The 43,294-nt window shown below is 43.3% G+C and carries 44 protein-coding genes; 28 read left to right on the forward strand and 16 right to left on the reverse strand.

What is annotated here, in order from left to right:
- The 3 genes from QXV08_RS08015 to QXV08_RS08025 all read left to right on the forward strand — a co-directional run.
- Positions 1 to 853, forward strand: an 853-nt coding sequence (locus QXV08_RS08015; RefSeq protein ID WP_342821469.1) for a hypothetical protein, incomplete at its 5' end; no start/stop codon positions are given.
- A 112-nt stretch (positions 854 to 965) separates the two neighbouring features.
- The gene (locus QXV08_RS08020; protein WP_342781257.1) at positions 966 to 2,075 is read left to right on the forward strand and encodes a glycosyltransferase family 2 protein; all 1,110 of its coding nucleotides are present in this window, start codon (positions 966 to 968) and stop codon (positions 2,073 to 2,075) included.
- A gap of 37 nt (positions 2,076 to 2,112) precedes the next feature.
- Complete coding sequence (locus QXV08_RS08025) at positions 2,113 to 3,282, forward strand: iron-containing alcohol dehydrogenase (RefSeq protein ID WP_342781256.1); 1,170 nt, start codon at positions 2,113 to 2,115, stop codon at positions 3,280 to 3,282.
- Here QXV08_RS08025 and QXV08_RS08030 read toward each other — a convergent pair.
- Positions 3,279 to 4,481: a DUF763 domain-containing protein gene (locus tag QXV08_RS08030; protein WP_342781255.1), complete on the reverse strand. Its 1,203-nt coding sequence runs from the start codon at positions 4,479 to 4,481 to the stop codon at positions 3,279 to 3,281. The two genes, QXV08_RS08025 and QXV08_RS08030, sit on opposite strands and share 4 nt — an antisense overlap.
- Before the next feature lie 125 nt (positions 4,482 to 4,606).
- Between QXV08_RS08030 and QXV08_RS08035 the strand changes: the two genes are divergently transcribed.
- Positions 4,607 to 6,037 carry an elongator complex protein 3 gene (locus QXV08_RS08035; RefSeq protein ID WP_404991031.1) on the forward strand — a complete coding sequence of 477 codons (1,431 nt, stop codon included), beginning with the start codon at positions 4,607 to 4,609 and terminating at the stop codon, positions 6,035 to 6,037.
- Positions 6,038 to 6,047: 10 nt separating this feature from the next.
- Here QXV08_RS08035 and QXV08_RS08040 read toward each other — a convergent pair whose 3' ends face one another.
- Positions 6,048 to 7,394 carry an acetyl ornithine aminotransferase family protein gene (locus tag QXV08_RS08040; protein ID WP_342786769.1) on the reverse strand — a complete coding sequence of 449 codons (1,347 nt, stop codon included), beginning with the start codon at positions 7,392 to 7,394 and terminating at the stop codon, positions 6,048 to 6,050.
- Between the two features lie 310 nt (positions 7,395 to 7,704).
- Between QXV08_RS08040 and QXV08_RS08045 the strand changes: the two genes are divergently transcribed.
- Entirely contained in the window at positions 7,705 to 8,220 is a 516-nt protein-coding gene (locus QXV08_RS08045) for a 4Fe-4S ferredoxin (protein ID WP_342786770.1), read from the forward strand.
- Positions 8,213 to 9,514, forward strand: a complete 1,302-nt coding sequence (thiC, locus tag QXV08_RS08050) for a phosphomethylpyrimidine synthase ThiC (RefSeq protein ID WP_342786126.1) — start codon at positions 8,213 to 8,215, stop codon at positions 9,512 to 9,514. Before QXV08_RS08045 ends, thiC begins: the two co-directional genes overlap by 8 nt.
- 52 nt (positions 9,515 to 9,566) lie before the next feature.
- Here thiC and QXV08_RS08055 read toward each other — a convergent pair whose 3' ends face one another.
- Positions 9,567 to 11,216 carry a hypothetical protein gene (locus QXV08_RS08055; protein ID WP_342781252.1) on the reverse strand — a complete coding sequence of 550 codons (1,650 nt, stop codon included), beginning with the start codon at positions 11,214 to 11,216 and terminating at the stop codon, positions 9,567 to 9,569.
- Between the two features lie 71 nt (positions 11,217 to 11,287).
- Here QXV08_RS08055 and QXV08_RS08060 point away from each other — a divergent pair, with 71 nt between their 5' ends.
- The gene (locus QXV08_RS08060) at positions 11,288 to 12,067 is read left to right on the forward strand and encodes a hypothetical protein (RefSeq protein WP_342786130.1); all 780 of its coding nucleotides are present in this window, start codon (positions 11,288 to 11,290) and stop codon (positions 12,065 to 12,067) included.
- A 13-nt stretch (positions 12,068 to 12,080) separates the two neighbouring features.
- On the opposite strand, the gene QXV08_RS08065 is transcribed toward QXV08_RS08060, so the two are convergent.
- Positions 12,081 to 13,481: a hypothetical protein gene (locus QXV08_RS08065; RefSeq protein ID WP_342781250.1), complete on the reverse strand. Its 1,401-nt coding sequence runs from the start codon at positions 13,479 to 13,481 to the stop codon at positions 12,081 to 12,083.
- 96 nt (positions 13,482 to 13,577) lie between these two features.
- Between QXV08_RS08065 and QXV08_RS08070 the strand changes: the two genes are divergently transcribed.
- Positions 13,578 to 13,757, forward strand: coding sequence for a hypothetical protein (locus tag QXV08_RS08070; protein ID WP_014767009.1), 180 nt, complete (start codon positions 13,578 to 13,580; stop codon positions 13,755 to 13,757).
- Positions 13,758 to 13,871: 114 nt separating this feature from the next.
- Here QXV08_RS08070 and QXV08_RS08075 read toward each other — a convergent pair whose 3' ends face one another.
- The gene (locus QXV08_RS08075; RefSeq protein ID WP_014767008.1) at positions 13,872 to 14,945 is read right to left on the reverse strand and encodes an ornithine carbamoyltransferase; all 1,074 of its coding nucleotides are present in this window, start codon (positions 14,943 to 14,945) and stop codon (positions 13,872 to 13,874) included.
- Between the two features lie 350 nt (positions 14,946 to 15,295).
- On the opposite strand from QXV08_RS08075, the gene yjjX reads away from it, so the two are divergent.
- The gene (gene yjjX / locus QXV08_RS08080) at positions 15,296 to 15,886 is read left to right on the forward strand and encodes an inosine/xanthosine triphosphatase (RefSeq protein WP_342786133.1); all 591 of its coding nucleotides are present in this window, start codon (positions 15,296 to 15,298) and stop codon (positions 15,884 to 15,886) included.
- Between the two features lie 19 nt (positions 15,887 to 15,905).
- On the opposite strand, the gene QXV08_RS08085 is transcribed toward yjjX, so the two are convergent.
- A complete protein-coding gene (locus tag QXV08_RS08085; protein ID WP_342788209.1) occupies positions 15,906 to 17,435 on the reverse strand; it encodes an SLC13 family permease in 1,530 nt (509 codons plus the stop codon).
- Between the two features lie 49 nt (positions 17,436 to 17,484).
- On the reverse strand, positions 17,485 to 18,081 hold the full coding sequence (locus QXV08_RS08090) for a phospholipase D-like domain-containing protein (RefSeq protein ID WP_342786135.1): 597 nt from the start codon (positions 18,079 to 18,081) through the stop codon (positions 17,485 to 17,487).
- A 175-nt stretch (positions 18,082 to 18,256) separates the two neighbouring features.
- On the opposite strand from QXV08_RS08090, the gene QXV08_RS08095 reads away from it, so the two are divergent.
- The 4 genes from QXV08_RS08095 (at position 18,257) to QXV08_RS08110 (ending at position 22,799) form a co-directional block, all read left to right on the forward strand.
- Positions 18,257 to 19,384 (forward strand): NDP-sugar synthase, encoded by a 1,128-nt coding sequence (locus QXV08_RS08095; protein WP_342788210.1) that lies wholly within the window; start codon positions 18,257 to 18,259, stop codon positions 19,382 to 19,384.
- A complete protein-coding gene (locus QXV08_RS08100; protein ID WP_342786139.1) occupies positions 19,377 to 20,606 on the forward strand; it encodes a phosphoglucomutase in 1,230 nt (409 codons plus the stop codon). Before QXV08_RS08095 ends, QXV08_RS08100 begins: the two co-directional genes overlap by 8 nt.
- Before the next feature lie 112 nt (positions 20,607 to 20,718).
- A complete protein-coding gene (locus QXV08_RS08105; protein ID WP_342786141.1) occupies positions 20,719 to 22,104 on the forward strand; it encodes an ATP-binding cassette domain-containing protein in 1,386 nt (461 codons plus the stop codon).
- Positions 22,104 to 22,799 (forward strand): energy-coupling factor transporter transmembrane component T, encoded by a 696-nt coding sequence (locus QXV08_RS08110; protein ID WP_342786253.1) that lies wholly within the window; start codon positions 22,104 to 22,106, stop codon positions 22,797 to 22,799. The genes QXV08_RS08105 and QXV08_RS08110 overlap by 1 nt, the downstream gene beginning before the upstream one ends.
- 130 nt (positions 22,800 to 22,929) lie before the next feature.
- Here QXV08_RS08110 and QXV08_RS08115 read toward each other — a convergent pair whose 3' ends face one another.
- Genes QXV08_RS08115 through QXV08_RS08125 form a run of 3 tightly spaced genes read right to left on the reverse strand, consistent with a single transcriptional unit; the run spans position 22,930 to position 25,881 of the window.
- Positions 22,930 to 24,042 (reverse strand): glycosyltransferase, encoded by a 1,113-nt coding sequence (locus tag QXV08_RS08115; protein WP_342788211.1) that lies wholly within the window; start codon positions 24,040 to 24,042, stop codon positions 22,930 to 22,932.
- A 26-nt stretch (positions 24,043 to 24,068) separates the two neighbouring features.
- Positions 24,069 to 25,157, reverse strand: a complete 1,089-nt coding sequence (locus tag QXV08_RS08120) for an MBL fold metallo-hydrolase (protein WP_342786145.1) — start codon at positions 25,155 to 25,157, stop codon at positions 24,069 to 24,071.
- A 16-nt stretch (positions 25,158 to 25,173) separates the two neighbouring features.
- Positions 25,174 to 25,881, reverse strand: a complete 708-nt coding sequence (locus tag QXV08_RS08125; protein ID WP_342786147.1) for a CopG family transcriptional regulator — start codon at positions 25,879 to 25,881, stop codon at positions 25,174 to 25,176.
- A 181-nt stretch (positions 25,882 to 26,062) separates the two neighbouring features.
- Between QXV08_RS08125 and nucS the strand changes: the two genes are divergently transcribed.
- From nucS to QXV08_RS08145, 4 genes are read left to right on the forward strand one after another with little or no spacing between them, the layout of a single operon-like run.
- The gene (nucS, locus tag QXV08_RS08130) at positions 26,063 to 26,848 is read left to right on the forward strand and encodes an endonuclease NucS (RefSeq protein ID WP_342786149.1); all 786 of its coding nucleotides are present in this window, start codon (positions 26,063 to 26,065) and stop codon (positions 26,846 to 26,848) included.
- Positions 26,849 to 26,853: 5 nt separating this feature from the next.
- Positions 26,854 to 27,495 (forward strand): class I SAM-dependent methyltransferase, encoded by a 642-nt coding sequence (locus tag QXV08_RS08135; protein ID WP_342786151.1) that lies wholly within the window; start codon positions 26,854 to 26,856, stop codon positions 27,493 to 27,495.
- A 47-nt stretch (positions 27,496 to 27,542) separates the two neighbouring features.
- Complete coding sequence (locus tag QXV08_RS08140; protein ID WP_014766995.1) at positions 27,543 to 27,824, forward strand: LSM domain-containing protein; 282 nt, start codon at positions 27,543 to 27,545, stop codon at positions 27,822 to 27,824.
- Positions 27,825 to 28,712, forward strand: a complete 888-nt coding sequence (locus QXV08_RS08145; protein ID WP_342788212.1) for an MBL fold metallo-hydrolase — start codon at positions 27,825 to 27,827, stop codon at positions 28,710 to 28,712.
- Here QXV08_RS08145 and QXV08_RS08150 read toward each other — a convergent pair.
- Positions 28,704 to 29,561 (reverse strand): radical SAM protein, encoded by an 858-nt coding sequence (locus QXV08_RS08150; protein WP_342788213.1) that lies wholly within the window; start codon positions 29,559 to 29,561, stop codon positions 28,704 to 28,706. The genes QXV08_RS08145 and QXV08_RS08150 overlap by 9 nt on opposite strands.
- Entirely contained in the window at positions 29,558 to 30,481 is a 924-nt protein-coding gene (locus tag QXV08_RS08155) for a radical SAM protein (protein ID WP_342788214.1), read from the reverse strand. The genes QXV08_RS08150 and QXV08_RS08155 overlap by 4 nt, the downstream gene beginning before the upstream one ends.
- 62 nt (positions 30,482 to 30,543) lie before the next feature.
- On the opposite strand from QXV08_RS08155, the gene QXV08_RS08160 reads away from it, so the two are divergent.
- Together QXV08_RS08160 and QXV08_RS08165 are read left to right on the forward strand one after the other, a co-directional pair.
- Positions 30,544 to 31,320, forward strand: coding sequence for a biotin/lipoate A/B protein ligase family protein (locus QXV08_RS08160; RefSeq protein ID WP_342788215.1), 777 nt, complete (start codon positions 30,544 to 30,546; stop codon positions 31,318 to 31,320).
- Positions 31,321 to 31,326: 6 nt separating this feature from the next.
- Positions 31,327 to 31,599 carry a lipoate protein ligase C-terminal domain-containing protein gene (locus QXV08_RS08165; protein ID WP_342786163.1) on the forward strand — a complete coding sequence of 91 codons (273 nt, stop codon included), beginning with the start codon at positions 31,327 to 31,329 and terminating at the stop codon, positions 31,597 to 31,599.
- Between the two features lies 1 nt (position 31,600).
- Here QXV08_RS08165 and QXV08_RS08170 read toward each other — a convergent pair whose 3' ends face one another.
- The gene (locus QXV08_RS08170) at positions 31,601 to 32,329 is read right to left on the reverse strand and encodes a ZIP family metal transporter (protein WP_342786164.1); all 729 of its coding nucleotides are present in this window, start codon (positions 32,327 to 32,329) and stop codon (positions 31,601 to 31,603) included.
- Positions 32,322 to 33,152 (reverse strand): hypothetical protein, encoded by an 831-nt coding sequence (locus QXV08_RS08175; protein WP_342788216.1) that lies wholly within the window; start codon positions 33,150 to 33,152, stop codon positions 32,322 to 32,324. Before QXV08_RS08175 ends, QXV08_RS08170 begins: the two co-directional genes overlap by 8 nt.
- A 268-nt stretch (positions 33,153 to 33,420) precedes the next feature.
- Here QXV08_RS08175 and QXV08_RS08180 point away from each other — a divergent pair, with 268 nt between their 5' ends.
- Together QXV08_RS08180 and feoB are read left to right on the forward strand one after the other, a co-directional pair.
- The gene (locus QXV08_RS08180; protein WP_342788217.1) at positions 33,421 to 33,657 is read left to right on the forward strand and encodes a FeoA family protein; all 237 of its coding nucleotides are present in this window, start codon (positions 33,421 to 33,423) and stop codon (positions 33,655 to 33,657) included.
- A 1-nt stretch (position 33,658) separates the two neighbouring features.
- Positions 33,659 to 35,740 (forward strand): ferrous iron transport protein B, encoded by a 2,082-nt coding sequence (gene feoB, locus QXV08_RS08185; protein WP_342786167.1) that lies wholly within the window; start codon positions 33,659 to 33,661, stop codon positions 35,738 to 35,740.
- Here feoB and QXV08_RS08190 read toward each other — a convergent pair.
- Complete coding sequence (locus QXV08_RS08190; RefSeq protein WP_342786168.1) at positions 35,720 to 36,736, reverse strand: phosphate uptake regulator PhoU; 1,017 nt, start codon at positions 36,734 to 36,736, stop codon at positions 35,720 to 35,722. The genes feoB and QXV08_RS08190 overlap by 21 nt on opposite strands.
- Before the next feature lie 132 nt (positions 36,737 to 36,868).
- Between QXV08_RS08190 and pstS the strand changes: the two genes are divergently transcribed.
- From pstS to QXV08_RS08215, 5 genes are read left to right on the forward strand one after another with little or no spacing between them, the layout of a single operon-like run.
- On the forward strand, positions 36,869 to 37,993 hold the full coding sequence (gene pstS, locus QXV08_RS08195) for a phosphate ABC transporter substrate-binding protein PstS (protein WP_342786169.1): 1,125 nt from the start codon (positions 36,869 to 36,871) through the stop codon (positions 37,991 to 37,993).
- Positions 37,986 to 38,894, forward strand: coding sequence for an ABC transporter permease subunit (locus tag QXV08_RS08200; protein WP_342786170.1), 909 nt, complete (start codon positions 37,986 to 37,988; stop codon positions 38,892 to 38,894). The genes pstS and QXV08_RS08200 overlap by 8 nt, the downstream gene beginning before the upstream one ends.
- Entirely contained in the window at positions 38,887 to 39,735 is an 849-nt protein-coding gene (locus QXV08_RS08205) for an ABC transporter permease subunit (RefSeq protein ID WP_342786171.1), read from the forward strand. Before QXV08_RS08200 ends, QXV08_RS08205 begins: the two co-directional genes overlap by 8 nt.
- Positions 39,735 to 40,487, forward strand: coding sequence for a phosphate ABC transporter ATP-binding protein (locus QXV08_RS08210; RefSeq protein WP_342786172.1), 753 nt, complete (start codon positions 39,735 to 39,737; stop codon positions 40,485 to 40,487). Before QXV08_RS08205 ends, QXV08_RS08210 begins: the two co-directional genes overlap by 1 nt.
- Complete coding sequence (locus QXV08_RS08215; protein ID WP_342786173.1) at positions 40,488 to 41,096, forward strand: PhoU domain-containing protein; 609 nt, start codon at positions 40,488 to 40,490, stop codon at positions 41,094 to 41,096.
- Between the two features lie 122 nt (positions 41,097 to 41,218).
- Here QXV08_RS08215 and QXV08_RS08220 read toward each other — a convergent pair whose 3' ends face one another.
- Complete coding sequence (locus QXV08_RS08220; RefSeq protein WP_342786174.1) at positions 41,219 to 41,362, reverse strand: hypothetical protein; 144 nt, start codon at positions 41,360 to 41,362, stop codon at positions 41,219 to 41,221.
- Between the two features lie 79 nt (positions 41,363 to 41,441).
- Here QXV08_RS08220 and QXV08_RS08225 point away from each other — a divergent pair, with 79 nt between their 5' ends.
- Positions 41,442 to 42,665, forward strand: a complete 1,224-nt coding sequence (locus QXV08_RS08225) for a zinc ribbon domain-containing protein (protein WP_342786175.1) — start codon at positions 41,442 to 41,444, stop codon at positions 42,663 to 42,665.
- Positions 42,666 to 42,681: 16 nt separating this feature from the next.
- A complete protein-coding gene (locus QXV08_RS08230) occupies positions 42,682 to 42,933 on the forward strand; it encodes a hypothetical protein (protein WP_342791405.1) in 252 nt (83 codons plus the stop codon).
- Positions 42,934 to 43,294 lie beyond the last annotated feature (361 nt).

Genomic DNA, 43,294 nt, shown 5'->3' on the forward strand with positions numbered 1-43,294 from the left:
TAGGAGGGCCTTCACCAATGGAGGGGAGCTAACCAAGTATCTGAAAGATACATGTAGAAATGCTACATGTATAGCATTAGTGCATGGTGAAAAAGTAGGCGGCGAAATATATGTCACCCAGGGAGATATAGTGGCCAGCTATCTCGAGGTTGAGGGCGAGCAATTAAATGGCGCCAATGCGTTAAATAGGCTTAAAGAACTTAACAAGGGATATGTTGAAGTATATAGCTTCAACCCCCAGGTTATAAGCTATATACATAGACACATAGACACCCTAATAAAGGAGATAAGAAGTGAAATTAAAACATCCGGTAAAATAATGACATCTACGAATGCTATCCTTAGATTAATAGATATTCCCTGTTATATTGATGAACTGGAATTCATGGATGGAGAGGAAATAGTTTATGCCGATATTACATGTAATGATGAAGACCTTATATTATATACCATTCTTATATTACTCAGATTGCTTGACATATACTCTATAGCTCCCTCAATAATCAATTATTCTGCAAGGCTGAAAACCTTGGAGCAAGGAATTATAAGGGAGAAAATAGTGGAAAAAACACTGGAAATCCCCGATGAAATAACCAGGAAAATGTACATCGAGTTACCAATAATTCTCGCAGCAGTTGGCTCACACCTCCTCAACATTGGAATAAAGAAGCAACATGGAAAAATCATCCTCAATATTGAGGTTACACCACCTATATTTACCATGGAACCTAGCGAGCTGGCCTCAAGCATCTATAATGCTCTCGGCAGGTTCATCAGTAAACTCGAGGTCAACGTAGAATACGTGGTGAAAACCCCCATGGGTCCAGTGAAAACCAGGGGCAAAGCTCCTTAACATCACCACGTTGTTCACGGCCCTCAATAATAAACTTTAATAATTACCTGGTAAAATAATATTGTCTGTATTAGAGTGATTAAGGCAAAATCAATTCGATGGATGATTAGGGTTGAATCAGGAATTAGCAGGTAGTATCACCGAGTTGGTTGTAGGGGTAGCGCTTGCATACTCACTACTACTCTCCATAGGTTTAACAGGGTATATAGGTTATAAACCCCACAGAGCCAGCTTTAAGGCGAATAACTATGAGCTGGTTATTGTTTCAAAGGCTAATGAAAAAGTACAGAGGAGCCTTATAGAGTCTATAAAATACCATGTGTCAAGGTTTGGGCATGTAACCCTTGTTGTTGATGAGGGGGCTCCACTACTTAATACCCTGCGTTATTTCAGAGGGGTGAAACTCATAGTCGTCCCATCAAACTATAGAAGGGATTTAATGGGAAAGGGAAGAGCCTTAAACTACTTCGTAGAACACTTTGTCTCCCCGGATAAATGGTATGTATTTATAGATGACGACAACCTTATTTTAGATGATTCATTCCTCTATGAGATACCTTATTACGAGGCAAATGGTTTTGTAGCAGGTAATGGAATCCTACTCCCAAGACCGGGTAAAAGCAAGATGGCTTATGCAATGGATTGGATCAGGTACATTGATGATTTAACCCTTTACAGGTTCTTCACAGGTTTACTGGGAAAGCCCTTGATAGGATTGCATGGCGAGCTCTTAATAGTTAAAGGCGCTGTTTTAAAGGAGATAGGCTTCAATAATAGGTCTCTAACCGAGGACTTCAGGTTTGCAATAGAATTAGTCAGGAGAAAATATAAGACATGGCAATCTAATACCAGGGTCTCAATAAAGAGCCCGAATAGTATAAGGGATCTAATGATTCAACGTGGACGATGGTTCAAGGGCTTGATAAGTGATATAAAGTACTCGCCGACACCAATGAAGCTCATCGTCGGCTTTAGATCCTTCGCATGGGTCCTCAACTCGATCATCTCAATAATGTTCTTTCCGGTTCTAATCTACTTAGGCCTGGTATGGTATATACTGCCTGGAAGCCTCTATTATTTCGCATCATACACCTATGGAGTAATTAGAAGCAGAGAGCCATACCTATTCTTCCTCATACCAATATTCGGCTTCATAGAGGCTTCATCAAGGATTTATGGATTAATCGAGGTAAGTGATTTCATAGTAATAGATAAAAACTAGAACAATTATAGTAGAGATAATATATGAGGTGGATGAGATGAAATATTGTAATCAAACCTATAGATTCAGATATAATGATACATACCTATTCTTCGGCAACGGTGTTCTCCGTGAGAAACTCGGAGAATACGTGAAAAACCATAGGAAGGCATTACTTATCACCAGTAAAAGTGCGGCAAAGGTTTCAGGAGCACTCGACACGGTTGTTGAAGCCTTGAAGAGGGAGAACATAGAGTATCTCATCTATGATGGGGTCAAAGCGAATCCTTATACAAGTATGGCTGACGAAGCTGGTAGAATAGCTGTCGAGAACAAAGTTGACTTAGTAATAGCTATAGGTGGAGGCAGCGTAATAGATACTGCTAAATTCGCCTCGATAATTGCCACGACAGGCTTTAAGGCTGTGGAAATCCTGACAAATCCATCCCTGTCATCGAATGTCACGCGTTTACCATTGATAGCCGTGAACCTCACTCATGGAACAGGCAGCGAGATAGATAGATACGCTGTATTAACAATCGATGGAACCATCGAGAAAAGAGGAGTAGCCATTAGATACCCCGATATAAGTTTCGACGACCCGCTTTACAGCAGGACCCTCAGTAGGGATCAAACAATATATACAAGCCTGGATGCATTCTATCATTCATATGAGGCGGCTACATCAGTATTCTCCAACTTACTAACAATAACTCTCTCCAAGGAGGCTATAGAGATAATCGCGGAAACCCTGCCTAAAATACTTGGAGACCTAGATAACATAGAGTACAGGACTAAACTACTATATGCATCGATGATAGCCGGCATAGCCATCGATCAATCAATGACTCATTTAAACCACGCTCTTGAACACGCTTTCAGCGGATTACACCCGGAACTACCCCATGGAGCAGGCCTCGCTATACTGGGACCCATGGTCGTATACTACACGCATAAAGCTGTCCCTGAGGTCTCAGCTCAGTTATTAAAACCACTGGATCCGGAGATTAAACCAGTAAGTGAGGATGCCGAGAGGGCATATAAAGCCATCAGGGACTTCCAGTTATCAGTAGGTCTCGATAAGAGGTTAAGTGATTATGGAATAGATAGGAAGGATGCTGAGAAAGCGATAGAGTTCACCGTGAGAATGATCAACACACGGTATACATCTATACCATTTAAACCCAGTATCGACGTCTTAAGAGATATAATTGAGAAATCCCTCTAATCTCCTGGGGCCTCTAAATACTGTAGTTTTATCTTGCTTGCAAACAATGCTAATTTCCTCAACATATATTCCCTCTCCTTATTCCCTGTTTTTAAATCACTAAGTAGGTTGATGAAGAAATCTATTGTTTTATCGATATGCTCCACCTTAATAGGGTATGGTACGCCATCCTTACCTCCATGGGCATATGCATATATGAATGGATCTATGATGCTCGTGGTGGGATCCCTGAGTGATGGCTTGTAGCCATATATAAGGTCAGCCACTAGTGCTAGAGCCCTTATGGCCTCAGCACCAACACCCTGCACACGTAGTAATTCATCAAACTCCCTTAGACCCCTCTCCTTTATCTCTTCAGCTATTTTCTCCATTAACCTAATATTGGATACTGGACGATAGTATCTGGGGCACTCCTTGATTAAATTCCGGGCTCCCATTTTCCTATTAATAGATCCACTGTTGCTCCATGAAAGAATAGAGTGTTCGCCCCGGAGGAGACGGTTTACTTCCCCAATGTTTTGAAGCAGAGAATTAACCGGGGTTGATGCAATTATTTCAACAATCGCTCTCTGTGCATTAAGGCTGTCTGCATCAACGAGGTTGAGCGAGGGCTCCATCTTCACTGATGCTACGCCAGAATGTGGATCTCTGTTGGTTGTTAACGGGTGGTTACTTGTGAAGATATGGTAGCGTCTAGCTATCCCTAACTCCTCATTTAAGCCCTGCTGTATAACGAGTATTCCTCCCCTGGAATCGATGATCAAGCCATGAATATAGAGACTGTAGCCATCTTGAAGGGCTACCCCATCTATTTTGGCAGCCATTCTACTAGTGTCAACAACAGTATTGTAGTCGACTACATCCCCCACTAGTCGTGCTTCCTCGACCACGTTGCGCGAATCACGTCCCTTACCGCCTAAGACAGCTATCTCGTTATCCCTAAACATGCTTGGTGGGAACATGTTTTTCAACACATATAAGACAATCGTGGTTGATCCACTGCTATCCCAATCCATACCGATGACATTGTTGAATGCCTGGAACCATAGTGGGTCTGAGAGACGGGTTAATAATTCCCTCGGGCCGTAGTATTCAACAATATATCTAGCTATTAATCCACCAAGCTTCTTCATTCTCTCAAGCAGAAACAACGGCACATGTCCATCATGCAGGGGTAGCTCAGCAAAGCCGCTTGACATCCTACCCACTTATCCCTATTATTAAATTAGGTATAAACCATCCTTTAAACTATGATTATTAATCCAGGGTAGTAGCGTTAAATGGTTTCACGCCCTCATTCATTAAAATCGGGGCGATGCCTGCAATGCTGAATATACAGGTTAGAAAGCCGTCTAGAATGCTGAGCGGTATAACAGTTGTAGCCGTTATGACGCATCCCTTACCTTGCCCCGGCGAATGCGTTTATTGCCCAGGCGGGCTGGGATATAATGCCCCGAAAAGCTATTTCGGGAATGAACCAGCTGTGAGAAGGGCTAGGAGAAACCAGTTCCACCCGTTTAAACAAGTATACGAGAGGTTGAGGCAGTACGAGGCACTCGGCCATAATCCAAGTAAAGTAGAGGTAATAATCATGGGGGGCACTTTTCTAGCCCTCCCGGAATCCTATAAGAGATGGTTTATCGCAAATATATATGAAGCATTTAATACCTACCCATATGGAAGCCCACCTTTAAGAGTCGACCTAGAGTCAGCTATCCTAAGAAACGAGACCAGTAGGTATAGGGTTGTAGGGTTAACAATAGAGACAAGGCCTGATTATGGAAGAGAAAGACATGCAGATGAAATGCTATACTATGGGGCTACAAAGGTCGAGCTAGGTGTTCAATCAATATACGATGATGTATTAGAAATAGTGAGGAGAGGACATAATGTGAAGGATACAATAGAGTCAACACGGATACTTAGAGACGCTGGCTTCAAAATATGCTACCACATAATGCTCGGTCTACCGGGTAGCAATCCTGACCGGGATCTAGAAATGGTTAAAGAACTATTCACCAATCCCGATTTTAGACCAGATATGCTGAAGATCTACCCCACCGAGGTAATAGAGGGAACAATCCTCTACACGTGGTGGAAAGAGGGGAAATATAAACCATACAGCGATGAAGACGTCATAGAATTAGTCAGCGAAATGTACCGTTACATACCTAAATACGTTAGGGTAATGAGAATACGCAGAGATATCCCGGCTGATGAGGTGGCTGCTGGAACAAGATATGCTAATCTAAGAGAGATAATCGAAAAGAGGGCCGTCGAGAAAGGCATAGAAATACAGGAGATAAGGTTTAGGGAGGCTGGACTCCAAATGTATAAACATGGTAAAACCCCTGATCCCAGTAGAACCAATATAACCAGGCTGACATACGAGGCAAGTGGAGGCATCGAGGAATTCCTAGCCGTGGAGGATACGGCTTCAAATATATTAATAGGCTTCCTAAGAATGCGTATACCAAGCGAGAAAGCCCATAGATGGGAGATAGATAGAGATACCGCTATTATAAGAGAACTACATATCTATGGCCCTGAAACACCTGTAGGGGAGAAAGGTGTATGGTTCCAACACGTAGGGTGGGGTAGGAAACTAGTTGAGAAAGCCGAGGATATAGCCCTGAATAAATATGGGGCTAAGAAAATACTCGTGATAAGCGGCGTCGGTGCCAGAGAGTACTATAGGAGACTAGGGTATTTCCACCCCCCGGAAAGCCCATACATGTTCAAATATCTCAAGTAAAAACATTAGACTACAGTGACTCCTTCACAGCATTCTTGAATATCTCTAGCCCTGTTTTGGCTTCCTCCTCGCTTATCACTAATGGCGGGATAAGCCTTATCGAGGATTTCCCGCAGGGTAGTAGCACTAGTCCACTCCTCAGAGCCTTGGATACAATCTTATTCCTAAGCGCTGGGTGAGGAGTCTTAGAGCTTTTATCCTTAACTATTTCAACACCCCATGCTAATCCAATACCCCTTACATCCCCGACTTGCTCGACTTTATGCTTCAACTCATTTAACTCATCCCTGAACAATGGTTCGAGTCTTCCTACGTGTGGAAGCAGCCTCTCAACCACTTCCAGGGTTTTCAATGCTGCTATTGATGCAAGGGCATGACCACCGTAGGTGTTGCTATGTATCCCGGGTTGTTTAAAGTCGAGCTCGCTTCTGAATATAGTGGCACCTATCGGCACCACGCCACCACTTAACGCCTTAGCCATTGATATGATGTCGGGGACTATTCTAAAGTGCTCTATGGCGAACATTTTACCGGTTCTTCCAACACCCATTTGCACCTCATCGATAGATATTAGTATCCCATACTTGTCAGCCAGCTTCTTCAACTCTGTGAAGAACATTGATGGGGGCACCACGTATCCACCTTCTCCCTGTATAGGTTCAGCAAATATTGCGGCCACCTCGTCGGGTGGTACGAGTTTATCGAAGACGTATTCTTCTATGAACTCTATAACTCTATTGACTAGTTCAACAGGTTGCTCATAGCCATCGATATGCCAGGGATTCCTATATGGATTAGGGTATGGTACATGGAATACCCCGGGCATCCATGGGAATACTAGTTTCTTATGAATGTTTTTACTAGCCGTTAATCCCAGGGATCCCATTGTTCGCCCGTGGAATCCACCAAGGAATGCTATGAAGAACTTTCTCCCAGTTGCCTGCCTAGCTATCTTTAAAGCTGCCTCATTAGCCTCTGTACCACTATTCGAGAAGAACACCTTCCTAGGTATACCCCCAGGTGCTAGCTCGGCGAGTCTCTTAGCCAACATGACCTGGTATGGGTTGAAGAAATCTGTGCCGGCTCCATGGGCGAGCTTCTCTAACTGCTCTACAACAGCCTTCTTTACCTCTGGGTGGGTTGGATAACCTAGGTTGTTTACTCCTATGGAGCTTGAGAAATCAAGGTACTTGTTTCCATCTACATCATACAACCATACACCCTCTCCCCTCTCGATTACCAAGGGGAGTTCCTCCGGGCTATGAGTTGTTGTCGCAACATATTTGAAGTGCTCCTCTATCCAGTATCTAGACTTACTGCCTGGTGAGCCTGGCTCCACTCTTACCTCGGGCTTCAATAATTCGACACCCCTGCATGCCATATATATCTACACATATAAATACATATAACATTAGACTATATAAATGCTATTCGATCGATAAGCTCTATTGGGAATCCTAGTGAAGCCGTCTACCTATGGAACCAGGTCAGATGCACTCAAAGGATTCTTCACTACTCAGTGAGTACAGCCTTCTTCATCCCGTTTATTATTTACCATTAATATCGCCCTTAAAATACTTGCCTGAACTGTGTCCATGTTCTCTTAATAATATTGTTATCAATAAATTAATAAATAAGTGATACATACAATATATCGAGGGATCGATATGAGTGGCCGGGACACATGTATGTTACCCCACTTATGGAGTATCTGGGTTAAAACACCTGTGCTTAAGGACAGTGATATACTGGTGGCGTCAGCATGCCTCCCATTAGTCAATCCCAAGTTATTCAAGGAGTTATCGAGGAACAGGGTTATATTACTAGCGTGTCCTGAGAGAGAGTCACCAGCTCACTATGGAAAACTAGCAAGCATCATCAGGAGCTCGAGGCCTAGGAGTATCACGGTTGTAACCATAGACGGGAGTCCTCATTGCCTCGCCTTACATGCAAGCGCTAATGAGGCAGAGTACATACTTGGTGAGAAAATACCGAAGAAGCACTACGTGGTGGTTAATTCGAGCGAGCTCAAGGAGATAAGCCCTGACTCGATACGTGTTGCAAGATATTTATCACTCGTCGACGAGCTGATTAAAGAGAAGCCGGAGATCCTTGAGAAGCTTATGGAGTTCAGCATGGAGTACCGGAACTACTTAAGGATAAAGGAGAGGAACCATGACTAAAACAATTATGGGTATTGCTAAATCCGGGAATACTACTGAGGAGATGAAGAGACTTAGCGAGATAGAGGGTGTTCCTGTTGAGAAGATCAGGGAGGGAATAGCTTCGGGTAGGATAGTTATTGCTAGAAATATTAGACGTGAGAGTATAAGAACTACTGGGATAGGTGAGGGATTATATACAAAGGTGAACGTGAATATTGGGACAAGCGGCACGCTAGTAGATATTGAAATGGAGAAGAAGAAGACTCACATAGCCGTGAAATACGGTGCCGACACCATTATGGATCTAAGCACGGGGGGCAACCTAGATGAGATAAGGAGGGTTCTCTTAAAAGAGGCTGAGCCACTACCACTGGGCACAGTCCCCGTGTATCAGGCATGGATAGAAGGCGTTAAGAAATACGGGGGCGTGAGCTTCCCGAGTGAGTGGTTTATCGAGATTGTTGAGAGACAATTGAGGGATGGAGTCGACTTCATGACCATTCACTCAGCGCTATCCCTTGAACTAGCTAGGAAGGCGGTTGCTAGCACACGGATAATGCCGATTGTGAGTCGGGGTGGGGCAATGCTTGCTGTCTGGATGTTGGAGAACAATGAGGAGAACCCGTTTAGACAGCACTGGGACTACTTATTAGAATTATTCAGGGAGTATGATGCTGTTATAAGTATAGGGGACTCCCTAAGGCCAGGCACCATAATGGATCAACACGACGAGTTACAGGTAACCGAGTTGATAGAGGCAGCTAGACAAGTGAAACAGGCTAGAGAGCATGATGTACAAGTAATCGTTGAGGGGCCCGGTCACATGACGCTGGATCAGATCACTAGTAACATCACCTTAATGAAGAAGCTAACTAATAACGCCCCTTATTACGTCCTAGGGCCACTGGTCACCGATATAGCTATGGGCTACGACCATATAGCCGCCGCCATAGGCGGCGCCATAGCTGCTGCTCATGGAGCAGATTTCCTCTGTTATCTAACACCAGCAGAGCATCTAAGTCTCCCAACCATGGAGCAGGTCAAGGAAGGATTAGTGGCTGCTAGGATCGCTGCCCATGCAGGCGATATCGTGAAACTCGGCAAGAGGGCCTACCGTAGAGATGCTGAGCTAAGTGTTTACAGAGCTAGGTTGGAATGGAGTAAGGTACTTGAATACGCTTTCGATATTGAGAAGGCTAGAGAGATCTATGCACAGTTCCCATTATCCACTAGGGGTTGTAATATGTGTGGACAATACTGTGTCTTCCTATTGCTCGATAAATTACTGAAGAAGCCAGCATTAAAACAATGAGTGAACCATCATACAGAGACCACAATAACCTAGAGCAGGAAACGGTAAAGAATTAAACAATAGTTGTTTTCCTAAATAACTCTAAGCATGTTAACTCCCTGCTCCTACCTGTATCTTTATCAATTATCTTGAAGGAGGCTAGCTTATCCTCAAGTAGGCACACTAGCATCACGTATTCTAATGGCGTTGTCTCACCATTCCTCATGAATGATGGTATTACATATATCTTTAACTCCGCATTGTTTTTCCTAAACACCTTGTCAATGAGCCCGTAGATCCCTGAGAGGGCTGGTGTATCTCTCTCTAGGTTGAATAAATTACCTGATAAACTCTCTGATACCACCTCTCTGAACAGCTTACTGGTTTTATCCATATAGGTGTAATCAATTACTATAGTATTCAACAAGGGTTTTACACCGATTTCAATGAGGTGACCAATAAGCCTTAGAATGTTCTCGAGAAGACCTACCTGGTATTTCTCAAGTATTATACGTGTTAACACCCTGTTAAGCCGCTCCTCCAGGAACTCTGCATCTATCCCATCTAAATCATTGGAAACACACCTGAGAAACTCCTTGTATGCATTAATACTTATGAAAGGCGATACCTTTACTAGTACCTGTTTTGAATCAGCAGGTAGGTTAAGCCTGGATGCCTCATCACCAGCCACCTTATCCACGCAGGCTTTAACTATTTCTGGGACATTATCCCTGACGTCCTCTCTTTCACCGCGAATAACATGTAGTATTGTGTCAGTAAGAATACTGTGTATATTCTCCCCAGCCCATGCCAGCGTCCTAAAACTCGTCATGAAGTAATGGTAGTCGGCTGGATCATTCTCTACTAGGAGCAGGGTCTTTAACTGCTCCAAGTAACTCCTAATACTAGCTGGCACCAGTATAAACAATGTATTTGACTCGATGAGGAGCCCTATAAGCAGGTATGTAAGGAGCGGGGCTGTAATAATCAACCTCTTTAAATAACCTTCAACCTTGTCGACAACTATCTCGACACTATTGGCTTTACCGATATTGAGGCAAACATCTTTTGAATCACTGGTTGCCTCGAGAGTACATATGATTTTATTTAAATCAGTGAAGGAAACCCTATTCTTTCTAACCTCTCTTATGGTTTGCACTACACTTTCCACTAGATAGGTTATTTCACTAGACCTGCAGGAAACCCCTTTAATAGACTTACATATTTCACTGTATGGGTCAAAGTATTCTTTCAACTCCCCATACCTCGGTATAGGCGACTCAATTAACCTGAGAAGCAATCCCCTACTAATTCCCTCTCCCTCACTAGACACCAGCTCGCCCACTAATTCTCTCGCTATATTTAATATCTCATTTAGAAGCGTTCCCCTGATAATATGCAATGAGTCCTCGTTGAGTAGTTCAAGTATTTTTTCAGTAAACAAATATGTGGCTGAGTGATCGTGGCCCGTATAGTCAATCGTAATGAGGACTGTATCTATCGATCTGCCCTTAATAATCGAGGTAAATGGTAGGAAGTGCCTTGAATGCTGTGTACCTTTCTCATATATCCTCGTAAATACCTTGGATGCAATATAATGATCCGTTAATTTCATTATATTGTTTATCCTACTACTTTTACCTGACTGGGAAAAGCCTATAAAGCCTACTATCAGCGGTCTGCCATTTCTCCACTCTTCAGGCATCCCCAGCATCCTCTGCATTCATGAATTATTTATTTTAAATTATTATAGAGCTGTCTAGGTATATTATAATTTAGTTGAGAGTGGCGACCATGGAGAACTGGGTTAAGAATACTGTAGCATTATCCCTCTTATCGTTAATACTTGGAATAGCCTCGGTAATGCTGTTGGGCAGGTACTCCATGTGCATTGTTATAGGTCTCTCCATGTTGACACCGGGCATTATTAGTTTTACTCTCTTATTTCCCTACCATCTCTCATCAGATATTACTGGGAGGAGGATACTGCCTAGAGGCAGTAGTGAGATCAAGCTATTTATAGCCTCATACCTACCGATTTTAGTATTATACATACTACTCTTGCTAGGATACGGCCAGGATACTGTCGCCATCCTTAGGGAATGGCTTATCCCTATCTTAATCATACCAGGCCTACTCATGGTTGCGTTAATGCTTCACTACGGGTTATATAAGCCAGTCACGCGTGTTCCAGTTAAAATACTGGTGGCATTTATAATATTGCTGGTTGACACAACCATATGGGTTTACATAATACTGGCTACAGGAATAGCTGTAGCCAGCTGCATTGAATTAGCTATACTATATCTACCTAATTTACCCATTAATATTGAGGTATTTCGCCAACTAGTGATCGAGACATTATTTATAAGTATACCAGCTGCTTCACTGGTTCTAGCATTAATAGATATAACCATGTATAGGAAGCAACGTATCAATCAGGTCTCGAAGTACGGGCCTCTTCTATATAGGAAATACTTGGTTTCAAAGATATTTACGCGGTTAACCGCGAGTCATTTAATAGTGCTATCTCATGGACTCTACGATGACATCATATTATTTATAGAGAAATAGAGCTCCCCATGCCTCAACCAATCGTAATAGATGCTACCCTGGCGTTTTTCAGGGATGCTATTTTCTTAACTAACTCATCCACCGTTTCCGTAATCTCCCTGAGTCTTTCAAGGGTTTCAGCTTCAGCATATAATCTTATCTTAGGCTCTGTACCACTGATCCTTACCAGTACCCATGATCCATCATGGTACTCGAATCTATAGCCATCTACACCAATTATATTCAATGGCTCTCCAAGCCTGCCCTTCAACTCCTCCACCAGCTCCCTGTACACGTCTACCCTGACCTCAGGCGGGTCAATCACGTAGCTTCTTCTATCCCATGGGTAGTCCGGTATTTTCTCCTCCTCGAGTATCTTTACGAGAGGCTTGCCTCTTTCAACAATTAATTTAACAAGTAAGGCTGCCTGCCTTACTCCATCAACCCATGGCCCCCATGAGGTATCAATTAACTTCCATGGCTCTCCAGCCATGACGACGTTGCTTGCTCCGAGCTCCTTAACTCTTTCATGGGTTTTACCGAGTATGTATCTCTCAAGTTTGCCGCCGGCTTCCTCAACAACCTCTTCAATCACTCTACCAGTGTCCACGCTAACTATCACTAGCCCCCTTCTCTCCTCCAAGAGTATTTTCGCGAATAATGCGAGCAGTCTATCCTGTCGAATAAAGCCGGCATGGTGATCTAGGACTGCTAATCGGTCCGCGTCGCCGTCATGTGCTAGAATCACCGCTGGCTCGACGCTACCGTAGAGTGGTAATAGTTTTTCAAGTACATCCTTCCTAGGCTCAGGGGGTCTTCCCGGGAAGTAGCCGTCTGGACTACAGTTTACGGTAATAGGTATCCCACCTAGTAATCTGGTGACTAATGGTGTTACATAGTATGATGCCCCATTAGCACAGTCTATAACTACCTTGGGTTGCCAGGCTTTTTTAACCGGGGTAGAGGACTCGACGAGGTCTTTGATATAGTTGTCTAATGGGAGAGGATCGTGATTGGATTTGCCGGACTTGCTCCATTCAACCGGCTTCAACGGTGTTGAGACCAGCTCCTCAATTCTCTTCTCCAGCTCACGTGTAAACTCATACCCCTCCACATCATAGAATTTAAACCCATTATACTCAGGGGGATTATGACTGGCTGTCACACTGATACCTATACTCTTATATTTTAACCCGGCATATCCTGCCACAGGAGTTGGAGCTAGTCCAATGATGCTGGCATCTATTCCTCCAGCTGTTACCCCTGATACTAGCGCGTGAACCAGGACATGACTAGTGGTCCTTGTATCATAGACTAAGTGGCTGGTATCCGACAACCCAAGCCTGCTGAGGCTGAGGCCTATCCTATATGCAAGGATGGGATCCAGTTCTTCAGGGTACTTCATTCGTATACCAGCTGTGCCAAACAACCTCATTATCAACAACCTCTATTACACTGAATTAATCCATTATTCTTCATTAAAAACCTGTTAATACATGTTAATACATGGTATATTGGTAGTGAACAAGGTATGAGTATATATAGGCCTGGGAAGGATAAGAAACAGGTAATCGATGATATGTTAAAAGACCTAGATCCATCTCTAAGAGAGATAGCAAGGGTCATCCTTGAAAACATGAGCCTTGAGGAGCTGGTTGAAGTAGATAGAGAGGAACTATATAAACGGTTAAAAAAGCAGGCTAAGCAATGATTAGCTGATACGTGATTATAGGGTTTTTATTCCTGGATCTACTAGGAGATAGATTAAGGAATATTAGGAAGTGAATGGAAAAAAGAAAGATGCCTATTAAAAATCCTTTACCGCCTATTCTCCCATAACCATCGACATAACTGCCTTCTGGACGTGGAGCCTGTTTTCTGCTTCCTCAAAGTACAGACTCTTCTCATAGCTGTCTAGGACTTCATCTGTTACCTCCTGTCCTCTATCAGCTGGTCCACAATGCATGTAGTATGGCTTACCCGCCTTCTCAAGCCTCTCCATGGTTACAATCCAGTTCTTGAATTTATCCTGGTATGCCTTAGCCCCCTCCTTATCTACAACATTATTGTATGGTGGGAAGAAGCCTTTAGGGCTCCATGCCTTCGGGTAGACTATTGTCGCACCCTCGAATGCTTCATCCATGTCGTGGACGATCTTGAACTCGCTTCCCCAGTGCTCGGCATACTTCTTAGCTATCTGCATTGCTTCATCCATTAACTCGAAGCCTGGTGGGTGAGCCACATACACGTCTGCACCAAGCAGTGCGAACATGCTTGCCACATCCTGTGGTACAGCCAATGGTTTCAGCCCACCGCTATATGCATAGCTCACGACAACTTTTTTGCCTCTAAGATCCCTGGGCCAACCTAGTGCTTCAAGTGCTGCCTGTGCATCAGCTAGCGACTGGAATGGATGCCACACGTCATCCTCCATGTTTAACACTGGAATATCAGCCCACTTAGCGAATTCCCTTATTATTCTATGTCCACGCCCGATTACCCATTTAGCGGCATCACCATATATTCTTATAGCTATGCCATCCCCATACCTGCTTAGAACCCTCGCTACATCACTTATAGCCTCTGTCTGATATGGTATCATGTCTTCAGGCAGTGTGGGGGCATAAACCTGGTCAGGACTAATATAGGTGGCCTGCCCACCCAGCTGATACACACCAGTCTGGAAGCTGTTCCTCGTCCTCAGGCTTTTATTATAGAATATCAGGTACAGCATCTTCCCTTCAAGCCAATTTACTTTTCTAACACCACTATGATACAACTGCTTCAACTCTTTAGCGGCCTGTAGAACCTTGAATATCGTGTCTATATCATAGTCGTAGTTAGAGAGCCAATCCTTGCCTTTTAGATATCCCACGAACCAGGGTTTATGTCTTCCCATACCACTCTCACTTACCTAGATTTATTGATCCATAAGTATTATCCGGTTGAATTAATAAATTTTAATCATGAGAGCCCACAACCAGTGGGATATATAACAGTGCCAGGGTTCCACACTCGTCTCTCTAAGTAGCTTGATCCCACTTATCCCTGGAGGCTATGAATAAAAATAAATTAATGAGAATATGCACATCTAGGGGTAAGCAGGTGGTATGGTAAAGACCTAAGCATGGCTATGATGACTAGTCCTAGACCTGGTGAAGAGTTGAGTTATTCGGTTAAATAGTTAGCTGGGAACATTAATATTATGTTCGTTGCATGGATCAATACCGGGCCTCAGTGTGAACAGCTATGAGCACTGAAACCATAAGAAGCTATGTCGGTGAAAATAAGGTTATTATTTGTATTGGCACACGGAACCCAGCTAAAATCAGGGGGGTAACCAATGCATTTAAGAGGTTCTTCAACGAGGTTGAAGTTAAGTATATTAATCCATCAATCAATCTTGTACCACAACCAATAGGCCTGGAAAACGTTATAGATGGGGCTAGGAGAAGGGCTCTCCATGCCATGGATAAGCTCAGGGATTGCAGCTACGGTGTCGGCATCGAAGCCGGATGGGTACTAATCAATGGAGAATATTATGACTTGGAAGCAGCATGGATTCAGAGATGGGATGGCGTGGGTTCGCTAGGATTCTCTCCAGCATTTAAGATACCCCGGTTATTCGCTGAGAAAATACTTGATGGTAGTAGGAAGGAGCTGGAAGATGTAGTGAACGAATACTATGGCACCGAGAACATTGGAGATAAGGGAGGCTTTATAGGTGTGTTAACGAAGAACATTGTCATCCGCTCTGATCTAAGCTATATGGCTACATTAATGGCTTTAATACCATTTATAAACGAGGATCTCTATATTAGGGGAAAAGATACATGGTAAAGCATAATTCAGGTGAGGCCTAATATCCTATTAGTAACCATAGGTCACTCCATAATACAGCGATAATTATTTGCATCGTTGTTGATATAAGAGCTATCCTAAGCCATTCACTCCATGAAATCCCCATTTTTTCCCTCTCAGCCATAGAGACAGCAACTATGTTAGCTGTAGAACCTATCGGTGTATAGTTACCTCCAAACACTCCACCATAGAGCAGGGCGAAGTATGATACCCTACTTAAACCCAGCTGGACGAGTACTTTAACAGGCTGAATTAATGTCACTATCACAGAGAGATTGTCTAGTACACTACTTAACGCCGCAGAACCTATTAATAATATATCTGCAGTAATAGCATTACCCTCAAAGCCGCTTAGACTCGAGGCCGACGCGATAACGTATGCTATCTTCGCTATAGCACCAGTATAGCTAAGTGAGTATGATAGAATAAATAAGGCGATGAAGAACAGCATCGACGGCCAGTCTACAGCCGACTCAATTAACTTGTTTATGCTGGATGGATCAGTTACGAACATCGCTATTGCTATAGAGAAGAACGGGATGAAAGCCAGCAATGCATGCGGGTCAATGCTGACGCCCGTAAGTATGCTCATTAAACTAGCAAGATACTCACTTGAGACTACCAGGGCAACGAAGAATATTAGTATAAAGATGCTTGTCTTAAAATGCTTGACCTCGATGCCGGAAACATCGATTGTTCTAGCAACACTTAACTTGCTTATTAATTCCCTAGATCGTTCCAGTTCCTGATCGAGCGCCTTTGTATAATCCCTCAGCACTAGCTTGAAAAGTAGTACTAGAACCATAAGCTCCAGCAGTGATAACGTGAGGCATTTTACTATGAACTCGCTGACCGCTATATTTGCTGTAAACGCGATGTATATACCTATAGGGTTACCTATCGGTAGTGCTACGCTACCAGTGTTCGTAGCGAGCACGGTGAATATTATTAATGGCTTTAAATCTATCCTCATTACCCTCTTAAGCTCCAGAATAACCATGATAGCATAGATTATGCTTGTAACCTCACCGAGAATCATGCTTAATACAGCTGAGAAAATACCGAGAAGCATAAGTAATCCAAGCGATGACCTACTCTTACTCAACAGTGAAACCGCGAGCCTATTGAAAACCCCTGTCTCCCTGAGTATACCTGCCAACGTCATTGAGCCTATGAGAAATAATAGTAGCCTCCAGTCAATAGCTTTGACCACCAGGTCCTGGGGCGGCACAATAGCGCTCATCACCAGTATACCTATGCCCGAAATAGCAGCTGCCACACGCCACTCCATCTTTATAATTGTTACTACTATCACGGTAAAGAATATTGTCAATGTAATAGCTTGTGTAAGGTCGGCATATTCGCTATCTAAGTCTACTGGAGCACCCCTATATTCTGTTACAACCTCGGTTATTTTACTCCCGATAGGCCCGGTTAAATGTACCATGCTCGTGAACAGATATGATAAAGTAAATATCACAGCTATATAGATGACGAGCTTAATCATTGTTTTCAAAGCCGTCACCATACTTTCTTTATAAGAAACCTAATAAAATCCTATATTATTAAATTTTATCTTATCCTTGAATACTCCTAGAGCCAGCCCATATATTATCAAAATATGATAGGGCCTTAGAAACTATGCCTGTACAATTAGTCTCTATTGATGCCTCATGGTTACTCATTAAAGCCGACTCGGTCCAGTTATGGCTACCAAGTATTACTGTGGAATTATCGATAATCACCATTTTAGTATGAGTTGTTACGGCTGAAGACTCATCTAGCCTTACAGGTATATCCAGTGATAAAAGATAATAAATCGTATCATTATATGATTTATAGGTTGTATCATCCACAACTATTTTCACATCTACGCCTCTATTCTTTAACTCCGCCAGTATTTCCAGTAGAATGTTTACAGGATCACCCCTTTCACCTGGATCATATTTCACGACATACATTACTATGTATACACTTCTATTAGCGCTGCCCAGGGCCCCCAGTACTGCGTTATAGTACTCTCTATCCAATAATAGATTAAGTGAACAAGTATTATTTACCATTAAACCGCCTCCACCGGTTTGGAAATACCTTGAATAAACATATACACCTATAAATGCCCCGAGAATCATCCCCAATATGAAAACTATCAATAGGCTTGCAACGGCTCTCATGAGCCCACCCGATCCCTTTATTAAATCTATCCCTAGAGTTTTAAATATTAGCTGTAATTTTATCTTATTAGTCTTACTAGAAAGGGGACTGATAATGTTTCACCGGATTCAGAAAATATGCGGTAGGTTCAAGCAATATAATCCTATTTGCTCCAGTCCTTTCTAGGTGGTATGAGTGAAAGCAGTGGTACTTGCTGGAGGACTTGGGACAAGACTTTACCCCTTAACCAAGATCACTCCTAAACCCATGATACCTCTAGCAGGCAAGCCTATATTAGAATACATCACAGAATGGCTACGTAAACACGGCGTTAAAGATATAATCATTGTGGCCCGCTACCTCGGCGACCAGATATTGGCATACTTTAAGGATCACCCATATGTAAGAGCTATGCTGCTTGATTCAAAGGATACAGCCGACGCTATAAGATTACTCGGTAATATCCTCGAAGAATCCTTTATAGTTACAATGGGTGATACATTATGTAATATTGATTATAGAGAGATATATGAATCACATGAGTCCTCAAACGCTGTTGCAACCATAGCGCTTAAACAGGTTGAAAACCCACTACCATACGGCATAGTCTACTTGAACGAGCAGGGAGATATACAGTTATTCATAGAGAAACCTCTATCCATAGAAGTGTACTTACTGAATATAGCGTACTACAGGAGAAAGAGTTTATCAGCCTACGAGAACCTCATCAACACCGGGATATACGTGCTCAGCCAACACATACTTGAGATCCTCGAGAAGAACCCTGGTCTACTGGATTTTGGGAGACATGTTTTTCCCTATTTAATTGAAAATGGATACAAGGTTAAAGGCTATATTTTGAAGCATAATGTGTACTGGAACGATGTTGGTAGACTGGAAACATACAAGAATGTGGCATGGGATCTCCTCGATGGTAAAATAGCTGGTTTTAAACCAGGAGCACCAAAGATCTTGCCCGGCATCTATATGCATGAATCTTCCCTGGTGAAGGGAGAGGTGCATCCTCCAGTATACATAGGTAGGAATGCCGTTATAGAGGGGGACGCTGTCATCGGACCCTACGCTATACTGGAGGATAACGTGACAGTGGAGCAGGGATCTATTATACAGGAAAGCATCATATGGCATAACACTATAGTTAGGAGGGGGTCGAAAATATATGATGCGATAATAATGAATGATGTAGAGGTCGCTGAAAACACGAGAGTGGTGGCCTCAGTGATCGGTACAGGTAACCATGTAAGAGGGGATATTTCTAGGAAAAACATGGAGCCAGCGGAGGTGACACCACCTTATGCTTAAATACGTTGATGGAAGAATAACGGGAGAACCGTTAGTCGATATCAAACTAGAGGACATCGTCATGCTTGGAGCAGTATTCGGCTCGCTACTCGGTAAGAGATCACTGGTTGTAAGTGGAAGAGATGTCAGGCCCGTCTCCAGGATGTTTAAGAGGGCTTTAACAGCTGGACTAATGAGTGTTGGATGCGACATAATGGATTTCCATGAGGCTGTAAGCGGTGAGATCTCCTTCAGCATGAAGAGATTCGGGGCGAAAGGTGGTTTCAACATACATTTAAACCCTAGGAAACCCGGCCACATAACTATAAGACTCTATAAGGCGCCGGGTTACGAATTAGTTGGAAGAGAGATAACCGACATAATAGCACTAACACAGGGTAAAACCGAGGGTCAAGGGACAGGTGAGATCGGGTGGGTTAACTATGCCGAGTACATGCATGAACTATATGCCTCAGCATTGATCAGCTTCATCAAGTCCGATGAGATCTCGGCTACAGGATTAAAGATTGTAGCAAGCCACGGATACGGTGCATCAGGAGAGATACTTGGGAGGCTCTTCTCACTACTAGAGCTCGAGCACACATTGATGAGTAGTGGTAGGGGAAACATAGAAACATATCCATATATAAAGGAGATGAGTAAGGTTGCAGCATCCACGAAGGCTTTAAAGTCTGATCTAGGCGTGGTATTCAATATAGATGCATCCGCGCTGGCTATCTATATCAAGGATATAGGGTTCCTGCTACCTGAGGAGGTGCTCCTAGCAATATTAACCAGGTATCCAGTAAACAGCAGTGTAGTTGTCGACGCGTATGTTCTACCGGGAATTGTAGAATACATGATTAATAAGGGCTACCAGGTTAAAGTGGTTGAGAATGAGGAAAAGCTCATAGAAGCTGTTAGAAGGGATAGGCCTGTTTTAGCATTGAATAGCAGAGGAGACTTTATAACTCCGTTGTTCAGCCTAGGATATGATGCATTAATAGCATTCATGCAATTACTCGAGGCTTTCAGCATTCAAAGAAAGGAGGTATATGAGGAAGTAGTTAATGCTAGAAACCTCCTGTCCCGCTCTCTAAAAGACGAGAAAGACGTATCAACTGCATGTAACAACAACCCTGAGTGTATTAAGACGTTATGGGGGTATAGGATACCCGGGGATAAAGTAATACGTACATACATCTATAACCCGGAGATGGATTCATATATAGAGTTCGTATAGCAGTTGAGAAACACATAGATGTTATCAATAGCGAATATATTCGAACGGGTAATGTAAGCAACTAGATGAAATCAAGTAGCTAAATTATTATTGTTGGGCAGGGGAGGATTTGATGGATAATTATATATATGCAGAGATAAAGTTAGCTGGATACCACGCTGGCAGCCCGATACTGGTTGAAAGCAAGGTTGAGATCAATGCTAGCGAGGCTGGTTTAATCGCAGGGCCCTCCGGCTCCGGTAAAACAGTATTCCTCCTCAGTATAACCGGAGTGCTCAAACACTTCTTTAACGGCGTGGTTGAAGGCCGTGTAGACATGGGTGGATTAAACCCATTGAGCTACAATGACTATATTAGCTTACCGGGGAAACTCGGCTTTCTGATGCAGGATCCTGAGAGACAAATCATCTACCCCACACCGCTTGATGAAGTGGTGGCACTGCTGGAGGCCCGGGGATACAGCTATGAGGAGGCTCGTAGGAAGGCATACAGCATTCTAGAATCCCTGGGATTACTGGGTAAGGCTAATGAACACGTGGAGAATCTATCAGGAGGCGAGAAGAAACGCTTAGCGATAACTCTTTCAATAGTACATGACCCCGGGATAATACTACTTGATGAGCCATCAGCCAGCCTGGACCCTGAGGGAATAAATTTCATTAGAAAACTCATCATAGAGAGAAAGAATAAGGGTTGCTCCATACTCCTCACCGAGCATAAGAAAGGTTATTTCATAGATGTTGTCGATAAAAACTATTCGTTAATTAAGCAGAGAATAATACCATTCAACGAGATAGATATATTAGATTATGAGAAACCACCACCCTGTAAAAATGGGGGTGTATCAACTGGTGAAGTAATCCTAGAGACACGTGGACTGGATATAGGGTACGGTAAACCCTTGGTGAGAAATATCAACATCTACGTGAGACGGGGAGAGGTAGTGGCTTTAGTTGGACCCAATGGATCGGGCAAGTCAACCCTCCTTAAAACACTAGCGGGTTTCCTCAAGCCATTGGGTGGAGAGATAGTGAAACGATATGTGCGAATGTTCTATAAGCCGCAGAACCCTGATCTCGTGTTTATTCATAGTAGTGTTGAGAAGGAAGTGATGGATGTGGCGCGTAGAACAGGTTTAATGGTTGAGAACATCATCTCCATGTTTCCATGGTTCCAAAGCGTGAAAAACCTGCATCCACTCCGCCTGAGCCATGGCCAGAGACGATGGTTGTCACTGCTTATATCATATGCGTATGGTAAAGATCTCCTCCTCCTCGATGAGCCAACCACAGGGCTTGACTACACACTGTATAATAACCTGGTTAAAACCATTAGCGAGTTAAGGAGGAATCGCTCAATGATAATAAGCACACATGATCCACGGCTCATCGCTGATGTAGCTGATAGGGTGTATGTTGTGAGGAATAACTATGTCGTGGAGGAGGAGAAATGCCGTGTCGTCGAATCAATGTATAAGGAAATAGGTGTCACCTCTTGATGAAGCCACATGTATACTCAACATTCATCTACGCTACAATAATAACCCTCATGGCATTCATAGTTAGAAACCCCAAATGGCTTATCATGACATCGGTAATCAGCATCGTTATCTGCCTCATATATGGTGGTAGGAGGGTCCTCTACCTAATCCTATTGGTCTCAATTGGGTTCATCGGCGTATTCGTGAATGCATTGTTCTTCGCGAACACAGGAGAGGCTGTTGTGGAGGCTGGCCCTATAATTATTAGAAAACACGCGCTGGAGGAATTCTTGGTGGTCGCACTGAGACTACTACTAATAGCTGGCGGGGGAGGCGTCTTAGCATTAACCCATAGTAGTAGCGAGATTGCTAGAGGGCTAGCCAGGGAACTCGGGCTCCCATACTACATAGTATTACCGATATTCTACGCCCTCAGATCCCTTCCATTGATAAAGCAAGACCTGGATGAGATATTGTTCATGCGTAAGCAAAGGGGATATGGAAGAATCCCCATATCTCCCGGTGGTATATCCTCCATAATAACGCCGTTGCTCTCAATAAGCTATCAGCGAGCTGTATGGGGAGGCATAAGTGCTGAGTTGAAGGGTTTAAGGGGTTCAACCATATACAGGCGTATCGAAGTAAATATCCTGGATATACTTCTACTCGTCCTACTCATAGTTTACATTATGATGGCATTTATTCCCGGCTAGATTTACATCTGAAAGCCTCGCCCTTTAGGGCGGGGGTCAGAGAAGTATTTATCTGATACAGAAAAGCTTTAATCTAATGTTTCTGCCCCTTAACTGTTTCACTAAGCGAGTCGGGTTCGGCTCTTCTTCATCATTTCCTCAGGTTCGCGGTTCCTCCCCATCGCTTCAGTATCAATGGTTCTAGAGCATAATATAGTTTGTCATGGAAGACATGTCTATCCAGCTCTCTAGCTCGATTAATACTCCTCTTACTTAGATGCACCCATAGCCTCTCATTCTCTAGCAGTGTCTTTACCTGAATGAAGGCCTCATTAATGTTTCCATAGGGTGCTGCAATATTACTATTGCCTAAAGCTATATCCACCCAGCTACCTGAGTCTATCGGTATCACAACAGGTGTACCAGCTGCCATTGCTTCGACAATCGAGATTCCAAAGTGTTCTCTGGGTGTTGGATGCATGTATACCATGGCTTTTCTATATAAGTCCACCAACTCTGTTCTCGAAATATTTACTTTGAACTCGACTATATCATCTATTCCCTCCTTAAATGCTTTTTCACGGAGTTCATCGTAGTAATCTCTATTATATTTAGAGAGTGATCCAGCGATGACGAAGCGTGGTTTATTTTTCTCCCTACTGAATTTCCTGGCAACGTAGAGGATGTTCTCGACATGCTTCTCTGGACTTATACGTGAGACGCTTAAGACTATATACTCTCTCTCATTCCTTATTAATAAGGGTTCGCTCACTATGTCATCTATGTTCACTGGTGGGGTGATCACATATGGATCAATATTGTAGTATTTCTTGAAGAATAATGCTGTAAAACTAGAGTTAGCTATGTATATCTTAATCTTCTTCATCATAAATGGGAAGATTACTGAGTTTAATAGTGAGTATGTTTTCCCAACTAGATTAAATATACCGTTTAAGCCGGGGTAGTAGATATCGTAGTTGAGGAACGATGGGTAATGCAGATAGAGTACGTCGCTGTGCCCGGACAATATATCGCCGCTGGTATTTATGGTGAGTAAGGGATCCCCTGCTGGATCACCTATCCCAATTAATCTTAGCTCAGGACGTTTTAAACCATAGTGATCCGCTAACTCCCTTAGCTTAGATGGGGTGTTTAGTGTCACGGAGTCTATATATACTGGAAAACCTCTCTCCGTAAAAGCTATAGCTGTTTCAAGTGTAACGTACTCGGAGCCGCCGGGACCCATTAGGTATGTATTGAACATATGATGCTTTATTAGAATATAAGTCATTAAGTACTCGTTCCCCCACTACACTCGTTTAATTGTTCCCATGGATTCGCGCTTGGCATGACTATGGCACAGTACCCCGCCTCGATCAAGGCGTTCCTAAGGCTCCATGCATCTCCTTCCCTTGAAGCATCAATAACCACGAGCTTTGGTTCACCTCTTCTAACATACTCCACTAAGTCATCGAAATCCGCGTGATCACTCAATGCTACCAGGTACGTGTAGTCATCTATTCTTCTAAAGGGCTTGTTAAACTCCCACCCGCTTAGAACAATATGCAACGCGCTTCCATCGAGTCTCCTATATTCAGCTGCATTCATGTGTTTGAAAATAACTGCTTTCTCCCCAGGGGTTACCCCACGGAGCATGTCTTCCTCGTGCATATAATTCCCTATCTTAATTCCATGTCTCTCCAGCACCCTTGTCGAATGATATATCTTGGAAGGCAGGATAAATGGTGCCTCGATACCCTTCTCCCTTAGAATTATCATTGCCTCCTGTACTTTCCCATGATACCCGTATACATAGACTCTTTTATACCGGTAGAGGCCTTCTTCAACAAGGCTCACGAACAACTCTGGAACCTCGTCCTTGAATGGTCGCCTATAATTAGGGTTACCATAAGTTGATTCCATCACGAGTACATCCAGGTCCTTCATCACCCGTGTTTTGCCGTCAAGCTTAAAATCGCCTGTATAGCCAAGTCTAAGCCCCCTGTACTCAACGTATACTTGTGCAGCTCCCGGGATGTGGGATGCCTGAAACATGCAGAGGGTCTCGTTGTCATCAATGACCATGCACTCATTATAGTTCAATGGCTTCTTCTTTAACCTGTAATATGGTAGTAGATACTTATCAACGTAGTTAAGGGATTCAATTAGATCCAGGGTGATTGATGTAGCGATTATCATCTTAGAGTATTTGATGCTCTCCTCCAAACCCCCTAAATGATCTACATGGGCATGTGTAATTACTCTGACTGGTTTCTCGGCATATCCATCAATCGATGTATTTTCACCCAGTATTACGGCACCGTTCTCCCGTATATTAATGGATTCAAGTAGCCTGGCATAGTTACCTGTAGACAGCATGAACCAGTATCCCCGCTTACTTTCTTACTTCATCTGAGACAGGCTTCCAGCTACGGGTCTTAGAGTCATATAGAATCATGTTATCCTCATATAAGGCTTTCCAGAGCAAATATCCTTTTTCACCAAGTATCTTCTTCAAGTCCTCCTCGGTATTAGTCTTCGCCTCTTTAAACAGCTTCTCCTTAAACTCCCTCCAAAAATCGCTGTCAACAGCAATTCTCTCCTTGCTTAAATGAAGTACCACAGCCCCCATTCTCTCGAAGTATGAGAAAAGCCTGTCGCGCTGTATTCTAGCTGGTAGCATGCTTTCAAACACTATTTTGTCCTCGCGGAGCCTCTCTATCCCGGTCTTATATGGTTTGCTAACCTTACCTTCACCATGTGTCTCACCTGGTTTAGCACCCTCCTTACCCTCAATACTCTTTATCTTTTCCTCTAATTCGTCAACCCTTTGAATCAGCTCAGCCAGCTGGCGCCTCATGTTTTCAAGAGGTGTCAAGCCTTTATTGATTTCATCTTGAATGAATTTTTCAAGACGGGAACGCATCCTCTCCAGTTCTTCCACTCCGGTTCTCTCAGTCCTCGAGAATAGTTCCCTGGAGAGTACTTCAATGATGTAGCTTGAGACATCCTTGAAGCCTAGCTCTAAAGCCTTCCTCTCCAAACTCTTATAGAGCTCTTCGTTTATCAATATCCTTATCTCTCTCTTACCGTCTTCACTCATGGTTTAAACCTGAGAATATATTTACTTATGCCGGCTTTATATCAAGATACCTTATACCTTAAAACGCTTCCCTGGAGCAATCCTTCACCAGTCCTAAAATACCCTTAAACTATTAGGAGAAATCTGACCTGATTGGTGATGATTGATATGGGTTGGTGAGCCCAGTGGAATGGTGATATATATGACTGATTTACTTGTATGGGAGAAACCTGACTTAAATACTTTACCCGGTGTAATTAAGAAGGCCGTGGTTGAGGGGAGGACGGTTATTATTATTGGTGAATGCAGCATTGAGTACGAGGGTAGAAGTGCCTCTAGACTTGGAAACGGTGAGAGGATACTGATTATAAAGCAGGATGGCTCAGTTCTAGTGCATCGCCCCCACGGGTACTCACCCGTTAACTGGCAACCAGAGACATCAGTGATAGAGGCCTGGACTGATGACGAGGGTAGATTATATATTCTAGCCGTCAGGGAAGGACCCCGGGAAGTATTAAGTATTGTTTTCTCGAGGGTGGATCTAGCCGTATCCATGAAGCTAAGTGATAAAGCTGATTTCATCATGTATCTTAGTGAAGCGGAGATTAAGAGGATACTAATAGATAATCCAGAGCTAGTGGAACCCAACCTCAGGATACTGGAGGACGAGAAGAAGCTTGGTTCCGGTCAAGCAGATATATATGGGGTAGATGGAAACGGTCGCCCAGTTATAGTCGAGTTAAAGAGGGTTCCCGCATCAAGGGAAGCTGTTCTCCAGCTATACGGTTACGTGAAATCATATGAGGCAAAATATGGTAGGAGGCCGAGGGGTATACTTGTCGCACCCTCATTCTCACCCTCAGCCATAGAGGCTTTACAGAGACTACAGCTAGAGTATAAACTCATAGATCTCCGAGAACTATATAGGCTGGCTCTTAAGAAGGGATATAGAAAGAGCATTCTAGACTATGGTAGAAAACAGGTTTGAGGATTATGTGGGAGAAAATAAAGAATGATGCCATGCTGCGTGATTCAGGCGTGGATAAGGATTTAGATGATGTAGCGAAATACGATGTAACAGCTTCATCATATGATGAGCTCTACCGTGGTGAGCAGTATAGTAAGTATAGTGTATTAGTTGGAATAGTTAATGGAAAACTAAATTCATCCCTGGTACTCGATGCAGGATGTGGTACAGGGCTATTACTAGAGTATCTCAGGGAGAATAACATCGATAAATATGCGAGATATATATGTCTAGACCCGAGCACCGGTATGATAGAGAGACTGGCTGGGAAAAACATTGATCACCGTGTAATACCAGTAGTAGGTTACGCTGAGGAGATACCGGTTAGGGATTCAAGCATCGATATAGTTGTCTCGATCACTACATGGAGCAATATAGCTGATAAGGAGAAGGCCGTTAATGAGTTTATCAGGGTGACCAAGGAAAACGGGTTAATAGTGGTCTCTAAACATTTAAAGCACAACACCATTCCTCCCTCATTGATAAACAAATGCTTCAAGGAGGTTGTTGTCCACATAGATGCATTCTACACGTGTAAGCCAGTGAATAAGGCAAGCAGTGGATACCGGGTGTCATCTCCGCTGGAAAATACTTTTAAAGACTACTAAGTTTATATACACCATTGTATTAAACTAGTAATACATGGTGTATATCCATGAGCAACGTGTCCAAGGGCTATAGACCACCTTCACCTCTAAAGGTATTGAAGAGTGCTGAAGGACAAGTAGTGCTTGTAAGGATCAAAGGCGGCATCGAGTACGTTGGAACACTGGATTTAATAGATCCCACGATGAATATAGTGTTGAGTGACTGCACAGAGTATAGCGGTGACGGTAGGCCAACTTCAAGATATGGTAAGATAATAATAAGAGGCAGTCACGTGGAGTTCATCAGCACCAATTATGGGCAAGTGGCACCAGACAAGGTTACTCTATGATTGAGGAAAGAATATATGGAGAATTATTACAGCAGGATAGAGATCTTCGTCCTAGCCGATGATTATGCTGGAATGACAAAGGGTTTTCTAGCACAGCATGGTGTCTCCTATTTCATTAGGTTACACAGGGATCAAGGAGAGAAGACATCAATACTATTTGATACAGGTTACGATGGCAAAGCAGTCCTCCATAATATGAAACTCCTTGGCCTAGATATCAACGAGGTTGACTATATAGTTCTATCACATAATCACTACGACCATTCAAACGGCCTCCTCTATTTATTGGAGAAGAGGACCAAGAAGACTGCTATCCCAGTCATCGTTGGAAGGGGATTTTTCGAGAAAACAATAGCGTTGAAACCCAGGATGAGGATACTTAACCCGGATTGGTCGAGAAACCAAGGAGAGTCGCTTGGAACATGGTTTATTGAAACCAGTGAGAAACTGGAAATAATGCCCGGCGTCTCAGTACCAGGTATTATAAAGTATGATGAGAGACTGGAGTTTGAGAAGGAGGCCCCTGAATACTACATAGTCGATGGGAACGGTTTTAAAAGGGACTTCCTAGAACATGAAATCGCTTTAGTCATAGAGAGCAGTAGGGGCCTCTTAGTGTTCACAGGATGCAGTCATCCGGGGGTAGCCAGCATCGTTGAAAAGGTGGTTAACCTATATGGTAGGAAAGTATACTCAGTAATAGGTGGAATGCACTTAATCAACGCTGATGAATTAAGGATAAAGAGAACTATCCAAAAACTAAGGGAGTTAGGGGTTGCAAAAGTATTCGCTGGACACTGCACTGGGTTAAAGGCTGAGAAGGCTTTTCTAGAGGTTTACGGCGATGATTTTGTAAGAATTCATACAGCTCTACAGATATCAATATGATGGCTGTCTCCGTTGATCCAGTTCTAGTTTAAAGCCGCTTAAAAGGTGTTCTGGTAGCGAGCAGCAGGCATCATATAATTCAGAGTTATCGCTTATTAACTCGTGCACTGGGTTCGCAATTCTTTCAACTAATTCCTCCTCAACGGCAACTCTATCCAGGCTGTTTTTAACCTGGTGAGGCCTCATACATCCAAGATATATTTTCCCACTGAATACTTTCCTCGCATAGCGTAAGTTATTTATCAGCGTGTCCGCGCTAGGTAGAGTCATACTCCTTGATTCAGGTATGTATACTAGTAGTGTGATCTCCCTTAATCCATGCTCCTCGATGACTTTGATTTCCCTGGTAAATGTATCTCCCGTGAAGCCTGGATGCCAGAGATATATGTGTGGAACGACGTGTAACCCAGCCTCGATCATTTTATTCAGGGTTTCAATATAGCTGTCGCCACTGAGATTAAGTCCTCTAATGTATTTTATTATGTAATTGCTAAGCGTGAACTCGAAGTCCACTGCATCTATTAATCCCTTGAGTGAATCGAGTAGCTCCATGTCCTTCAGTAGTCCTAGGTGGGCATTATAGATGAAGCCATATTTCCTTTTACTATCCCTCAAGTAGTCAACGTATCCCTCGATTGGTAGACGCCCCTCTCTGGTGAAGCCCCCGCTTATTAATATGCCTCTAACTCCTGACTCAAATAATTCTCTAAGTGTTCTCCCTGGATCGCCTTTACTTAGGTCAACCATGTTTTTAAGGTAGCGGCCCCTGCAAAACTTACAGTTTAACATGCAGGCTGGGCCCGTTATAGATATGGTTGTGAATTTTCTTAAATGCATGAAGTACTTCAAGCCTTAACACCGATGTCCTCCAACTCTTCCATTATTTCATTCCTGTGTTCTTCAAGGATTTTACGTGAGGGGAAGTTATATATTACTCTGGGTAGGTCTGTGTAAAATGGCCTATTACAGTCAGGGCATCCCCTTGTATATAATGCCTTGTAGACGTCTATTCTTGGCTGTTGTTTAAACCTCATGGAGTCTGGATCGATGTACTCTAATGGGTCTTCCTCGTTTTCAATGAGCTCTACTGCTAGCTGGATTACCCTATAGTATCTTCTATCAATACTCTTCATGTTACTTGAGTCAAAGTAGTTGAATAACGCGACCCGGGCCCCCATCGAGTATATTTTTATAATAGTTTCGAGGGCCTCTCTGAGGCTCTCGCCCAGACCTATGATGATGTGTACATAAACATTTCCCTCTCCAAATACGTTGACGGCTTCCTCGATGAACCTCCAGTAGATCCTCCACGTGTAGGGTTTCCCCCATTTAGCGAACAATTCCTCTGTCACGGTGTCAAGGCCTACTCCAAGCTTATCTACACCTAGCTCTTTGAATTCTCTTAGAATACTCTTGGAGACAGGGGTTATAGCTAGTGATATAGGGAGATTGCTTACTCGGGTTATTTCACGTATAAAGACGCGGGCTTCCTCGATGAATCCCTGCTTTATAATCGTCTGGAAGCACACGCGGTTGAAGACATCCCGCCATGAATTCAATACAGTGTCTAACTCTACGGGTGGCCAAGTAACCTTGCCAAGCCAGTCCTTACCAGCTGTCGAGCTTCTCGACTGATTGCAGAACCTACATTTACCGATGCACCCGTTTTCAGAGTACTGGAGAAAGTATGCTGTCCTAGGTTCATCAATCATCTTTACATCTGCCAACCCAAGCTTTGCAAGCGTACCTATCGATGCTCTGACCAACATTACCACTTAACACCTTAATCTTTTAAATAACTTAGGTATTAATTTAACCATGTTATAAAGTAATGCCCGGGATAGCTGTCATGAAGCTTAGAGTAATAATTGATCTAGATGGCTGGTCAGCATTTCTCAATATGGGAATGGATGAGGCACTACTTAATCTTAGGATGCAGGAGGAGATACCTGATACACTGAGACTATACGTCTTCGATCCCTCGGCTGTAACCATAGGGTATTTCCAGAAAATAGAGGAATCAGTGGATATGGATTACGCGTCATTTCATAGGATAGATGTAACGAGGAGGATCAGTGGTGGAGGCTCGGTATACCATGATAGAAACGGTGAAATAACATACAGTATCGTGACACCGGCTAGAGGGGTCTTCAGCGATGTACGTGAAAGCTACGAAGTAATATGCAAGGGATTAATTGAGGCATTAAAGTTATTCGGGGTTGAAGCATCATTCATGCCCGTCAACGATATCGTGGTTAATGGAAGAAAGATATCGGGTAGTGCCCAGGCAAGGAGAAGAGGATACCTGCTACAACACGGAACACTAATGTATGCAACAGACCTGGATACCGTGTCAAAGGTGTTGAAAGCTCCCCCGGTTAAACTGGTTTCTAAGGGGGTGAAAAGCATTAGAGAAAGAGTCATCACGCTCCAAGAAGCATTATCTAGAAGAGTCAGCAAAGAGGAGGTTGCCGAGGCATTGTTAAAGGGGTTCTCGAAGGCGTTAAACGCCGAGATATACATAGATGAATACAGTGAAAAAGAGCTGAAGCTCGCTGAAGAACTATCCCTTAAGTATAAGAGCAGGGAGTGGGTATTTAAGAGGTGATACCATATGAGGCTGACAAGAGTACTTAGAGGGGAGAAAACAGTAAGCATAGACATCGAGGTTGAGGAATGCGTAATAAGGAGGATCATGTTCTCGGGTGATTTCTTCGCCTATCCCGAGGAAAACATAGAGAAACTAGAAGAATCCTTGAAAAACTGTAGAAACATTGAGTGCATTAATAACGCTTTCAAAACCGTTGAAAACACGTTATTCATCGGTGTCAACTGGGAAACCTTGAAGAATGAGGTAGTAAACATGTGGAGGACGCTGTGTAAGTGAATCAGCCTAAGTAATACTCCAATAGCAACGCAGCCACTACACCAAGAAGAACCCCTATGGTTGATTCCGAGGAATGCTCCTTATGGGTTTCAGGGATTATTTCATGGACTACAATAAAAACCATTGCACCACTGCTGACACCGGCTAGGATAGCGTTTAAGCCCTTGTATAAAGTCCCTATGTAGCCTGAAGCCAGGGCTGCACCTGCTTCTGCAGAGGCGGCGAGAAGTGATAATAGTAGGGCAGGCACCCTTTTACCCACTATTATATAGGGTAATCCAGCCATAATCCCTTCAACAATATCCTGTAATCCTATTGACATAGCAGTGGAAAACCCAAGTGCTTGATTAATGATTGTTGATGAACCAACAGTCAACCCCTCTGGTATATTATGGAGTATCATGGAGAACGCGATGAGCCAAGTCATTTTAAATTTCTTCCTGAAAAAGACTGGCCCCTCATATCCCTTAATCATATGTTCATGGGGTACTATGGCTTCAAGAATCCACATGACTGTGAACCCAGCCGCGAAGAAGAGGGGTTGTAGAATACCTTCACTGGTCTCGTAGATCATGCTGAATGAGACTGCTACCATGACACCACCGGAAAAACCGAGGACAGCGTCTATGTTCTTATCGGTGAATCTAAACCCTGCTAGAACTGGAATGATGCCCACTATTGATAAAGTAAAAATTATGAGCGTGTTTACTAGTAATGTATCACTAATCACTCTGATACCCTCTGAGACTACTGGCTAGATCCTGTGTTAATTTAGCTAGTGCAATTAGTTTTCTACTTGTTTCCTCAAGTAGTTTGATGCAGGTGTTCCTTGGCTGATTAACAATACAATTCTTCCATATATGTGTGTAAGCGGTGTTTAAATCACTATAATATTTATGCGCCTCCATAGGCTTTGATTCAAGTAAAGTGGTTAACACGTTGTCGACTAGGTTCACTAGTGCATCCAAGTACCTGTATTCAGTCATGAATCCGGGGTTTTTAACTATGCTAGCCTCCCTAATAATCCTTATCTTTACTGCAAGCCATATGTCACCACTAATTTCAATGAGTCTCTCCATGAAAAACGTTGATTCAAGCGGTGGCATGTTTTCAAAGGGACCATCTATAATATATTCAAGGAGCCTCACATATTGTCTATCCGGGTTCTCAACCTTTATTAACTCCGAGAGTAATACATCAATAACCCTGTACACCTTATCGGCTAACCCTATCTCGCTCAATGTATCTAGGATCGATATACTACACTCCAACCCATTGGCACCATGTTGCAACCTAGACTTCATTAAGCTCCCCATACTCTTCAATAACTTATCTACCTCTAGTTTCCCCACTACTTTACCGAGGAACTCGTTGAATCCATCCCTATCCACCATCTGTTTCACCGTACACAAAGCATTTAGAATAGTAGATAGTGACTCAGGATCGCCATCCCGTATAAGGGTTCTTGATAAGGCTTCCACGTATCCTTCCGATTCACATGTATTGATTCTAATACATGCCACAAGTTCCTGAATATTTATGGATTCAATCAAGGATACCCACCATATTATGGTTGACCATGAGATTGTTTTAATTTATACTAGATCCCTAAATATATCTCATAACCTCTAACCTAGCTACGATTCCAGCTTATAGGTCATTGAGAGCCCTTCATACAGTGTAAGCCCTTAGATTCATTGAGTGAAATAAAGAGGCAGCCATATTGTTGGCTGTGTGTTTTGATCACTTGAAAAATTTTTATTAGCCTAATACAATTATACTTATAATAGAAATATTAGGATGACCTAACAGGTATCGAACATGGCTACAACACTGGACCACGTTAAACCAGGGTCTAGGGCCAGGATCATCAATATATTACATCAGGGAGGCTGGGTTTACAGGATGTACCAGCTCGGGGTATTTCCAGGGGTAGAGGTAGAAGTAGTGTATAATGACGGAAGAGGCCCCATAGTGCTTAGGGTAGGTGACTCGGAGATAGTTGTGGGGAGAGGATTAGCTAGGAGAATAGTTGTGGGATCTAGTGGGGGATCATGAAGTGAAGACGGTCAAGGTAGTGTTTATAGGGCAGCCCAACGTCGGGAAATCATCCCTCTTCAACCTAGTGACTAAATCCCATGTTGAGGTGGGTAACTGGCCCGGGAAAACAGTTGTAGTGCATAGAGGCGAGATCACGTATGGAAGCTACCGGCTCATACTCTATGATCTTCCCGGGATTTATGGTTTCTCAACATTAACGCAGGAGGAGATTGTTGCGAGAGAAGCCATATTAGCTGAGAAACCGGACGTCATAGTAGTTGTGGTTGATTCAACTATTCCGGAGAGAACTATGAGTATTCTCATCCAGGTACTGGAGTTAACCGGTAGAGTAGTCCTTGTTTTCTCGAAAACCGACCTCACACACGGTAAGGGCATACATATAGATTACAGAGGGATAGAGAAAGAGCTAGGAATACCTGTAGTTCCAGTATCAATAGCCTCGGACATGGAGATGGAGGACTTACTTAAAGCAATAATTGATGTCGCAGAGGGTAGGAGGGGCCGTAGAGAACCCTTGAGGATCGATTATAATGGATTAAATGAGTACATAGACTCTATCGAGGATGCATTATTAGAGGCCGGGTTACCCATTGATCTCCCATCCAGGTGGATCAGTATCCGGTTAATCGAGGGAGACAAGATACTTGAGGAGCAGGTCAAAGCCATTATCGAGCCAGCCATATGGAGTAGAATAGAGGATGTGGTGAGAGAGGCACATAGATTACTAGGTGATCCCACAGCAAAGATCACGGAAGCCAGGTTCAAGCTTATAGGTGAGATCTCATCAAGACACATAGCCAAGGTAAAGATAAAACATGGCACAACGGCTTCAATATTCTATAGACCCCTCCTCGGAATCATTATTTCCATAGGAATATACCTACTAGTATTCACACTAGTATTCACCATAAACACAGGTTTCCCGTTAAACATAGTTTTTTCAGCACTCGGCTTAGATAGTGTCGCATTACTCCTGGAAGAATACTCGTTTAGCAACCTAGTTGAGAAAACATTCACATTCATAGCCAGCTTGATACAACCCCTCTCCAGTAGCAACCCTATTCTATACGGCTTCATAGCCAACGGGGTTCTAGGTGGTGTCGCATCTATACTAGTGTTTCTTCCATTAATCCTACTCATGGTTTTGATCCAGGTAATAATTGAAGACAGCGGATTAATGTCAAGGCTAGCAGTATCCTCTCACGCCTTCTTCTCTAAGCTTGGATTAAGCGGGCACGCGTTCTTCTCATTTATGCTTGGATTCGGGTGTAATGTACCGGCTATACTAAGTACTAGAACCAACCCTAACTCTCTGGAGCGGTTGAGGCTAATACTAACACTCTCATTTATACCATGCCAGGCAAGGCTTATTGTGCTCCTTGCATTCACATCAGCTGCTACAAGATTCTCCATGGGATTACTCATCGCTCTCTCATACATCACAGCTATAATTGTATTCATGAGTGTCAACTACCTGCTTTACAGGTTCAGCGGTATGGATAAGAAAGAGCCCCAGTTATTGATGGAGATTCCGGCTTACCATAGACCTCTAGCCAGGGTAGTGTATTGGAAGACTATTGCGACAGTAAAGCATTTCGTGGAGAAGGCTGGATTAATAATATTTACTGGTAGTATAATCATATGGCTGTTAACATCCTTCACGCCAACCCTCTCATACACAGACAACGTTGGAGAAAGCATTGCAGCAGTTGTTTCAAAGAATATACAATTCATTACCACCCCTCTCGGGATAACCGGTGAAAGTGCATGGATTATCTCTCTTGCCATCATAACAGGGTTCATAGCTAAGGAACTAGTTGTATCAACAATCCTAGTGGCCACGGGCTGTGAGACCATGAGTAGCGCCATGAGGCTCCTAGGCCTCAATGATTTACAATTGCTTTCACTAACTGTTTTCATAACACTCTATATCCCGTGCCTGGCAACGGTTTCAGCTGTATATGAGGAAACCAAGAGCCTTAAGCTGGCCTTCTCAGTGTTGCTTCTTACATTGTCGACAGCGTATATTATGGCATCTATGTTGTATCATATAGCATCATTATTTATAGGATTCTACTAGCTTTCCCTCTTCGCACGCTGACTCCCTTAATTTCCTGCTTACAACTATATCGGTTACTACTTCGATAATATCCCTTAGATACGCAATCATACGTGTAAGACTTATCAATGGGCCTGTATCAAGGGTCGACGACTTTATTTTCTCCTCAACTATCCTTAGCTCCGATAGTGTTTTCTCAATCGAGGGTATTTTACTCGGGTTCTCGAGTATGATCAGGTAGCTGTTGAGTATCTTCTCCGTTATCGGTATAACTTCGTCTAGTAGCATAACAACGTTGTCGACTACCTCCTTTTTACCTCTAGCATTATTATACCATCTGTGGAGTAACACTATATGATCTCCCATCCTCTCAAGTATCTTAAGTAGGTTGGCTATAGAAACCGCCTCTCCCATCGATTTTAAACCTGTTTTATCCAGTAGGAGCCTACCATGCAATACCATGTTTAGCTGCCTGATCGCGTAGAGGTATAGTTTATCTATTAAGCTATCTCTCTCCTCCATATCAAGGAGAGTATTTGTCTCCATGTTCCTCTTTAAATCCCTTAGTAAAGCCGGTATCAGCACACTCATTTTTCTCAGGACCTCTGATAAAGGCAGGGATAATATGTCAACAAGGCATGCAAGCATGATATAGTCTCTTCCCTCCTCGATTATTTCCAGCCCGATCACGTTTCTTTCGAGCACCCTATAGATGCTCTCCTTGAATGTTTCACATTGATCTCCGCATACGACTTTAATGGAGTCAACACCATTAACATAGAGCGAGATGAGCCTCATAATGGACTCATCTACTGCTCCGCCATCATATCTGAGAACCTGACAATTATAGCCTACATTACCCTTAATGAATGAGGGCCTCACCACTAGTGTGTAATCCGGCAGTATCTCCACCTCCACTTCATCCCCTTGTTTCAAATTATAGTAGCGTAACCACTTCTTTGGAAGAGATATACCTAGTGATGTAACACCCATCTTCTGGAGTTTCCGCTTATACATGAGTGCTCACTCTTCTAAATACGTATTAGTAAATACCGTAAATATAGTTTGTACACACTTCTTACAGCATGAACTGTAATAATATCCGTGCTTTAACCCGGATACATAGTAATCATTATCCAGGGGAATACTATGAAGGAGCCATTACTGCAGTCAATGGCAATTATTATGACTGTTCTTGCTCTCACAATAGCATTGTACTTTATAGTTCTAGCACCCGATACACGGTTAGAGGGATACCATGGAACCCTTGTTATAAATGGAGCCGGTTCAACACTCATAGCCCCCCAGATACTTGAATGGAGTAAAGAATTCACCGAGAAGACCGGTATAGTCATCGAGTACTCTCCCACCGGTAGTGGAGCCGGTAGAGCAATGCTCTTCAATAAGACGGTGGTGTTCGCTGTTAGTGACCCTCCATTGGATAGGGAGACATATCTTGAATACCGGGGCAGGATACTCCAGTTACCCATCGTGTTAAGCGCTATAGTTATCACCTACAATATACCTGGAATACCACGCGATATACAATTAAACCTGACCGGTAGAATTCTCGCGTTGATATACAAGGGCGAGATCACTAGATGGAACGATGAGAGAATTAAGGAGGCCAATCCAGCGATCACTGATCTACTGCCCGATAAAGAAATAGTGGTTGTGCACAGGTCGGATTCTAGTGGGACAACACGCATCTTCACCGGTTACCTCAATAAAGCTGCACCCGATATATGGGGGATCGAGCTGGTTGGTTTTTCAATCGAGTGGCCAGTGGATAGATCCGGCAGGGGCCTCGGTGGGAAAGGTAATGAGGGGGTTGCAGGCCTTGTGATATCAACCCCCTACTCTATAGGCTATATTGAGGCCAGTTATGCATTATATGCTGGAATGCCAGTAGCTAGACTAGAGAATAAAGAAGGATATTTTGTTACAGTATCCAGGGAGAGTGTTCTCTCAGCTGTAAGACATGTCCTGGATCAATTACCGAGTAGTCCGCTGGAAGATTTTAGCATGGTACTTGATGCATTGCTAAACACGCCTGGCTCTGACTCATACCCTATTGTATCATTCTCATATATGCTTATTTACAGTGACTATGGAGACGTATACGTTACCAGGGCATTAAGCAGGTTCATAGAATATATTCTAATAGAGGGACAGGATAGACTTCTCCCCGGCTACTATCAGCCCCCTGATGAAGTCATCAAGATATGTCTCAAAGCGCTTGAAATTATCTCGAGAGGGAGCTGGAATGGGTAAGAGTGATCACACCTTCTACTTACTCCTCATCCCATCCCTACTCTCATTCTCTATTCTCACACTCATCCTCATACATGTCGTCACCCTATCCCTGCCAGCATTTACGAGCCATGGATTAAGACTTCTACTTGAAGCACGATGGGATCCCATTCTCCAGAAGTATGGATTGCTACCAGCATTATCGGGCACTCTTTTAACAGGCTTCATATCAATCCTTATAGTTACACCCATATCATTATCTATCACCTTCTTCATCTGCGACTTATTACCTGGTAAGGCCTCGAGAATTTTCCACCGCTTCATCGAGGTAATGGGGGCTCTCCCAACCGTGGTCTATGGTTTGTGGGGAGGCTTCATTCTCTCACAGTTTCTATATAGTTCCATGTATATACAGCTCCATGACTACCTAGACTACATACCCTTATTCTCATGTAAGCCGCTTAGCGGCCAAAATATTTTGTCAGCCGGCATAGTCCTAGGGTTATCGATGATCCCATACGCATCATCACTACTTATAGAAGGATATAAATCGATCCCATCCAAGTATATTGAGGCCGCATACTCGCTGGGCTTCTATAGGTTTGAAGCCTATAGATTAATAACTGGCATATTGAAGCCCTTGTTAATAGCTGCTATACTGCTCTCTCTAAGCCGGGCACTTGGTGAGACGACTATTGTTGCTTTAACAATTGGTAATGCATATATGGCATCTCCCTGCATGCTGAACCCGGGTACAACGATGTCTGCATGGATTGTAAGCCAGTTTGAGAGCTCTTTCCTATATCCCGGTGTCTCATCTATTCTATACGCTGGTGTATTGATTGTTATGGTGCTTTCATTCATATCCAGCTCTATTGGCATAATACTGATCAATAGGTGGAGGAGTATAATCCATGGCTAGGGATGCAAGGAGGGTCATCAATATATTAGTGATCATTGTGATAATATTTTTAAGCGGACTAGGCGTTCTCCCACTTCTCTGGCTCCTCTACAGCACTGTATTAAACGGACTCCCCCCATTAATTATGAAGGGTCTATCATTCATTACAGGGCTTCCGGGAACACCTATGGGTACCGATATAGGTGGCGTTGCACCAGCGCTTATGGGAACCCTTATCTCGTCTACGATGGCCACCTTAATGGCTGTTGCCCTAGCTGTTTTCTCCTCGATGTTTACACGTGAATACCCATACTCGTTGGTAAGCGGGTTCATTGAAACAGTGATCAGGGCTTTCAACGGGATACCCACTATAATAATCTCCATGTTCATCTATAGCATCATCGTCGTACGAATGGGGAGGCCGAGCATACTGGCTGGTTCACTAGCCCTCTTCATAGCCGTTCTCCCCACCGCACACTATTATCTTTCATCAGCGTTTAGAAGCGTTGAGGAGAAATACAGGGAGGCAGCTTTCTCACTAGGTTTTAAAAGAGCGCATGTGCTGAGATACGTGTACCTTGGGATAGCGAGGAGGCAGGTTGCCTCAGGTATCTTAATGACCTTCATAAGGTCAGTTGGTGAGACAGCCCCCCTCTTATTCACAATAGGTTTTCTAACAAATTCTGTTTTCCAGGGTATTGATCAACCCGGTAACGCGGTTTCACTATTGATCTTCAACTATGCATTATCTCCTTACAGTAACTACCACATGGTTGCCTGGGGAGCAAGCCTCTTATTATTACTATTGATCCTTATACCCGTCCTGTTTATCGAGTGGTTCGTGAAGGAGGTGAAGAAATAGTGTCCCATATAGTGGAGGCAAGGGATCTAACTATTAGGCTCGGTGGTAAAACAATATTGAATAAAGTGAATATATCCATTAGACGTAACACGATATCAGTTATCATGGGGCCCAGTGGCTCAGGCAAGTCAACCTTGCTAAGGGTGTTTAACAGGTTGATAGAGCTAAATCCGGAAGCAGAGGTATCTGGTGAAATAACCATCATGGGCAGGGATATCTATGAGTGGAATCCATATGAGCTGAGGAGACATGTAGTACTGGTACAGCAAGAACCAACCCCATTCCCGAATTTAAGCATATTCGAGAATATAGCGCTACCAGTCAGGCTGAACAAGGTTGCCAGGAGCAGGGAGGAACTTGAAAAACTAGTCAGATGGTCCCTTGAAAAAGTAATGCTATGGGATGAAGTTAAAGACAGGCTCTGGAGACCACCAACTAGTTTAAGCGGTGGACAGAAGCAGAGGCTGTGCATAGCTAGGGCTCTTGCCCTACATCCCAGTATACTCTTGCTGGATGAGCCTACGGCAAACATAGATCCAGTCAATACCTTAAAGATCGAGGAAAGCTTAAAGGAGTTGAAAAACGATATAACAATGATCCTAGTGACCCACATGCCTCATCAAGCAGCGAGAATAGGGGACTACGTATATGTGTTATATAATGGAGGAATAGTTGAAGAAGGGCCTGTAAACGATGTATTCATACATCCAAGACATGAGGTAACTATTAAACTACTCGAGAGGGAGTTCTAAGTGAACCCGGATCTAGTTAGGTTAAGGAACCAGGTGGCAAAACTATATCTCGAAGCACTAGGAGTAATCAGGGATTTAATGAAGCTACTTGACTCGGGTGAGGACGGTAGAGAAGTGTTGGAGAAAGAGCTGAATGAAAAGATCGAGGTATTATCCATCTCGCGTATCGAGTTAATAAATAATATACTGGTCTTCATAGCTAGAAACCAGCCACTAGGCTTAGAACTCGTCGAGGCAAGTAATCTACTATACCTGGTCTACGATATATACCGGTTCGGTAGGTATGCTAGAGAGATATTTCTAGCCGATAAGAAGGGCGTTAGACTATCAACACCGGGGTTAAGGGATCTAGTAGAGCCAGGGCTGAAAATAGCTGTTGAAGCAGTGGAGAAGTCTTATAAGGCATACTTTGAGAACTGTACTGGATGTGTTGAAGAGGTGAGGAGGCTTGGCGTGGAGTCAGATAAACTATATATTAAGCAGTTGGAGAAGATATCAGCCAATGAAGTAATCAACAACGCTGACGCGATAGCATTACTTGTTTTAAGACATATAGAGAGAATAGTGGATCACGCAGAAAGAGTCTCGGTGCTTTCAACGAATATATAGGAGCGTTTTCTGCCTGCTGTAGCCCCTAGTTATTTTTGAATGCTTTTAGTTGCAACGGGTGGTTTATTATGCTTGCCTCACGCAACTGTTTCGGGTTTCATATAGGTTTATATTGGGTGATGTTATTCTTCTGCTATGATCAGCACGTAGACTTCTTTTCCGTGTAGGTGCTTGATCTTCTCTTTGTCTCTTCCCAGCGGGTAGAGAACATAGTCTCCTCTCCTGTACTTTATAACACTACACTTAACCAGCTCAACTCTAGCCATGTACATCCACCAATACAGATAATGGAGAGAAAGCCTTATAAACCCCTATGTCTATGCTGAGTAGTGGTGGAGCTTCTCGATGAGGGAGGAAGAGCTTGTCGAGGCTCTCAGGATGAGGGCTCTCCCCGAGGGCAGCGATGACTATCTTACTCTACTTGAGTTCCTGAGGTTGTACCGTGATGCAACTCAATTCGTTATCAACAAGCTGTGGAGTTTAAACAAGGTGCCTTCAATTAAAACTCTACACAGGATGTTCTACAATGAGCTGAGAACACATGGTTTCAGAGCACACCACGTGAAGCAGATCTACGTCTACGCTAAAACAGTTGTCAAAGCATGCAAGCGAAACAACGGTAGAAAACCAGTCCTCAGAAAACTAACAGCTAGATTAGACAAGTACGACTACAAGCTCAACCTTGACGATAGAACGTTGATCTTGAAGCTACACGGAGGTAGAGAAGTTAAGTTAAAGCTGTTAACATCTACTGAGAGAGTAGAAAAGTTCAGAGCTTGGAGCAACTACGAGCTAGCGGTAAAGATAGTTGAAAACAAAATCTATGTAGCGGTTTACTTCAAGAAAACCGTTAAGTTTAGAAAGCCCCGGACAGTTATGACTGTTGACGTGAACTTTGACAATGTTACTCTAGCTGTGTTTACATCTAGTGGAGGGTTGTTGAAGCTGAAGCGGTACAGGACACCGCTCAGGAAAATACTAACCCACAGGATTTGGATCGAGAGGATTCAGAGAAGGTACCCGAGGTCATGGAGATTCATCAAGGGAGTTAGAAGAGCCATTGAGAAGCACGGTGAGAGAATCAGGTGCGTAGCCTGTGACTACGCTCACAAGATTGGAGACTCCATAGCGGAACTTGCTAGTAGGTATAGCTCTATCGTAGTCCTGGAGAACTTGAATAAACTCAGGAGTAACGTGAATAGAGGTAGCAGTTTCAACAAGAAGCTGTCCCTGTGGTTCTACAGGAGGATGCAGTTCACCATAAGCTATGAGGTTCTAGAAAGAGGACTAGAAGCTAGATACATTGATCCAAGCAGAACGTCATCAGCTTGTCCGAGATGTGGAAGCAGGTTAAAGGACAGCGGCGGTAGAGTATTGAAGTGCACTAGATGTGGATTCACAGGGGATAGAGACGTGGTTGCATGCGTAAACCTGTTCTACAGGTACTCAAGATGTGGGGTGCCCGGGGTCACCCTGAACGCCCCTAAGGGTGATGCAAACCCAAGACCAATGCAGGGGAAAAGAGATGAGGCGATGACATCAACTTACATAAACCTACATCAGAGCTGAACCCCCTAAGACCCCTTTGCTTCCTATGGAGTACTCTAAGTCTCATTGTTGTGGAGAAGGTCAAAAAGACGGGGGTTGCTACCCCTCGACTGCCCCAGTCTACTTGTTTGCCGGGCTTCTTTCACTGGATATAAATGGCTTGACGGTGTTCAGCGGGGTTAAGATAGTGTGGAAGACGTATTTCGATAAAACTGGTAACTATATTATTTTCGCGAGCCTCTACGGGGATGAGGGAAGCAGTTTCCAGATAACTGTGCCCCTATACTAGAACCAGTGGTCAAGAAGAAAATATCCCCTGGTTGCAAGTCCTAGTTTTTAATGCTGGAGGGATCGAATTATTTTGGATGCATGTTTTTAACCCCATAAGTGCTAATTATTAACTTGGATAGCAATGTTAATGAATTATGGGGGTGTTATATTATTTTACGCCGATTTTTCAGTAGGGGGAAAGTGGACAAGGATACATTAGGGGGTATCTATATTCCCACTGGATTCCTCCTCAGGGATAAACCATTCACGCTCCTCGATCTCGTGGTTAGAAACGGGAAGGGTGTTGTCGCTAGGATAAGCGAGTTAATACTTTCAAGGGGGTATAGTATAGCTAATATTACAACACCAGGCATTGTCAC

Source organism: Desulfurococcus sp. (assembly GCF_038881575.1).
Lineage (GTDB): Archaea > Thermoproteota > Thermoprotei_A > Sulfolobales > Desulfurococcaceae > Desulfurococcus.

Coding starts and splice junctions, on each gene's coding strand:
- QXV08_RS08025 (WP_342781256.1), top strand. CDS start 2,113: ATGAAATATTGTAATCAAACCTATAGATTCAGATATAATGATACATAC.
- QXV08_RS08030 (WP_342781255.1), bottom strand. CDS start 4,481: ATGTCAAGCGGCTTTGCTGAGCTACCCCTGCATGATGGACATGTGCCG.
- QXV08_RS08035 (WP_404991031.1), top strand. CDS start 4,607: ATGCTGAATATACAGGTTAGAAAGCCGTCTAGAATGCTGAGCGGTATA.
- QXV08_RS08045 (WP_342786770.1), top strand. CDS start 7,705: ATGAGTGGCCGGGACACATGTATGTTACCCCACTTATGGAGTATCTGG.
- thiC (WP_342786126.1), top strand. CDS start 8,213: ATGACTAAAACAATTATGGGTATTGCTAAATCCGGGAATACTACTGAG.
- QXV08_RS08055 (WP_342781252.1), bottom strand. CDS start 11,216: ATGCAGAGGATGCTGGGGATGCCTGAAGAGTGGAGAAATGGCAGACCG.
- QXV08_RS08060 (WP_342786130.1), top strand. CDS start 11,288: ATGGAGAACTGGGTTAAGAATACTGTAGCATTATCCCTCTTATCGTTA.
- QXV08_RS08065 (WP_342781250.1), bottom strand. CDS start 13,481: ATGAGGTTGTTTGGCACAGCTGGTATACGAATGAAGTACCCTGAAGAA.
- QXV08_RS08070 (WP_014767009.1), top strand. CDS start 13,578: ATGAGTATATATAGGCCTGGGAAGGATAAGAAACAGGTAATCGATGAT.
- QXV08_RS08075 (WP_014767008.1), bottom strand. CDS start 14,945: ATGGGAAGACATAAACCCTGGTTCGTGGGATATCTAAAAGGCAAGGAT.
- yjjX (WP_342786133.1), top strand. CDS start 15,296: ATGAGCACTGAAACCATAAGAAGCTATGTCGGTGAAAATAAGGTTATT.
- QXV08_RS08085 (WP_342788209.1), bottom strand. CDS start 17,435: ATGGTGACGGCTTTGAAAACAATGATTAAGCTCGTCATCTATATAGCT.
- QXV08_RS08090 (WP_342786135.1), bottom strand. CDS start 18,081: ATGAGAGCCGTTGCAAGCCTATTGATAGTTTTCATATTGGGGATGATT.
- QXV08_RS08100 (WP_342786139.1), top strand. CDS start 19,377: ATGCTTAAATACGTTGATGGAAGAATAACGGGAGAACCGTTAGTCGAT.
- QXV08_RS08105 (WP_342786141.1), top strand. CDS start 20,719: ATGGATAATTATATATATGCAGAGATAAAGTTAGCTGGATACCACGCT.
- QXV08_RS08110 (WP_342786253.1), top strand. CDS start 22,104: ATGAAGCCACATGTATACTCAACATTCATCTACGCTACAATAATAACC.
- QXV08_RS08115 (WP_342788211.1), bottom strand. CDS start 24,042: ATGTTCAATACATACCTAATGGGTCCCGGCGGCTCCGAGTACGTTACA.
- QXV08_RS08120 (WP_342786145.1), bottom strand. CDS start 25,157: ATGCTGTCTACAGGTAACTATGCCAGGCTACTTGAATCCATTAATATA.
- QXV08_RS08125 (WP_342786147.1), bottom strand. CDS start 25,881: ATGAGTGAAGACGGTAAGAGAGAGATAAGGATATTGATAAACGAAGAG.
- nucS (WP_342786149.1), top strand. CDS start 26,063: ATGACTGATTTACTTGTATGGGAGAAACCTGACTTAAATACTTTACCC.
- QXV08_RS08135 (WP_342786151.1), top strand. CDS start 26,854: ATGTGGGAGAAAATAAAGAATGATGCCATGCTGCGTGATTCAGGCGTG.
- QXV08_RS08140 (WP_014766995.1), top strand. CDS start 27,543: ATGAGCAACGTGTCCAAGGGCTATAGACCACCTTCACCTCTAAAGGTA.
- QXV08_RS08155 (WP_342788214.1), bottom strand. CDS start 30,481: ATGTTGGTCAGAGCATCGATAGGTACGCTTGCAAAGCTTGGGTTGGCA.
- QXV08_RS08160 (WP_342788215.1), top strand. CDS start 30,544: ATGCCCGGGATAGCTGTCATGAAGCTTAGAGTAATAATTGATCTAGAT.
- QXV08_RS08165 (WP_342786163.1), top strand. CDS start 31,327: ATGAGGCTGACAAGAGTACTTAGAGGGGAGAAAACAGTAAGCATAGAC.
- QXV08_RS08180 (WP_342788217.1), top strand. CDS start 33,421: ATGGCTACAACACTGGACCACGTTAAACCAGGGTCTAGGGCCAGGATC.
- QXV08_RS08190 (WP_342786168.1), bottom strand. CDS start 36,736: ATGTATAAGCGGAAACTCCAGAAGATGGGTGTTACATCACTAGGTATA.
- pstS (WP_342786169.1), top strand. CDS start 36,869: ATGAAGGAGCCATTACTGCAGTCAATGGCAATTATTATGACTGTTCTT.
- QXV08_RS08200 (WP_342786170.1), top strand. CDS start 37,986: ATGGGTAAGAGTGATCACACCTTCTACTTACTCCTCATCCCATCCCTA.
- QXV08_RS08205 (WP_342786171.1), top strand. CDS start 38,887: ATGGCTAGGGATGCAAGGAGGGTCATCAATATATTAGTGATCATTGTG.
- QXV08_RS08220 (WP_342786174.1), bottom strand. CDS start 41,362: ATGGCTAGAGTTGAGCTGGTTAAGTGTAGTGTTATAAAGTACAGGAGA.
- QXV08_RS08225 (WP_342786175.1), top strand. CDS start 41,442: ATGAGGGAGGAAGAGCTTGTCGAGGCTCTCAGGATGAGGGCTCTCCCC.